General features: G+C 40.6%; 54 protein-coding genes and 1 riboswitch (1 of these 55 running past the window's edge). Of the genes, 33 read left to right on the top strand and 21 right to left on the bottom strand.

Translation table 11 applies throughout. The annotated features are described in order from the left end of the window. The 5 genes from FH976_RS03785 to FH976_RS03765 form a co-directional block, all read right to left on the bottom strand. On the bottom strand, positions 1–548 hold the 5' portion of the coding sequence (locus tag FH976_RS03785) for a DUF808 domain-containing protein (RefSeq protein WP_194089580.1). 370 nt of this gene lie to the left of the window's left edge; only the first 548 of its 918 coding nucleotides appear in the window; its start codon is at positions 546–548; its stop codon lies beyond the left edge, outside the window. A 273-nt stretch (positions 549–821) separates the two neighbouring features. Continuing rightward, positions 822–2,267: a sensor histidine kinase gene (locus tag FH976_RS16085; RefSeq protein WP_194089579.1), complete on the bottom strand. Its 1,446-nt coding sequence runs from the start codon at positions 2,265–2,267 to the stop codon at positions 822–824. Then, positions 2,264–2,944: a response regulator transcription factor gene (locus tag FH976_RS03775; RefSeq protein WP_194089578.1), complete on the bottom strand. Its 681-nt coding sequence runs from the start codon at positions 2,942–2,944 to the stop codon at positions 2,264–2,266. The genes FH976_RS16085 and FH976_RS03775 overlap by 4 nt, the downstream gene beginning before the upstream one ends. Positions 2,945–3,075: 131 nt before the next feature. Then, positions 3,076–3,456 (bottom strand): diacylglycerol kinase, encoded by a 381-nt coding sequence (locus FH976_RS03770; RefSeq protein WP_194089577.1) that lies wholly within the window; start codon positions 3,454–3,456, stop codon positions 3,076–3,078. A 19-nt stretch (positions 3,457–3,475) separates the two neighbouring features. Beyond that, the gene (locus FH976_RS03765) at positions 3,476–5,125 is read right to left on the bottom strand and encodes a phosphoethanolamine transferase (protein ID WP_194089576.1); all 1,650 of its coding nucleotides are present in this window, start codon (positions 5,123–5,125) and stop codon (positions 3,476–3,478) included. A gap of 255 nt (positions 5,126–5,380) precedes the next feature. On the opposite strand from FH976_RS03765, the gene FH976_RS03760 reads away from it, so the two are divergent. The 5 genes from FH976_RS03760 (at position 5,381) to pstB (ending at position 10,176) form a co-directional block, all read left to right on the top strand. After that, entirely contained in the window at positions 5,381–6,169 is a 789-nt protein-coding gene (locus FH976_RS03760; RefSeq protein ID WP_194089575.1) for a ferredoxin--NADP reductase, read from the top strand. 244 nt (positions 6,170–6,413) lie between these two features. Beyond that, positions 6,414–7,235 (top strand): phosphate ABC transporter substrate-binding protein, encoded by an 822-nt coding sequence (locus FH976_RS03755; RefSeq protein WP_194089574.1) that lies wholly within the window; start codon positions 6,414–6,416, stop codon positions 7,233–7,235. A 249-nt stretch (positions 7,236–7,484) separates the two neighbouring features. Further along, the gene (gene pstC, locus FH976_RS03750; RefSeq protein ID WP_194089658.1) at positions 7,485–8,375 is read left to right on the top strand and encodes a phosphate ABC transporter permease subunit PstC; all 891 of its coding nucleotides are present in this window, start codon (positions 7,485–7,487) and stop codon (positions 8,373–8,375) included. A gap of 59 nt (positions 8,376–8,434) precedes the next feature. Then, positions 8,435–9,322 carry a phosphate ABC transporter permease PstA gene (gene pstA / locus FH976_RS03745; RefSeq protein WP_194089657.1) on the top strand — a complete coding sequence of 296 codons (888 nt, stop codon included), beginning with the start codon at positions 8,435–8,437 and terminating at the stop codon, positions 9,320–9,322. Positions 9,323–9,426: 104 nt separating this feature from the next. Next, positions 9,427–10,176, top strand: a complete 750-nt coding sequence (pstB, locus tag FH976_RS03740) for a phosphate ABC transporter ATP-binding protein PstB (protein WP_194089573.1) — start codon at positions 9,427–9,429, stop codon at positions 10,174–10,176. A gap of 153 nt (positions 10,177–10,329) precedes the next feature. On the opposite strand, the gene FH976_RS03735 is transcribed toward pstB, so the two are convergent. Together FH976_RS03735 and narQ are read right to left on the bottom strand one after the other, a co-directional pair. Then, entirely contained in the window at positions 10,330–10,953 is a 624-nt protein-coding gene (locus FH976_RS03735) for a response regulator (RefSeq protein WP_194089572.1), read from the bottom strand. Next, positions 10,940–12,691: a nitrate/nitrite two-component system sensor histidine kinase NarQ gene (gene narQ / locus FH976_RS03730; RefSeq protein WP_324187407.1), complete on the bottom strand. Its 1,752-nt coding sequence runs from the start codon at positions 12,689–12,691 to the stop codon at positions 10,940–10,942. The genes FH976_RS03735 and narQ overlap by 14 nt, the downstream gene beginning before the upstream one ends. 248 nt (positions 12,692–12,939) lie before the next feature. On the opposite strand from narQ, the gene napF reads away from it, so the two are divergent. The 6 genes from napF to FH976_RS03700 all read left to right on the top strand — a co-directional run bounded on the left by napF (position 12,940) and on the right by FH976_RS03700 (position 17,682). Beyond that, positions 12,940–13,425, top strand: coding sequence for a ferredoxin-type protein NapF (napF, locus tag FH976_RS03725; protein ID WP_194089571.1), 486 nt, complete (start codon positions 12,940–12,942; stop codon positions 13,423–13,425). 55 nt (positions 13,426–13,480) lie between these two features. Beyond that, the gene (locus FH976_RS03720; RefSeq protein WP_194089570.1) at positions 13,481–13,774 is read left to right on the top strand and encodes a chaperone NapD; all 294 of its coding nucleotides are present in this window, start codon (positions 13,481–13,483) and stop codon (positions 13,772–13,774) included. Between the two features lie 75 nt (positions 13,775–13,849). After that, complete coding sequence (gene napA / locus FH976_RS03715; RefSeq protein WP_194089569.1) at positions 13,850–16,342, top strand: periplasmic nitrate reductase subunit alpha; 2,493 nt, start codon at positions 13,850–13,852, stop codon at positions 16,340–16,342. Positions 16,343–16,381: 39 nt separating this feature from the next. Beyond that, complete coding sequence (locus FH976_RS03710) at positions 16,382–16,864, top strand: nitrate reductase cytochrome c-type subunit (RefSeq protein WP_194089568.1); 483 nt, start codon at positions 16,382–16,384, stop codon at positions 16,862–16,864. Between the two features lie 62 nt (positions 16,865–16,926). Continuing rightward, a complete protein-coding gene (locus FH976_RS03705) occupies positions 16,927–17,499 on the top strand; it encodes a NapC/NirT family cytochrome c (RefSeq protein WP_190331420.1) in 573 nt (190 codons plus the stop codon). A gap of 45 nt (positions 17,500–17,544) precedes the next feature. After that, a complete protein-coding gene (locus FH976_RS03700; protein ID WP_190331421.1) occupies positions 17,545–17,682 on the top strand; it encodes a TIGR02808 family protein in 138 nt (45 codons plus the stop codon). A gap of 76 nt (positions 17,683–17,758) precedes the next feature. On the opposite strand, the gene FH976_RS03695 is transcribed toward FH976_RS03700, so the two are convergent. The 3 genes from FH976_RS03695 to FH976_RS03685 all read right to left on the bottom strand — a co-directional run bounded on the left by FH976_RS03695 (position 17,759) and on the right by FH976_RS03685 (position 21,344). Then, on the bottom strand, positions 17,759–18,130 hold the full coding sequence (locus FH976_RS03695; RefSeq protein ID WP_194089567.1) for a LysM peptidoglycan-binding domain-containing protein: 372 nt from the start codon (positions 18,128–18,130) through the stop codon (positions 17,759–17,761). Between the two features lie 265 nt (positions 18,131–18,395). Then, positions 18,396–20,357 carry a bifunctional 2',3'-cyclic-nucleotide 2'-phosphodiesterase/3'-nucleotidase gene (locus tag FH976_RS03690; protein WP_194089566.1) on the bottom strand — a complete coding sequence of 654 codons (1,962 nt, stop codon included), beginning with the start codon at positions 20,355–20,357 and terminating at the stop codon, positions 18,396–18,398. Between the two features lie 150 nt (positions 20,358–20,507). Beyond that, positions 20,508–21,344, bottom strand: coding sequence for a DUF6279 family lipoprotein (locus tag FH976_RS03685; RefSeq protein ID WP_194089565.1), 837 nt, complete (start codon positions 21,342–21,344; stop codon positions 20,508–20,510). Positions 21,345–21,570: 226 nt separating this feature from the next. Here FH976_RS03685 and FH976_RS03680 point away from each other — a divergent pair, with 226 nt between their 5' ends. The 6 genes from FH976_RS03680 to FH976_RS03655 all read left to right on the top strand — a co-directional run bounded on the left by FH976_RS03680 (position 21,571) and on the right by FH976_RS03655 (position 25,211). Next, positions 21,571–22,509: a M14 family metallopeptidase gene (locus tag FH976_RS03680; RefSeq protein WP_194089564.1), complete on the top strand. Its 939-nt coding sequence runs from the start codon at positions 21,571–21,573 to the stop codon at positions 22,507–22,509. A gap of 66 nt (positions 22,510–22,575) precedes the next feature. Continuing rightward, positions 22,576–23,091 (top strand): DUF2301 domain-containing membrane protein, encoded by a 516-nt coding sequence (locus tag FH976_RS03675; protein ID WP_194089563.1) that lies wholly within the window; start codon positions 22,576–22,578, stop codon positions 23,089–23,091. Positions 23,092–23,211: 120 nt separating this feature from the next. Beyond that, complete coding sequence (locus FH976_RS03670) at positions 23,212–23,733, top strand: CueP family metal-binding protein (protein WP_194089562.1); 522 nt, start codon at positions 23,212–23,214, stop codon at positions 23,731–23,733. A gap of 133 nt (positions 23,734–23,866) precedes the next feature. Next, on the top strand, positions 23,867–24,406 hold the full coding sequence (locus FH976_RS03665; protein WP_194089561.1) for a YaeQ family protein: 540 nt from the start codon (positions 23,867–23,869) through the stop codon (positions 24,404–24,406). A gap of 85 nt (positions 24,407–24,491) precedes the next feature. After that, on the top strand, positions 24,492–24,917 hold the full coding sequence (locus FH976_RS03660) for a hypothetical protein (protein ID WP_194089560.1): 426 nt from the start codon (positions 24,492–24,494) through the stop codon (positions 24,915–24,917). Between the two features lie 36 nt (positions 24,918–24,953). Then, complete coding sequence (locus tag FH976_RS03655; protein WP_194089559.1) at positions 24,954–25,211, top strand: glutathione S-transferase N-terminal domain-containing protein; 258 nt, start codon at positions 24,954–24,956, stop codon at positions 25,209–25,211. A gap of 119 nt (positions 25,212–25,330) precedes the next feature. Here the strand turns inward: FH976_RS03655 and FH976_RS03650 are convergent, their stop codons facing one another. After that, positions 25,331–27,103, bottom strand: a complete 1,773-nt coding sequence (locus FH976_RS03650) for a SulP family inorganic anion transporter (protein WP_194950299.1) — start codon at positions 27,101–27,103, stop codon at positions 25,331–25,333. Between the two features lie 550 nt (positions 27,104–27,653). On the opposite strand from FH976_RS03650, the gene ectA reads away from it, so the two are divergent. From ectA to FH976_RS03630, 4 genes are all read left to right on the top strand, one after another. After that, positions 27,654–28,199 (top strand): diaminobutyrate acetyltransferase, encoded by a 546-nt coding sequence (ectA, locus tag FH976_RS03645; protein ID WP_194089558.1) that lies wholly within the window; start codon positions 27,654–27,656, stop codon positions 28,197–28,199. 96 nt (positions 28,200–28,295) lie between these two features. Then, positions 28,296–29,561, top strand: a complete 1,266-nt coding sequence (gene ectB / locus FH976_RS03640; protein ID WP_194089557.1) for a diaminobutyrate--2-oxoglutarate transaminase — start codon at positions 28,296–28,298, stop codon at positions 29,559–29,561. A gap of 133 nt (positions 29,562–29,694) precedes the next feature. Next, positions 29,695–30,081: an ectoine synthase gene (locus FH976_RS03635; protein ID WP_190331435.1), complete on the top strand. Its 387-nt coding sequence runs from the start codon at positions 29,695–29,697 to the stop codon at positions 30,079–30,081. A gap of 163 nt (positions 30,082–30,244) precedes the next feature. Further along, positions 30,245–31,780 (top strand): aspartate kinase, encoded by a 1,536-nt coding sequence (locus FH976_RS03630; RefSeq protein ID WP_194089556.1) that lies wholly within the window; start codon positions 30,245–30,247, stop codon positions 31,778–31,780. 201 nt (positions 31,781–31,981) lie between these two features. On the opposite strand, the gene FH976_RS03625 is transcribed toward FH976_RS03630, so the two are convergent. Continuing rightward, positions 31,982–32,581 (bottom strand): manganese efflux pump MntP, encoded by a 600-nt coding sequence (locus tag FH976_RS03625; protein ID WP_228767329.1) that lies wholly within the window; start codon positions 32,579–32,581, stop codon positions 31,982–31,984. After that, positions 32,555–32,736: riboswitch (yybP-ykoY riboswitch) on the bottom strand. Its footprint overlaps the gene before it by 27 nt. Positions 32,737–33,066: 330 nt before the next feature. On the opposite strand from FH976_RS03625, the gene speA reads away from it, so the two are divergent. Further along, positions 33,067–34,980, top strand: a complete 1,914-nt coding sequence (gene speA, locus FH976_RS03620) for an arginine decarboxylase (RefSeq protein ID WP_194089555.1) — start codon at positions 33,067–33,069, stop codon at positions 34,978–34,980. Positions 34,981–35,057: 77 nt separating this feature from the next. Beyond that, complete coding sequence (gene speB, locus FH976_RS03615; RefSeq protein WP_194089653.1) at positions 35,058–35,993, top strand: agmatinase; 936 nt, start codon at positions 35,058–35,060, stop codon at positions 35,991–35,993. A 173-nt stretch (positions 35,994–36,166) separates the two neighbouring features. Here the strand turns inward: speB and FH976_RS03610 are convergent, their stop codons facing one another. Next, entirely contained in the window at positions 36,167–37,498 is a 1,332-nt protein-coding gene (locus FH976_RS03610) for a DEAD/DEAH box helicase (protein WP_194089554.1), read from the bottom strand. 139 nt (positions 37,499–37,637) lie between these two features. Next, positions 37,638–38,636, bottom strand: coding sequence for a catabolite repressor/activator (gene cra / locus FH976_RS03605; protein ID WP_194089553.1), 999 nt, complete (start codon positions 38,634–38,636; stop codon positions 37,638–37,640). A 456-nt stretch (positions 38,637–39,092) separates the two neighbouring features. Here cra and fruB point away from each other — a divergent pair, with 456 nt between their 5' ends. The 7 genes from fruB (at position 39,093) to FH976_RS03570 (ending at position 46,035) form a co-directional block, all read left to right on the top strand. Next, complete coding sequence (fruB, locus tag FH976_RS03600) at positions 39,093–40,226, top strand: fused PTS fructose transporter subunit IIA/HPr protein (protein ID WP_194089552.1); 1,134 nt, start codon at positions 39,093–39,095, stop codon at positions 40,224–40,226. An 11-nt stretch (positions 40,227–40,237) separates the two neighbouring features. Further along, positions 40,238–41,182, top strand: coding sequence for a 1-phosphofructokinase (gene pfkB / locus FH976_RS03595; RefSeq protein WP_194089551.1), 945 nt, complete (start codon positions 40,238–40,240; stop codon positions 41,180–41,182). Then, on the top strand, positions 41,179–42,924 hold the full coding sequence (gene fruA, locus FH976_RS03590; RefSeq protein ID WP_194089550.1) for a PTS fructose transporter subunit IIBC: 1,746 nt from the start codon (positions 41,179–41,181) through the stop codon (positions 42,922–42,924). Before pfkB ends, fruA begins: the two co-directional genes overlap by 4 nt. Before the next feature lie 154 nt (positions 42,925–43,078). Continuing rightward, positions 43,079–44,767: an RluA family pseudouridine synthase gene (locus FH976_RS03585; RefSeq protein ID WP_194089549.1), complete on the top strand. Its 1,689-nt coding sequence runs from the start codon at positions 43,079–43,081 to the stop codon at positions 44,765–44,767. A 309-nt stretch (positions 44,768–45,076) separates the two neighbouring features. Continuing rightward, positions 45,077–45,298, top strand: a complete 222-nt coding sequence (locus FH976_RS03580; RefSeq protein ID WP_194089548.1) for a hypothetical protein — start codon at positions 45,077–45,079, stop codon at positions 45,296–45,298. Positions 45,299–45,323: 25 nt separating this feature from the next. Continuing rightward, complete coding sequence (locus FH976_RS03575; RefSeq protein ID WP_194089547.1) at positions 45,324–45,809, top strand: phage holin family protein; 486 nt, start codon at positions 45,324–45,326, stop codon at positions 45,807–45,809. Then, entirely contained in the window at positions 45,775–46,035 is a 261-nt protein-coding gene (locus tag FH976_RS03570; protein ID WP_194089546.1) for a hypothetical protein, read from the top strand. The genes FH976_RS03575 and FH976_RS03570 overlap by 35 nt, the downstream gene beginning before the upstream one ends. Before the next feature lie 12 nt (positions 46,036–46,047). Here FH976_RS03570 and FH976_RS03565 read toward each other — a convergent pair whose 3' ends face one another. The 4 genes from FH976_RS03565 to FH976_RS03550 all read right to left on the bottom strand — a co-directional run bounded on the left by FH976_RS03565 (position 46,048) and on the right by FH976_RS03550 (position 50,333). Beyond that, positions 46,048–46,605 (bottom strand): sugar O-acetyltransferase, encoded by a 558-nt coding sequence (locus FH976_RS03565; protein ID WP_194089545.1) that lies wholly within the window; start codon positions 46,603–46,605, stop codon positions 46,048–46,050. 332 nt (positions 46,606–46,937) lie between these two features. Continuing rightward, on the bottom strand, positions 46,938–48,071 hold the full coding sequence (gcvT, locus tag FH976_RS03560) for a glycine cleavage system aminomethyltransferase GcvT (protein WP_194089652.1): 1,134 nt from the start codon (positions 48,069–48,071) through the stop codon (positions 46,938–46,940). 74 nt (positions 48,072–48,145) lie between these two features. Beyond that, entirely contained in the window at positions 48,146–49,501 is a 1,356-nt protein-coding gene (locus tag FH976_RS03555) for an alanine/glycine:cation symporter family protein (protein ID WP_194089544.1), read from the bottom strand. 241 nt (positions 49,502–49,742) lie between these two features. Continuing rightward, a complete protein-coding gene (locus tag FH976_RS03550; RefSeq protein ID WP_194089651.1) occupies positions 49,743–50,333 on the bottom strand; it encodes a helix-turn-helix domain-containing protein in 591 nt (196 codons plus the stop codon). 336 nt (positions 50,334–50,669) lie between these two features. On the opposite strand from FH976_RS03550, the gene gcvH reads away from it, so the two are divergent. Together gcvH and gcvP are read left to right on the top strand one after the other, a co-directional pair. Further along, complete coding sequence (gene gcvH, locus FH976_RS03545; RefSeq protein ID WP_194089543.1) at positions 50,670–51,053, top strand: glycine cleavage system protein GcvH; 384 nt, start codon at positions 50,670–50,672, stop codon at positions 51,051–51,053. Positions 51,054–51,267: 214 nt separating this feature from the next. Then, the gene (gcvP, locus tag FH976_RS03540) at positions 51,268–54,150 is read left to right on the top strand and encodes an aminomethyl-transferring glycine dehydrogenase (protein WP_194089542.1); all 2,883 of its coding nucleotides are present in this window, start codon (positions 51,268–51,270) and stop codon (positions 54,148–54,150) included. Between the two features lie 84 nt (positions 54,151–54,234). On the opposite strand, the gene FH976_RS03535 is transcribed toward gcvP, so the two are convergent. Both FH976_RS03535 and FH976_RS03530 read right to left on the bottom strand, forming a co-directional pair. Further along, positions 54,235–54,987, bottom strand: a complete 753-nt coding sequence (locus FH976_RS03535) for an SDR family oxidoreductase (RefSeq protein WP_194089541.1) — start codon at positions 54,985–54,987, stop codon at positions 54,235–54,237. A 154-nt stretch (positions 54,988–55,141) separates the two neighbouring features. Then, complete coding sequence (locus FH976_RS03530; RefSeq protein WP_194089540.1) at positions 55,142–55,597, bottom strand: HPP family protein; 456 nt, start codon at positions 55,595–55,597, stop codon at positions 55,142–55,144. A 107-nt stretch (positions 55,598–55,704) separates the two neighbouring features. Between FH976_RS03530 and FH976_RS03525 the strand changes: the two genes are divergently transcribed. Continuing rightward, the gene (locus tag FH976_RS03525; RefSeq protein WP_194089539.1) at positions 55,705–56,253 is read left to right on the top strand and encodes a TetR/AcrR family transcriptional regulator; all 549 of its coding nucleotides are present in this window, start codon (positions 55,705–55,707) and stop codon (positions 56,251–56,253) included. A gap of 50 nt (positions 56,254–56,303) precedes the next feature. Here the strand turns inward: FH976_RS03525 and FH976_RS03520 are convergent. Beyond that, a partial coding sequence (locus FH976_RS03520) for a diguanylate cyclase domain-containing protein (RefSeq protein WP_194089538.1) occupies positions 56,304–57,671 on the bottom strand: 1,368 nt, incomplete at its 5' end.

Raw genomic sequence — 57,671 nt, 5'->3', positions numbered from 1 at the left:
ATAAATGCAATAAGACTCACAACTGCAATTTGAGTTAATTGCGGATGTCCTCGCACGATCCCCAATGCAATCACGATGATTTCTAGTGACAAAATAAAATCGGTACGAATCGCGCCTTTGATTTTCTTTTGTTCATAGGCCATTAAATCCTCAGGAGTCAGATCATTATTGCCTTGATCGGCATCTGATTGCTTATTGATAGGATGTTCATGATGAAGATATTTTTCCAGTACCTTTTCTGCGCCTTCGTAGCATAAATACAAGCCGCCAATTAATAATACTGGGGTGATCAACCAAGGCGCAAGCGCACTCACGAGTAAAGCAGACGGTACTAAAATCAACTTATTACGAAACGACCCTTTCGCTACACCCCATACCACAGGGATCTCACGTTCAGCCCGCACACCCGAAACTTGTTGAGCATTTAATGCTAAGTCATCACCTAATACACCAACGGTTTTTTTAGCGGCCACTTTTGACATCACGGCCACATCATCCAGTACAGAGGCAATATCATCTAATAACGTGAGTAGGCTTAATCCGGCCATGAGTTTTCCTAAATAAAAATCAGATCTAGATCATAATACGATAATAGAAAAATATATACTCAAAGGCATTTTTATTGGCTGGATAATAAAGAAATATCTACCTAACGACCAGCATTAGGTAGAGGTGCAAAGATGCATAATATGAAGGGGGGTAATAGACTTTACCATTATAAATAGTGCCTATTATGTAGTCATCTTAGCGTAATATGAAAAAATAAAAACAGAAGCTTTTCAGTCTTTTATTTCCTCATTTATGATGTCCGAATGAGCATTTCATACCGATAAAATCGGCCCAACACTAAAAATAATGTGACCCGGAATATCAGTATTAAAAGTCAATTGATACGCATTTTGCTTGCAAATATTATTCACGATCGCAAGCCCTAAGCCATGTCGTTCATTAGACGTTCTGGAACTATCGGCTTGATACATAGGATCTAAAATATGCTCAATATCTTGCTGACTGAGTGGTTGGCATAGATTATTACTAACCTGTAACTGCCATTGATTTTCATCACCAGTCGGTAGGATTTCAATATCAACTTTAGAGCCATCGGGGCTATAAAACAGCGCATTATCAAGCAAGTTATTAATAATCACATTAAGAGAAAATGAATCGCCATACAAAAGACTCGTTTTCAGATCGCATGTCACTCTTTCTTGAATATTAGGCGCTTTGAATAACAAATCATCTAGCACTTGCTGGATCATTATTTCAGTATCAACATCATCATACTCAAGCTGCAGCAACTTCGATGAAGAACGATGCAGAAGCAGCAGTTTATCCACAATGTTCTTCATTCTCGTGGATATTTTCAACATATCGTCTTTGTAGGTTTTCCCTATACGCTCATCATTTGGATAACGAATATAGACTTCGCTTAAACTCATGATCTCAGCAATAGGCGTTTTAAGTTCATGAGCAATATCACTGGTTAACCGTTGTTCATTTTGTAAAAAAAGCTGATTTGCCGTAATAAACGCATTCAATTCTTTACGTATTGGCGCAATTTCTTCAATTGGTATTTCTGATGCAGGAACTTCAATTAGTTGAACCGTAGAGTCTCCTCGATTCAAGTTTACCTCAATTTTTTTGATCTCTTCATTAAGGTACTGTAATGGCGCTAAACCCTTGTTAACAATCCGAGTGGCGATATAGCGCATTAAGAAAATAGAAAAGAAAAAGCTGACCACGAGTAACACATCCAAAAATAGCAACATGTTCTCTAAAGAGTCATTCGATTCGTACAGTGCCAGATAAGCAGGATGAACGTGATTTGTATTTAACAACTCTGAATCAGGAAGAAAGTAGGAAATAGACGCTCTTCCGGTTTCCCCATTTGGCAATCTTACATCAAGAATTTGAGTGGTATTGAGCGGTAAAGGTATTTTTAACAGCTCATAATCTGGGTAAGAATTTAATGAATTAGAGCGTTTGAAGATATTATCTTGATACCATAGCTGATAATAATGAATATCCTCATTATCTGTGGATTCACTCATCATGGTGTCATCAAAGTCAACTTTATCATCAGTGACACGCACTAAGGATTTCAAATAATTTGTTTTATTGACTAAGGCTTTATCAAATTGTGAATCTGCCCAACCATCCATACTTAAATCAACGGATAAGTAAACGGCAAAAATAATCACACCGAATAACAGTGATATTGAATTCACTAAATTACGCTTGATTGAACGAGGCTTTTTATTCTTCACGATGCACTCTTTTCTATAATATAGCCAAAACCGCGCTTATTTTTAATGGGTAAATCACCACCGCATTCACGCGCTTTTTTTCGTACCGATGACAGGTGTGATTCAATGGTATTTTTGGATAAATGATCAAAGTTACCCATTACGGCTTCGCTGATCATTTCAACATTCACCACTCGCCCTTGGGCCAGAAATAAACATTCAATGATCTTAAATTCATTGCGAGTTAAATCGATGATGTGATTAAGATAGGAAAAATTCTTTGTTTCAAGATCAAGTGTAAAACCCGCAATGTGGTGGCTATTGCTCACTTGGTTGGTTTGGCCACGACGCAATAACGCAAGAATTCTGGCATGCAACTCTTCAAATGAAAATGGTTTCGTTAAATAATCATCTGCACCTTGCATCAAACCATCTATTTTATCTTTCGTTAGATTTTTAGCCGATAAGATGATCACTTTAGTTTCAATATTTTGCCTTCTGAGTGACTTTAAAATATCCATGCCATCAACATTAGGAAGCATTAAATCTAAAATGATCAAATCATACGGATTCAGCAACGCCATGCTTAAACCTGTTGCACCATCTCCAGCTTCATCAACCGTAAAACCAAGATTATTTAGGCCAACCATAATGCTTCGACGTAACGCTTCAGAATCTTCGATGATCAATAATTTCATAATTTCTCACAGGGTATTAATGCGTTTCAGTATTAAGTAAACACTAAATCAATCACACTCAAATGATAGTAAAGGCTCAATAAAAAGGCCCAACATGTGGACCTTAACTTTTACCAATCACATTGATTATTTTATGAAAAATGGGTAAATAACACCACGCCCCACACCATTGCAGACATGATTAAACTTAATGTCACTATCGCTGAACCGACATTTTTTGCCACACCAGCAAGTTCATGGTAATCCAAACCAACACGGTCAACCACCGCTTCAATCGCGGTATTGGTCATTTCAGCAAATAAGACAAACATCATCGATAACATAATCGCTAATGTGTGCATGGCTGGAATATCAAGCCATAAAGCAATCACCGTTAGCGGCACAAACAATATCAATTCTTGTTGGAACGCGGCTTCATTTTTTACCAACCACTTCACACCATTAGAACTATGTACCAGCGTATACATAAGACGACTGATGCCGGTGCGTTTGACTATTTCTTTTTCGTTCATTTTTAAAACTCAATTAATATTATTTTGATTGGCAAATTGAAAATAAATCTTTTTGATCATTTTTCTCTTTGGTTGTCACACCCATAAAACCAATAACACTATGGAATAAATTATCATGAGAGTAGCCCATTTTTTGAGACTCACTCTTCACACAATCCAGATTAATGTGCTTTTGAGTAGCGTATTGTTTCGGTATCCACATTAACCATGGAACGGTTGTTTGCTCTTTCGGCGCAAGTGCATAAGGCGTGCCATGCAAATATAAACCAAGTTCGCCCAATGACTCACCGTGGTCGGACATATACATCATTGCCACATTATATTTGTCGGAATATTGCTCCAACGTTTTAACCACTTGCGACAAAAAGTAGTCAGTATATACCAATGTATTATCGTAAACGTTAGTTATTTCTTGATCGCTGCATTGCTCTATATCTTTACTATTACACCAAGGTGCAAACTTCGCCTTTTCAGCAGGAAAACGTTGGAAATAGGTTGGCCCATGGCTGCCAATTGTATGCAAGACTAAAAGCTTATTTTTACTGTTATCTGACTCTAAAAATGGCTGTGCTTCTTTTAACATCACTTCATCAAAACACGTTTCTCCATTACATAATTTTGGGTGTTTTTTCGGATCAACATTAATCAACGCGGTTTTTTTCGCCACTCCCTTATCCCCTCCATCATTATCAATCCATAAGGTTTTTACACCACTTTTTGCAATAATATCTAAAGCATTATCTTGACTATTGGCACGTGCTTTTTTGTAATTACTGCGATCCATATTCGAGAACATACACGGGACAGACAATGCGGTATAAGTTCCGCAAGAAGACACATCTTGAAACGAAATTAGCCCTAAGCCTTTGGTATATGGCTCAGTATCACGAGCGTAACCATTGGCCGTAAAATTCATACTACGAGCCGTTTCACCCAAAACAAACACCACTAAAGTCGGTTTTTTATTTTCTACCGGTTTCAACGCAGCGTCTTGCCCAAGAGAAACATACTTTAAAGGCTTTATTAAGAAATTTCTGTTCACATATTGGAACGTATTATAAACATGAGCAGGAATAATCATTTTGTTTAAATACTTATTATTTCTTCCTACCGAGGCATAATCTTTGTAAGTGGTCACTGCAATCAACGCGATTCCACAAACTGCAATCATCACGACAATAATACGACTAAGTAATTCTTTTAGAACAGACGACCTATACTCAAGCTTCACCCACAAGATCAATATCGACGGGATCAGGCCAAACACCACAAAATACAAGGCTGAGCGGAAGGTAAGGTAAAATGAAATTTCAGATGAATTCGTTCCGAAAACATTTTCTACCATCGATATATCAAACAAGATGTTGTACGTCACTATGCCATACAAAGCGATGGCAGAAGTAAGGGTAATAACCGCCATAATCGGTTTAAAAATAGCAGGCCACGCCAGTAAGGAAAATATCACCATAAAGGCAAAACACAGCACAAACGGCGCCGTATAAGGAAACCAAAAATCTGGCACATCGGTGCTTAATGAAAAAATACGACTTACTATTGGGTAGTTCAGCACAAAACCATAGTATATGGAGAGTATGACAATCAAAGTCGTCACTTTCATAGTCGGACGCGAAACGATATTGAACCATTTATTAGACAGAACGTTGCTCATGGGGAAACCTATAAAATCAAAGTGAAGCAAAGATAAACTCTGAAACTTAAGGTTTACTGAAGACAAGCTGAATCTTGCCTTAACTCAACTAAATAACGCTCACAATAAGAAGTAACGACAAATATAAATAGTAAAGATACGGAATAATCGACACTTTGTGCCAACGATAAGATGAGGTAAATGATAACTAATCTTGTTTATGATCATCATGGGGAATAAGATAGAAATACTGTAAATATGAATAAGGAGTTGCTAATGAAAGATATTCCTCTCGGTTTTACAACGGGCCGTGTTATTCAACGTACTGATTGGGCGGAACACCTTTTTTCGCTCACGGTTCAAGTCCCTGCCAATGCTTATCCCTCTCCTGCCTTTATTGCAGGGCAATTTTCAAAACTGGCGTTACTGAATCAACAAGACGAATGGGTAAGACGTGCCTATTCAATGGTGAATAAGCCAACACTTCAAGATGATCAACTGCTGTTAGAATTTCTAATCATCGAGATACCGCAAGGACAGCTCACGCCTCACTTAGGACATTTACAGATCGGGGATGATATTTATGTCGGCACTCAACCTTCAGGATTTATGACATTAGAGGAAGTCCCAACCAATACAAAAGATTTATGGATGTTGTCTACCGGTACTGGCATCGGCCCATTTTTATCGATATTAGAAGAAACAAAATCATGTCAAAACTTTGAACACTTAGTTTTAGTACATGCCGTACGCACTCAAGCTGAGTTAGTTTATAAAGAGAAAATCATTGAGTTAATGAAAGCGTATCAAGGCAAGCTTCGTTATGTTCCCATTGTTTCGCGTGAAACAGTAAAAGGAGCGTTACAAGGCCGAATTCCTTCTGTACTTGAATCAGGCCAATTAGCCGCAGCCGCTCATGTTCCATTAACCAAAGAACATAGCTTCTTTTATTTATGCGGCAATCCAAACATGGTGCACGACACCAGAGATACACTAGAAGCAATGGGCTATAAAAAACATTTAAGGCGTGAATCCGGTCAATTTAGTTTCGAAAATTATTGGTAATGATTATCGGAATATATTGGTGGTGAATTCGGATAATCATTATCCCTATATAGATTTTTATCTCGCTACTGCCTTCAACTTGCAGTAGCGAATTTAGCCCTTCCTAGTTAAAGAAAAATAGTCCGCCTTCCCTCCTGTCATCTACCTTTCAAATTACTGTCACACAACTGTCATACTTCAACCTTAGAGTGGCTCTCGTCAACTGAATAACTCAACGGCATGATGCCACTAAAGGAAATTAGGTATGAAAAAAACATTAATCAGCACCTTAGCAATTCTTGGTGTACTAGGCGCAACTTCTGTATCAGCAAAAGAAACGATCTCTGCGGTTGGTTCAAGCAGTGTTACCCCATTAATGGAAGTGTTCTCCGAAACTTATACCAAAGCAAATCCAGATGTTTTCATTGAAGTTCAAGGCCCTGGCTCATCGGCTGGGATTAAAGCGGCAAAAAATGATTCTGCCGATTTAGGCATGTCATCTCGCAATCTAAAACCTGAAGAAAAAGAATCAAACTTAAAAGAAGAAATCATCGCTCATGATGGTATCGCAGTGGTGGTTAACCCAAAAAACACTGTGAAAGGTTTAACGGCTGCACAAGTTACCTCAATCTACAAAGGTGAAGTTTCAAACTGGAAACAAGTCGGCGGCGAAGATAAGCCTATCGTAACCATTACACGTGATACGGCTTCAGGTACGCGCGGTGCTTTTGAAGACATCATGGATCTGAAAATGAAAGTCAACAAAATAGAAGTTTCTGCAATTTCTCAGCGTGCTCAAGTGGCTAATGGTAACGGCGGTCTAAAAACCATGGTGGCAAGTAACCCTTACGCGATTGGCTACATTTCATTAGGCACGGTTGATAACTCTGTCCATGCTTTATCGATTGATGGTGTTGATGCAACGGTTGCGAATATTAAAAACGGCACTTACAAAGTTTCTCGCCCATTCCTTGTGTTATACCACGAAGGTAAACCTTCACCATCAGCACAAAAGTTCCTTGATTGGATGTTAACGAAAGATGCACAAAAACTCGTGACATCTCATGGCTACATCGACATCCACTAAGATTTCAAACGCTACCCTTTAAATTATTGCTGAGTTCGTGAGAGCTCAGCTTATTTTCCATTTCGGCTATTATTCATTTAAATGATAAACCGAAATGTGAGTTTGATTATGACCATCGCCACTGCTTGTTATCTCATCTGAGTAATAAACAAATAGTGACTAAAAAATAGTGACAAGCTTATGAATACTGTCGCCAAAACGAAAAAGACAACCGATCATCGCGAACCACATGTTGATCTTAGTCAAAGTATGGATGTAAGTCCTAAACCAAATCTGCGCCAAAAGTCAGGTATCGATTGGAGAGAGAGAATCTTCCACATCCTGTTTTTAGGCAGTGCGATTGTAGGGATCGTTTCACTGGCGCTTATCGCCTATTTTATTGTTGCGGAAAGTCTTCCTGCCTTTAAAGCTGTTGGCGTCTCGGCCATTGTCTTTGGTGATAACTGGTTACCACCAGCGCTCTATGGCATTTACACTATGATCGTCGCCTCTGTCGTCTCGACATTTGGCGCAGTTGTAGTCGGAGTTCCAATTGGATTATTAACGGCTGTTTTTATTGCCGAGATTGCGCCTAAAAAACTGGCGGACGTCATCCGTCCTGCAGTGGAATTACTGGCAGGTATTCCATCGGTTGTTTACGGCTTCTTCGGGCTAATAATCATCGTACCGCTCATTCAAAACATCTTTAATATTCCCGCGGGTAATACCATTTTAGCGGGGATAATCGTTCTAGGCGTCATGATCCTTCCCACGGTAATTACTGTATCAGAAACCTCAATTCGAGCCGTACCTCAAGCTTATAAAGAAGCATCATTGGCACTCGGAGCCTCTAAAACTTACACCATCTTTAAAGTCCTCGTTCCGGCGGCTCGATCTGGCATTATGACGGCGGTTATTTTAGGTATCGCACGCGCACTTGGTGAAACGATGGCAATCATAATGGTAATGGGCAACGCCCCCGCGATGCCAGAAGGGATCTTAGATTCTGCTCGAACCTTAACGGCTAACATTGCGATTGAAATGTCATACGCAAGTGGCATTCATGCAAGTGCACTCTATGCTACTGGTGTGGTTTTACTCGCCTTTATCATGATTTTAAATGCTGGTTTGCTTTACCTTAACCGCCAGAAAGCGAGGTAATTCTTATGACTATTCACTCTACACAAATCGATGATCAATCCGTACTTTCTCAACCAGTAATGTCTCAACCCGTTATCTCTCAAGAGTTGCGTCACAAGTTAAAAAAGCAGCGTCAATTCAAAGATGTATTAATGAATGTGTTTATTTGGGTTTCTGCTGGATTAACGGTTGGATTTTTATTTTGGATCATGTGGTACATCCTGTCGAACGGCTTACAGTATGTTGATTGGAATTTCATCACCGATGATTACACCCGTACAGGAGATGAGCAGGGTATCTTCCCGATGATTATTACTACCATTTATATGGTTATTGCCTCTATTGCCGTTGCCGCGCCACTGGGTATTATGACCGCAATCTACTTAACGGAATACGCTAAACCAGGTAGTAAATTAGTCAAAGTCATTCGTTTTTGTACCGAATCTTTAGCCGGTATCCCATCGATTATCTTTGGCTTATTTGGCATGACGTTTTTTGTCACTGTAATGGGATTTGGTTTTTCTCTCTTATCCGGTGCATTAACGCTCAGTATTTTGATTCTGCCTGTGATTATTCGAACCACTGAAGAATCGTTAATGGCGGTAGCACAGACTTACCGTGAAGGATCTTATGGTTTGGGCGCGTCTAAAATCTACACTATTTGGCGCTTAATTCTACCCAGTGCCATGCCCGGTATTATTACCGCGGTCATATTGAGCATTGGCCGCGTTATTGGTGAGTCTGCTCCGGTCTTTTTAACCGCTGGTATGGTCGCGCGGATCCCTGAATCCGTGTTTGACTCAGGCCGAACCTTAACCGTACATCTTTACAAACTCACCACCGAGCTATTTACCATCGATGAATGGAACCAAGCTTATGGCACTGCCACTGTTTTGATTGTATTAGTCCTCATCATCAACATGCTAACCAAATTACTCGGCAGTCGCTTTAATAAAGCCAATTACTAATACGGTATATATCAGCACTAACGCTGAACTTAAATGATTACTGACAAATCCGCTTCTCTTCATCATCGAAATAAGCGGATTTGAAAAGAAAAGAGAATGATAAAATGAACAAATTTAATATTGAAAATCTAGACTTATTTTACGGCGACAACCAAGCATTAAAAAGCATCAACCTACCCATCCCACAAAAGAAAGTAACCGCATTAATCGGCCCTTCAGGTTGTGGTAAATCAACTTTACTTCGCTGCTTAAACCGCATGAATGATTTAATTGCTGGCGTAAAAATTACCGGTAAAGTCACCATGGATGATAATGATATCTACGGTAATATTGATGTAGCGGATTTACGCATTAAAGTAGGAATGGTATTTCAAAAACCAAACCCATTTCCAATGAGCATTTATGAAAACGTGGCTTATGGATTGCGAGCTCAAGGAATTAAAGATAAGAAACACATTGATGCCGTGGTCGAGAAATCATTACGTGGTGCAGCCTTATGGGATGAAGTAAAAGCCCGCTTGAAATCCCATGCCTTTGGCCTATCGGGTGGTCAACAGCAACGTTTATGCATTGCCCGCACGATTGCCATGCAGCCAGATGTTATTTTAATGGATGAGCCAACTTCAGCGCTTGATCCTATTGCAACGCATAAAATTGAAGATTTGATGGAATCTCTGAAAAAAGAATTCACCATTGTGATCGTCACTCACTCTATGCAGCAGGCACGTCGGATATCAGATCGTACGGCTTTCTTCTTAATGGGAGAACTGGTTGAACACAATGAAACGTCTGTCATCTTTAGTAACCCAAAGGACGACCGTACCCAAGGCTATGTAAACGGTGATTTTGGTTAATAACCAGGCAAGACTATATTAAAAGAATAACTATAAAAGCGATGGAACTTTGCCCCTCAACTTAGAGGGGCTTTTTTGTATTAAGGATCTAATCTGCTTTCCTCATTAAACGGTTTTATCTAAACAAAATTTAACCACAAAAATCACATGCCCCTAAGAGCTTATTGCTAAATATAAAACGGTGGCAGCAGTACGAGAGGAAACCTGCATTTTTTTCAATAAACTTTTCATATGCACTTTGACTGTCGATTCTGAAATAAACAGGTGATCAGCAATTTGTTTATTGCGGTATCCCTTAGCCACTTCTTTTAAAATCTGCATTTCTCTGTCAGTGAGTTGATCCAATACATTTTCTTTATTATCTCGGTTCAGTAAGTGCTCATGTACTAAATCGCTGTACACTCGATTACCTAATTGAGCCTGTTGCAACAAACGAATCAATTCTTCTGGTTCAGTATCTTTTAATAAATAACCATCCGCTTCCGCTTTGATCAAGGTATCAATATCCGCTGGGTTATCCGATACCGTCAAAATGATAATTTGGCTGTCGATGCCTTCTTTACGCATCGCTTTAAGCGTATCTAACCCCGACATGCCTTTCATATTTAAATCCAATAGAATCATATCGGGTTGATGTTGATGGGCCAATGCAATCGCCTCTACACCATTACTGGCTTCTGCCACGACTTCGAAACAATCCTCAAGGCCAAGTAACTGACCAATACCACGACGCATTAAAGGATGATCATCAACTAATATAACTTTACACACTTTCATTCTTATATTCCTTTGTGTCCATATCCATAGTGAGCTTCACTTCGCAACCTGACCCTATTTGGGTATTAAATTCACACGTTGCCAACAGCCTTGAAGCTCGCTCTTGCATAATAGATAATCCGTAATGATTCGGCTTTGGTTGTGCAGGATCAAACCCAATACCATCATCTATTATGCTAACCACTATTTGTCTATTCTCTACACCACAATATACGGTAATCTCATCACACTCAGCATGCTTTATTGCATTCAAAACTGCCTCCCGAATAACTTGTAATAAATGTACTTGCTGCTGGGCATCCAGTTCAATTGAAAGCAATTGATTGTCTATCACTAACATCGCGTTGGTTTGAGCGTCCAGTGGTATCAACATTTGATTAAGTGCTTCACCGAAATCTGCTTCTTTAATATTGAGCCTAAAGGTACTCAATAACTCTCGAAGTTGAGTATAGGCTTGTGACAAAACCAAATCGACTTCTTGAACAATTTCGGTTGAAATCGTACAGCGTTGTTGGCAAAAATCTTGATCCAAATTACGGCGTAAGAGTGTCATTTGAATTTTCAAATACGATAAAGACTGCGCTAACGAATCATGTAATTCTCGTGCGATCGTGGCACGTTCTTCCATTAAAATTAATTGCTCAATTTGCTTTTGACTATGATTAAAAAATAACGCCCGAGCAAATATACGTCCAATATTGTCCATTAGCACTTTTTCAGCATCGTCCGTTTGGTGTTGCCAGCGAAGCTGCCCTAACAACATACCATTAATCTCTAATTGGTATGAATGCCAAGGTACATTCCGTTCAAAACCAGATTGAAGTTCTGTATGACCGCCCCCTTTCTCATCTATCCACAACTGACAAGCGATCATCCCTTCCACGTTATTGAGGGAATCGATAACATCTTGATAATTATGGGTAGCTAAACGTGAGCTTGAAAGCGCTTCAGAACAATCATAAAGGATCTGTAACGATGAGTTAGCATGTTGTAATTCATGGGTTTTTTTATCGACAGCAGCTTCCAATCCTTGATAAAATTGCTTTAATTCTTTAGCCATATCTTGATAACTGAGCGCTAAGACACCCAATTCTGTTTCATTGTGCATATCGACTTGAATAGTAAAGTTTTTATCTCGGATTTGCCGGCTCGCATCAAGCAGTTGATCGAGCGGCTTTACCACTTTTTTACGCACAAAATTCACAATGCCAATCGTAATAAATAAAATCAGCCCTAAACATCCACCCCCAATCCAAGATAATAGTTTAAGTTTATCCTCTGAGAATTCTTGCAAACTAAACACAAAATTATCAATCTGATCGACCAAGCTTTGTACATCATTTAAATATAATGCTCTTTCAGGTGATACTAATAATTGGTGAAGCCTATCCCAACGTTGAACGATGGCTTGATACTGCTGTTGGATAGTTTCAGGGACCAAGAAACTATTGAGAGATTGCATGGCAGAGGAATGCAATGATTGCCCGAATAAATCGATATGATATTCCAGCTCTGGCGACTGTTTTTGTAAATCATACGCCAGCCGATAACTTTGCATCCGTAATGAACCTGCTACGTTCACCACTTCAGCATCACGCAAGCTATAAGATAACGTTATTAATGCCGTTCCTGTGGTTAAAATAACGAGAAATAATATGTACAACAATCCTTTACCAATTCTGGTCGCGATAGGTGTTTTCAACTCTTTCAAGTTATACTGCTTTACATTTGAGCTCACTTTATAACCTTTCAACGAAATATAGAGGCGAGAAAGCACTCATTAATTTTTCATGTTACTTGATGAATAAAAAAAGTGTGAAGTTTATGCACCAAATAAATTGATCTGAAACAAATTATTCATATCTTTACCTCTTTAGGGGTATTTATGCTTTACTATAAGAAACTACAATTTATAAGGATATAAAAGTATGAATTTACTACATAAGATTTATTCTAATGTAGGCAAAACTGGACAAAGGTGAGTACGTGGCCAGTCAATCGATAAATATATCAAGACGCCAACTTTTTACACGTAAGAAAACATCTGAAACCCCACATCTTCCTTGGGCAAAAGAAGACCGATTTACCGATATGTGTACTCAATGTGGCGCTTGTATTAAAAATTGCCCTGAACATATCATTCAAATTGGAGATGGTGGATTTCCTGTAGTGGATTTTCAAAAAGGCGAATGTACTTTTTGTTATCAATGCGCTGAAGTATGTCCTGAGCCGTTGTTTTTTCCTAAACACGAGCCCGCATGGACAGCCAAAGCAAGCATTCAACACACTTGCCTTGCGAAACAAAATGTCGAATGCCGAAGTTGTGGTGAAATGTGTGAAACCCAAGCCATACGATTTAAATTAGCCGTTGGTGTCGTTGCTCAACCTTATATTGAATCTGAAGATTGTAATGGTTGTGGTGCTTGTGTTTCAGTCTGTCCAACTGATGCAATACAGATCAAGTTAACGTAAAGAAAAGATAAAACTAACTTAACAATAAAACTGACCTAAAAGAGAGCGGTAATATATGGCGCTAAATGAAGTGCACATTTCAAGCTTAGTGGTTCATGTCGTACCAAAGCATCTAACAGAGATAAAAACAAAAATAGAATCTTTAGATGGTGTGGAAATTTACGGCGAAAGTGAAGCAGGCAAATTAGTTGTCGTGGTTGAAACTCAAAATCAAGGTTATATCACTGATACTATTGATGTAATTAACAACCTCGAACATGTACTGAATGTTGCTTTAATTTTTCATCAAATTGAAAGTGATCTTGAAGATGATGAAATGAGCGACACACAATTTGTAAGTGCTGAGTAATTCAGCCAAAAACAAGAAAACACCAATAATTATAATTAATGACGATATGACTGGATTCAAATCTGAGGGAAAAGTATGAAGATGACAAGACGCGCGTTTGTAAAAGCAAACGCAGCCGCTTCAGCCGCGGCAGTAGCAGGGATAAGCCTTTCAGCCTCTGCTACGAACCTGATTGTAAGCTCTGATGAAACCGCAATAAAATGGGACAAAGCCCCTTGCCGCTTTTGTGGTACTGGCTGTTCAGTTTTAATCGGGACTCAAAATGGCAAGGTCGTTGCAACACAAGGCGATCCAGAAGCTCCTGTAAACAAAGGCCTTAACTGCATCAAAGGCTACTTCCTATCAAAAATCATGTACGGTAAAGATCGTTTAAATACGCCATTGCTTCGTATGAGCAACGGTAAATTTGATAAAAATGGTGACTTTGCACCCGTCTCATGGGACGCCGCTTTTGACATCATGGCAGAGAAATTTAAAAAGGCCATTAAAGAAAAAGGCCCAACGAGTGTCGGCATGTTTGGCTCTGGTCAATGGACTGTAATGGAAGGTTACGCCGCTTCTAAATTGATGAAAGCAGGTTTTCGCTCTAATAACATTGATCCAAACGCTCGTCACTGTATGGCTTCTGCCGTGGTTGGCTTTATGCGCACCTTTGGTATTGATGAACCAATGGGTTGCTATGATGACTTCGAGCACGCGGATTCATTCGTGCTTTGGGGCTCAAACATGGCTGAAATGCACCCTGTTCTATGGACTCGTATCACCGACCGCCGTTTAAGTCATCCTCATGTTAAGGTGAATGTCCTTTCTACTTACTACCATCGTAGTTTCGAATTAGCCGATAAAGGAATGATTTTTCATCCTCAATCTGATTTGGCTATTGCAAACTTTATTGCCAATTACATTATTCAAAATGATGCGGTTAATTGGGATTTTGTTAACAAGCATACCCACTTTAAACAAGCGGTAACCGATATTGGTTATGGTCTCCGTGATGAAGACCCGCTGCAAGTTAAAGCTAAGAATGCTAACTCAGGCGCTATGTCTGATATTTCATTTGAGCAATACAAAAAATCCGTTGCTCCTTACACATTAGAAAAAACAGTCGAAATGTCAGGTGTGTTGCCTGAAGATCTTATCGCAATGGCGAAACAATACGCCGATCCAAAAACCAAAGTGATGTCGCTTTGGACTATGGGGATGAACCAACATACCCGTGGCGTTTGGATGCAAAGCTTGGTGTACAACCTGCACTTATTAACTGGCAAAATTTCCGAACCTGGCAATAGCCCATTCTCATTAACGGGTCAGCCGTCAGCTTGTGGTACTGCCCGTGAAGTAGGCACATTCTCGCATCGCCTTCCGGCTGATTTAGTCGTCACAAATCCGGCACACCGTAAAACGGCGGAGAAAATTTGGAAACTGCCTGAAGGGACAATTCCAGCAAAACCTGGCTTCCACGCTGTGGAACAAGATCGCATGCTAAAAGATGGTAAGTTAAACGCTTACTGGGTGATGTGTAACAACAACATGCAAGCAGGTCCAAACATCAATACTGATCGTCTACCGGGCTACCGTAATCCAGAAAACTTTATTGTATGTTCTGATCCATATCCAACGGTAACCGCGCAAGCCGCCGACCTTGTTCTACCAACGGCAATGTGGGTAGAAAAAGAAGGCGCTTACGGCAATGCTGAACGCCGTACTCAAGCTTGGTATCAACAAGTATCCCCAGTTGAAGGCGCAAGATCCGATCTTTGGCAAATCATGGAATTTGCAAAACGCTTCAAAATTGAAGAAGTGTGGGATGCAGAGCTAATGGCAAAAGCGCCAGAGCTTCGCGGCAAAACCATGTACGACATTTTATTCCGTAATGGCAATGTAGATAAGTTCCCATTAGAAGAAGCACAAGATCTTAACGATGATGCAAAATCAGCAGGCTTCTATATCCAAAAAGGCTTATTTGAAGAATACGCAACATTTGGTCGTGGCCATGGGCATGATTTAGCCCCGTACGATGTTTATCACACAGTGCGCGGCTTACGTTGGCCTGTCGTTGATGGTAAAGAAACCTTATGGCGTTTTAACCCGGAATATGACCCATACGCAAAACGTGAAGGTCGTGATTTCTACGGTCAGCCAGATGGTAAAGCTCTGATCATTTCAGCGCCATACGAAGCGCCACCAGAAGTGCCAGATGAAGAGTTCGATCTTTGGTTATGTACTGGTCGCGTTCTTGAGCATTGGCACACAGGCACCATGACTCGTCGTGTACCTGAACTCTATAAAGCCGTACCTGACGCACTTTGCTACATTCATCCCGATGATGCAGAAAGCCGTAATTTACGCCGTGGTGATGAGGTGTTAATGCAATCCCCTCGTGGTGAAGTACGTGTTCGTGTTGAAACTCGCGGTCGAAACCGTCCGCCAAAAGGCTTGGTCTTTGTACCTTTCTTTGATGCTCGTATCTTAGTCAATAAATTGATTCTTGATGCAACTGACCCGCTATCTAAGCAGACTGACTATAAAAAATGTCCTGTGAAGATCACAAAAGTGGCTAGCGTTTAAGCATATTGCATATAAAAATCAAAGAAATCGGAGAAGATTATGAAAAAAATCATCATGGCATTCGTCGCAGCTTCAATGCTGATCATCGGTGCAGTGCAAGCAGAAGATGCAAGTGACCAAATCACCCCAGTGGTAACAAATCCTGGCGGTAATGGTGGCTTGCAATCATTACGTGGGGCAAGTGAATTAGAATCCACTCGCCCAGCGGATAGTTTTAAACGCTTTCCTAAAGATCACCAATTAGAAAGTAATTATGTGTATCAACCACCATTGATCCCACATACGATTCGTAACTATGAAGTCTCTTTAAACGTTAATAAATGCCTCTCTTGTCATAGTTGGAAAAATGCCAAAGAAATGGGTGCGACTAAAATCAGTGTGACCCACTATGTGAACCGTGAAGATGCTGTGCTATCTGATGTTTCGCCTCGTCGTTACTTCTGCTTGCAGTGCCACGTACCACAAGCTGATGCTAAACCTTTGGTCGGAAACGAATTCCAACGAGTTGATTCGTTAAAATAAAACGCTGCGCTTAATTGGGGTAACCGTATTGTTACTCCAGTTAAACGAAAAGAGAGAATATTATGAAAATCATTAAAAATTTCTGGAAGCGTTTATCCACGCCAAGTAAAGCCGCGGCAGGGATCATACTGCTAATGGGCTTTATGGGGGGGCTATTATTCTGGGGTGCATTTAACACCGGAATGGAAGCAACCAATACCGAAGAATTTTGTTCAGGCTGCCACGCGCCGATAGTAAAAGAGATCCGTGAAACCATTCACTACTCTAACCGATCTGGTGTGCGTGCTATTTGTTCTGACTGTCACGTCCCTCATAAATGGACCGACAAAATTGTGCGTAAAGTGCAAGCATCAAAAGAACTGTTATTCCATTTCATCGGTACGATTGATACAGAAGAAAAATTCAAAGCACGCCGTGGCCACCTCGCACACCGAGAATGGCAACGAATGAAAGACAACGACTCGAAAGAGTGCCGTAACTGTCATCAGTTCAATTATATGGATTTCTCAGAACAAGGGCCTCGTGCTGTTAAACAACACTCCACCGCATTGGCAGACGGCGACAAAACTTGTGTCGATTGTCACAAAGGTATTGCCCACAAACTACCTGACATGAGAGATGTGGAAGGCTGGTAACCAGTCAGCTCACCACTCTAATCAGAAATAGGAAGAGGAAAATTAATGGGTACTTTAGAATACGTAATGTGGCACGTCTTAGGTTATGCCGCGATGCCAGTGATTATTTTAGGTGGGTTTGCCGCCGTTGCTGCCATTTGTATTTTTATTTTATCGATGACTAAAGATAAACAAATCGATTAATTAAATACACAGAGCTCCATGAAAAAGCCCCATTCATTTAAATAATGAGTGGGGCTTTTTAATAACATTGAATCCATTACTTAATATTAAGCATTTGACCAATTGTTATTTTATTAGGACTTTTAATGTCAGAATTCAATTGAAGTAAATCATCTAATGACATGTCATGCGCTTTTGCAATCGCCCAAAGGGTGTCATGCTCTTTAACGGTATATACCTTAGCCGCATCTTCAGATTGTTGTTGCAATGCTTCTTGATCTGTTTGTAACTGTGCTACAGACTCAGCCGTCATTTCAGATTGAGCTTGTTGCTCTTGTAGCCTACTTTCTAACGCTTGAATTTGTTCGGTATTTTTATTTTGCTGCTCCGTCATTTCATCATTAGATGCACAACCAGCCAGAATACCAATCGAAAGAGCGGTAACCGCTAATTTAGATATTTTGTTCATAATAAACTCCCTATAAAAGATCCACTTCATTATTAAAATACCAATATAACCCTAACAAAGAAATGAAGAGTTCGCCATAAATCGCGTTGTTATTGACCTTCTCTTGACGTGATTAACATACAACATCCACATTCACGGATAACAGCAATACCGTAACGTAGCTTAAGTGCCACGTGGATGCTTGATTGATAAAAAACAGAGAAGCCAAATAAGAAATGAAGCACAAGTTATGTTCTCATGCTTCATTTTTTAATTAACATTTCGATTATTTATTTAACTGTAATTGATAAACCGCAAAACCAACCTCATCGGTCGCGACTTTTTTCATTGGATACTGAGCGTTAGCCTGAATAAATTTAGCCGCTTTATCACTTGGTGACGTTTCAAAACGGACATCTAAATTCGCTTTAGTTTTAATCGGTGCAAATGACCAATTGTTATCGGCACTTGGCGTAACTTGACCTTGTTCTTTACTCACCCGAGAAATATAGTCAGCTAAAATGGTACGGTTTTCATCCGGTGAATCAAACGCAACATATTTAGATCCCGTGCCTGCAAATTTTTCGCCGTAAGCACGATAATTATTCGTCGCAACGATAAAGGTTTGTTGAGGATTAATAGGCTCGCCGTTATAAGTTAAATGAACAATACGTTGAGAGTCCGGATGAACCGCTTTACATTCACCATCATATTTAGCTGGCTGAGTCACATCAATTTGATAGTTAACGCCATCAATCACATCATAATTATAAGTGCGGAAATCATTCCAATTAATCAAAGATTGCGGTTCGCTACTGTTTGGATCGATTTGGTTAAACTGCCCCGCCGAACATTCAAGCCATTCTTTAACATCTGCGCCCGTAACTTTTAGCGCCACTAACGTATTAGGATACAAGTATAAATCCGCCGCATTACGGAAGGTCAGCTCACCCGCTTCAACTTCAGTGAAGTTACCCGGATCGTTCTTACGACCACCTGCCTTAAAGGGTGCAGCCGCAGCCAACACTGGCAAGCCATCAAGATCAGGATCGCCTTGAATAAAGCGTTCGGCATAATCTTTTTGCGCCATATTAACGATTTGGACCGTTGGGTCATCTTGAACTAACGACAAGTAGCTATACATATTAGCGCTGGCTTTGCCAATTGGTTGGTTAACAAAGTTTCGAGTAGCGGCATGATCAGAATCTAACGCGTTTTTAATTTGCATATCTTCTGCTGCTAACGATTTATTCTTCGTGGCATCGAAAATAGGACGTGCCTCAGCGCGACCTTTTGTAACCTGCCAACGACCATTTTTTTCTTTTAACACCAAGTCCATCACACCAACATGGCTTCCCCAGCGGCCAGGCATCACCGAAGCAATACCATTAATGGTGCCATTTTCAATATCGACACCGTCTAAATGGGCAAACTCTTTACTCGGGAATACCGCATGAGCATGACCAAATGCAATGGCATCAATACCTTGCACTTGGGTTAAATAATATGCGGAGTTTTCTGCACCTTGTTTATAAGGGTCAACCGATAGACCAGAGTGAGCGATCGCAATGATCACATCAGCGCCTTCTTTGCGCATTTTAGGCACTAATTCTTGAGCCGTTTGTTTAATATCTTTAACCGTTATTTTTCCGTTAAGGTTCTTCTTATCCCACACCATAATCTGTGGCGGTACAAAACCAATATAGCCCACTTTTATTTTTTGATTCTTACCATCTGTATCTTTAAATTGATACGTTTTAATAATATAAGGATTGAAGTAATGCTTACCTGATTTCGCTTCATAAACATTCGCATTTACATAAGGGAATTTCGCGTCATTAGTGGCTTCAGCTAAAAAATCCAAACCATAATTAAACTCATGATTACCAATATTGCCGACATCATATCTCAACAAATTCATCGCTTTATAAGCGGGGTGAACCTCACCAGGCTGTAGTCCTTTCGAGGCAATATAATCCCCCATAGGGCTACCCTGAATAAGATCCCCATTATCCACCAGCACACTATTAATTACTTCTTCGCGGGCTTTCTCGATTAACGTTGCCGCGCGCACTAAGCCAATTTTTTCTGATGGCTTATCTTTGTAGTAATCGTAATCCATGTAATTAGCATGAATATCTGTAGTTTCAATAACACGTAAATGAATAGTATCCGCAAAAGTAGGGTTTGACAGGCTGATCATCCCGATCAATACCGACAAAGAAAGAGGGTGACGAACGATTTTCATTAAGTACTCCATACTAGATTGTTTAAATAACGCGAGATATATAACAGGTTGGTGCGATAATAAATCAGCTTACATATTATTTATGTGACGATGGGCATGCGAATACGATTCACTCTTCAGTTTTAATCCATTGTCATCTCTCTTTAAGTGCTATTTTGACGCTATATCAACAAATATTTTGCGCCAATCACGAAGTTCATCATGATAATGATCAAGTTGTTTTGGGGACATTTGTTGTATGACTTGAACTAACATATCAACCGTAATGGCGCTATTTTGTTGTAATTTAACCTTTAGTTGCTGGGTGTATAGATTTTCAGGTTCAAGTAATGTAGTGCTAAATTTATTCTTAAATGCACTGGACTCATTACGTTGTAAAAATAACACCTGTAATTCTGCTTTATTGATGAGCTGCTGATTAAACCACTCATGACTCATTAATGGGCGCTCCAAGCTCCATTGCTTTACATTTCGATCCTGCGTAGCAGAAAGATCGCCGATCCATTTCTCAAGTATTTTCACCATTCTTTTATACGATTTATCTCGATTTTCTTCTTCAGATAAATCTTTGTAGTCTGCATATTCCTCTTGATACTTTTCCTGTAACGATACAAAAAGCTCATCGCCTTGCGCTTGGTCCAATGTCATAAATAAATCATATAAATGTGGCATAACCTGAATAGCAATCTGTCTTGAATAGCCTTTTAATTGGTCATATTCTTTTCCTATTTGACTGACATTCACTTCTGATGGTTTCAAAAGCAACACTCGATCGATATAAGAAATATAAGTGGGTAACTGCTTTTGCCGATGCCATTCTTTCACCTCGTTAACTGACTGCTTCAACATAGACTCTTGCTTATCATTTAACGACACATATTGATCAACATATTGAGCTGCCATCCAATCTAATCGATCATACAAAAACTGCGTTGAACACCCCGTAAACAATATGATACTGGTGAGGATGATGACTCGTTTTAACATAATGTTCCTGTGCCTTTTTGTCGTTTGTCTTACTTTAGTTTAGTGCTTTTCGCAAAACTGAGTGCTTACCGTCAAAATAGGTCATAAATCGCAACAAGCAAATAAACATAGTATCGGTAATAAATAAGATTACTCAATAATAAGGTGCGTAGATTTCTACTACTGCCATTCTTGGCTAAGTGTTAAGATTATTGATACGTTAATAATCTTAATAAAGGACACTCTCATGAACACCACGACTGCATTTCCAATCGGAACACCAGGCCAAAAATGGACCAATATTGAAAAACGCCAGTGGTTAGAACAAACCAGTGTAAAACGTTCTTATTTCGAGGAAGTGGTACCAAAAATTGATGCGCTAAAAAATCAATTTGACGTTTTTCAATATGGTGAATTGCAATACGATAATAATCCGGTTGGGGAAGACCGTTATCCATTATGGGCCCTCAAAACTCGTGACTGGGATACCAATAAACCAACCATTTTAGTCACCGGTGGTGTTCACGGCTACGAGACTAGTGGCGTACACGGCGCACTTTTATTTGCTCAAACAGAAGAAAAAAATTACCAAGCTGATTTTAATATTATTATCGCGCCATGTGTCAGCCCTTGGGGATACGAAACTATTAATCGTTGGAACCCTGAAGCTCTAGATCCTAATCGTAATTTTACAGCCAATAGTCCGGTTCAAGAATCAGCCGCTTTAATGAGAATGGTAGCGGATTTAAACGTGTCGATTTTAGCCCATATTGATTTACACGAAACCACGGATACAGATGAATTAGAGTTTCGTCCAGCGCTCGCCGCTCGTGATGGTATTGAATGCAAAAAAGGCTCTATTCCTGATGGATTTTATACGGTAGGAGACACAGAAAAAGACGATGATGCCCTGCAAAAAGCTATTATCGATTCCGTCCGTAAAGTCACTCACATTGCACCAGCCGATGAAAACAACCAAATCATAGGTTCTGATGAAACTCAAAATGGCGTAATTAATTACCCGTTAGCGACGCTTGGGTTATGTGCCGGCTTTACCGATTATCAATACTGCACAACGACCGAAGTGTATCCAGATAGCCCTAAAGTAACCAATGATGAATGCAACCGCGCTCAAGTAGCCGCTATTGTCGGCGCTCTCGATTATATTCTGACTACAATTAAATGATCACCCGTCGCGTTACACTTTAAAATTGCCAATAAGCAAACCAGCAAATAAAAGGAACAGAGCAGTATGGCTGACATTCATGTAAAAGAAGACCTCGATATCATCGATTACCTAACCGTAGGTTTATATCGTTTAAGCTTCGGTGTGTCAGCCATTGCCATGGTGTTGTATAACGTCATTCCTTTTGACTATGCGAGCAAACTGTTAATTTGCAGTTCCTTGGTTGCGGCGGCTTGTATGCATATTTATGATAAAAAAATCCGCTGGATAATTTTAGGCAGTGCTCTATTCTCAGTCTGCTGGCTTATGCTTGGTATTGCGCCCATTTTAGCCATTGGCGCAAGCTTTTTAGTGACGAGCGCATTAACCATCAAAGAGTACTACTGCTTTCGAATTTACTTAGTTCGAATTACGCCAGTCGTGCTGATTTTATATTGGCTAAGCTTATTAATATCAGTTTCCTCTATCCTGACGCACGGTTTCGCTATTGCTTCTTTTCTACTGTTAATAGGAATGTGCATCGCTAAATTTCGCCAACCTTTTCATTTCGATATTGGCGATAAAAGTAAATTTCAGGTTTAATTCTCACAGTCTTATTTCACCACTCAAACTATAGGGATAAATATATTGACCTTATCCTAATGGTAACCTTTATGCTTGAGTCATCTTCAATAATTTTGACTTAACTTTAAAGGAACTCCAATGAAACTCACTTCATTTTTCGCTCTCGCTTTAGCTTTATCTGCAAATTCTGTTTGGGCAAACCAAGCCGATGACTTTGCTAACCTAACGGCGCCACAAGCCTTAGAGAAATCGCATGAATATCACGGTAAAGGCACCGCTTCAATTCAAGTATTTCCGGATCATATTCTGGCGAAATTTAACGACGGCAGCCAAACTAAAATCCCAACGGGAGAGCAACATTTATTGTCTATCGCTCCCTACGAATACCAAACTCACCCTTGTGGATTTCATGTGCCAACCGGTTGCCAAGGTGAATTAGTTGAAAAATCCATGCAAGTGAAAATCACCGATTTAGACACTAAACAAGTATTGAAATACGGTATGGTCAAAACACAAAAAGATGGCTTTATTGATTTTTGGATGCCAAAAGGTAAGAAAAATTTAGAATTTACTTTTACTTACAACGGAAAAACCGTCACTCAAATTCTAAGTACTGAAGATGACGCTAAAACCTGTATCACCACGATGCAGTTGAGCTAATACTTTACGCTTCGCCAAAAATAAAAGTTCACAACTTAATAGGTTGTGAACTTTTTTATTTATTTCGATAACTTATGCTGTTTATAACGTACAATTGCGCCTTACTTTTTCGCCTACCTTCAAAGGTCTACTCGTGGCTTTAAAACCAACTATTTATAAATTTCGTATCGCTCTCACCGACATAAATAATGACCATTACGACTCACTCAATCTAACCGTGGCTCAACACCCGTCTGAGAATAATGAGCGTATGATGGCAAGAGTGCTTGCTTATTGCTTAAATGCGCAGCCCGATCTTCAATTTACCAAGGGCTTATCAAGCATTGAAGAACCAGACATTTGGGTGAAATCGTTAGACGACCAATTATTGCATTGGATTGAAGCCGGTGAGCCCGATTTTGATCGCGTAAAAAAAGCTAGTCGTATCGCGAAACGTGTCAGCATTTACAGTTTCAATACCAAAACCGATGTATGGTGGAAGCAAAATCAAACTAAATTCGCCACACTCAATGCGGAAATTTTCCGTCTAGACCCGGCTGGAGTGGTAGAATCGACTAAGATGATCGCTCGAACTTTAGATTTAGGTGTCATGATTTCAGGCAATACCATTTATTTATCAACAGATGCGTTGCAGTGTGAAGTGACGTGGGAAATGTTGTCAGAGTCTAAATAACAAAGATCTTTGTGAATGGTACGCTTATTCTAATATTTGATATGATTAAACCATTCACATTTTATCGATTGTAAAGGAAGACAAAATGCTTCGACCGACTACCGTTTTATGCTCCACGCTATGCGCCTCCCTCGCTTTATTTTCACTACCCAGCATTGCGCAGACAGCAAAAACATCCTCAAATGAAGTCACATCAGCCATCACAGAAAACTCAACGACGACTCAGTCGGCTCCTGCGATGCTGCCAGAAAAAGAGCTCACTCGTTATTTAGTATGTGGCTTTTTGCATAAAGAAGGCAGCTATAAGATCGGCTCCTACATTATGAATGAATACCCGATCCAATGGACAACCCATCATGAAGAATATCAAACATTGGTAGAAAATAAGCTGACTGAAATTTCTCAACAACAAAACGTGTCTAAGTTTAAAGCTGAGGATACATTGTATAATAAATATCAATGTGCAAGCGCCTACGCCGATCTTTTAAAGTTCGATACTAATAAAATTTAATACCATCATTTAATACAAATTATCAAGGAGTTATGAATGACTACATCAACGCAAGGCTTGTCACTGTATCATTTTGAAAGTTGCCCATATTGCCAAAAAGTTCGTCGTGTAATCACCGAGTTGGAACTTGATTTAGAACTACGAGATATCCGTAAAAACCCTGATTATCAAAATGAAAAAGTAACGGCAACGGGTAAAACACAAGTGCCGTGCTTAAAGATCGAAAATGGAACAGAAACAACATGGTTATATGAATCTGATGCGATTGTTGATTATCTAAAAGCATTAGCTTAGTTAACCGAGTTAGATATTCATCTATCTCCTTCAAGTAATGCATGAAAATAATGTATAAAAAAATCAGGCTCTTGAAAGGCCTGATTTTTATTTTCAAGAAAGACTGTCAAATGAATGACTTAAACTTCTGCTGAAACCGTAGTATCTGATTCTTGTTTTTTATATTCGTTTCTCTGCAATGGCACTATTTGCCCATTCTCTACCGCCGTCTGGTAGCAAGCACAAAGTTTAATAGCCAAATACATATCCGAGCGAATAATCATACCGCCATCCCCTACTTGGATCCCCATAAGATCGCACCAAGATTTTAACTGACGCTTACGCCCAGCAAGGACCAAACGTATACCTTGTTTTTTCAACTGCACTTGCAAATCACTAATCATCGTCATCGCGCTCACATCTAAATAAGTGAAACTCACAACCGAATCAATAATGACATAACTTAAATCATTCTTATCCGCTAGATACACATACTTTAATAATTGACGTTTAAAATATGGGGCGTTGAAGTATGTTAACGGTGAATTAAATCGATAAATCAATAGGCCCGGAATCGCTTTCACTTTATCGCTTTCATCAAGTGTTCTGACACTTCCTCTATGGCTCAAGCCTAGGATTTGATCACTTGGACGCATAATGGTGCTGAGAAACTGAAATAGCCCCAACAATACCGCTAAGGTAATACCGGGTATCACACCAATCACTAATACACCTATAAAAGTAATCGACGACAAATAGAAAGCCTTAGTATCGCGATGACGCAATAGCCAAATGCCTTTCATATCCAGTAATGCAAAAGAAGAAACAATTAATACAACGCCCAAAGCCGCAATCGGTATAAATTCCAGAGGTTGATAAGCAACGACCGCAACAACTGCAATAATGACACCAGCAATAATAGAGACTAATTGTGTTTTACCGCCATTCGCATCATTAATCGCTGTACGAGAACTCGCCCCACTAATAGCAAAGCCGGAAGACAATGCAGAAGCGAAATTAGCAATACCCAATGCACGAAATTCTTTATCCGCATCAATTTCATAACCATTTTTTGCCGCAAAACTGCGCGCCGTAATCATCATGCTAACAAAGCTTACCATCGCCAAGTTAAAGGCAGGCATAACCAATTCCCTCCCATCTTCTAAGCTAAATTTTGGTGCTTGAAAAACAGGAAAGCCACCTTGCACCGCACCAACCACCTGAACACCATGCTCACTGAGTTGACCAATCCAAGTAATCACAGAGGCAAAGATAATAGCAATGATAGCAGCGGGTAAACGGGGCTGATAATGCTTACAAATATAATATATCGCAATCGTAAATAAACTGACCATTACGGTTTGCCAATGTACTCTCTCCAAAATCATTGGAGCCTCAAGTAATTGCTCAACCAGTTGATTTTTTACGAAAGATAAACCAAGTACATTCGCAAACTGACCCACAACTATGGTAATAGCAACACCATTCAAAAGACCGAGTAAAATAGGACGAGAAAGAAAATCCGCCAACATACCAAGCTTGAAATAACTGGCAATTAAACACCATGCCCCAGTCATTAAAGTAATCGTAATCACTAATTGCCAGTATTTTACGGCATCCCCTGCAGCTAAAGGGGCAACAACAGCAGCAATAACAGCGCAAGTGGCAGTATCAGGGCCCATGATCAGTTGCCTAGAGGTACCGAAAAAGGCATAAATAATCATAGGTAGCGCCGTAGAATATAATCCTGCGATAGCACTTACCCCGGTTAGCTGAGCATAAGCAATACCAACAGGCAGGGCCACAGCAACCACAGAAAATGCAGCACGAATATCATCAGAAAGCCAAATTCGTTGATAATCTTTAAGTTGGTAAAAACCCGGTAACCAATATTTGATACATGCCTTGATCAACGCTATTTATCCTTACATTATCCATATGAAAGCCACAATTAATCAGATAATTATAGCCGATCGAATGGCAATACAGGCCATTTATTTAAGCCCGAATCTATAATTCACCAAAACTGACCCTTGTGATTTTTCATACACATCAGCCCTGTGAATGATCGACACTTATTTCCATTATTTGGGTTATAGACATCAGCTATACGTTGTTTATTTTAATAATCAACATATCACTACACGTTTTACAATTTAAATCTGTTAACCCTATAAAGCAAAAGGCCTACACAACCATTCCCTCACCAAAAATCAGTTAGATAACTAATCATTTAATAAAAACATCATAAATATTTATTATTATAAAAAACTCATTAAAAACAAAGTTATACCGTACATTTACATATTGCCATTAGGAATAAAGGGTTGAATTAATTCGTCACAACGTTATGATTACTCCCGAAATTGATTAGTACACTAAACAAAATAATGAATCAGTACTTCTTAAATTAATCCATTCACGCCATTTATTTTCATGATGTGAATACAAAAATATAGGGCAATGATGATTACGGCACCCAGGATGACACATCCCGAAAAAGTGACCAACACTCAAGATGAGTGGACATTTAGAAAACCCGAAATAAGCGATGGCATTCAAGTAAACAGTTTGATTGAATCGTGTCCCCCTCTTGATACTAATTCCGCTTACTGCAATTTTTTGCAAACTTCTCATTTTAAAGAAACCTGTGTTTTAGCAGAGAGAAATGGTGAAGTCGCAGGTTTTGTTTCAGCTTATCTCAAGCCAAGCACCCCACCAGAACAGCCTGTGTTATTTATTTGGCAAGTGGCCGTTGCAGAAAAGAGTCGTGGATGTGGTTTGGCTTATCGAATGATTAAAGCTTTACTTGAACGCGAGTCTTTATCAAATATTGCAGCAATAGAAACAACGATTACTAAAGACAATCTCGGATCATGGCGTTTATTTAGAAAAATTGAGCGGGAAGATGGCGCACGAGGCAATGTTTCAGTCTTTTTGGATAAAGAGCTTCATTTCGATGGAGAACATGACAGCGAGTTTCTTTTCCATATCCCTCTCGCAAGCTAATGATCAGTCAATAGAAAAATCAAACATTAATAAATATTTAATTTGTTAGCACTACTTTCGCTAACTCACATTCATAAATGATAGACAGGATAACTCATGAATATCTTTAAAAAGCACGAATCAAACGTTCAATGTTACGCCAACAACTTCCCAGTCGTATTTTCATCGGCTAAAGGTTGCTGGCTACACACCGAAAACGGCGATCGTTACTTAGATTTTCTTGCTGGTGCAGGCTCATTAAACTATGGCCACAACAACCCTGTTCTAAAAAGAGCATTACTTGATTACATCGATCAAGATGGTTTAACGCACGGTTTAGATATGCACTCACAAGCTAAAGCGCATTTCTTAACTAGCTTAACAGAGAAAATTTTAGCTCCTCGCGATCTTGAATATAAAGTTCAATTCACTGGTCCAACGGGAACCAATGCGGTTGAATCTGCCATGAAGTTGGCACGTAAAATCAAAAATCGCACCAACATTGTTGCCTTTACCAATGGTTTCCATGGTGTGTCTTACGGCGCACTAGCAGCAACCGGTAATCAACATCATCGTGGTGGCGCGGCAATGCCTTTATCTGGTGTGACCCGTTTTCCATACGAAGGTTATGCCGATATTGATGGCTTAGCATTATTTGAAGCCATGCTCAACGATAATTCAGGTGGCTTAGATACCCCTGCAGCAGCCATTGTCGAAGTTGTTCAAGGTGAAGGTGGTTTAAACGCAGCATCAAATGAATGGCTACAACGTTTGAGCAAAATCTGTAAAGACAACGATGTGCTATTAATCGTTGATGATATCCAAGCTGGTTGTGGCCGTACTGGTACTTTCTTTAGCTTCGAACCATCAGGTATTAAGCCGGACATGGTAACACTATCAAAATCAATTGGTGGTTACGGACTGCCAATGGCGATCATGCTAATGAAACCAGAGCTTGATCAATGGGCACCAGGTGAACACAACGGTACTTTCCGTGGTAATAACCATGCCTTTATCACGGCGGCTGAAGCCATTGATACTTATTGGCACAATGATGATTTCCAAACGCATATTCAAGAACGTGCTGCGCAGTTAAATAAAGCACTGCAAAAAACACTTAAGCAATATTCAAACTTATTTGTTGGTATTAAAGGCCGTGGCTTAATGCAAGGCATTGAATGTAAAGATGGCGACATCGCTGACTTAATCACCAGTGATTGCTTTGAAAACGGCATGGTCATTGAAACTGCCGGTCCAAATGATGAAGTGGTCAAGTTCTTTTGCCCATTAACTGTGAGCGAATCAGAGCTTGAGCAAGGTATTCATATCTTTGAAAAAGCAGTGGCGAAAGTATCCACTAAATTGACTCGGAGGGCTTCCTAGCCCCAAGGTTTGTTCAACTACAGACCAATCAGTGGGAGGTGAGATCTTAGATGATCTCCCTATCAATGAAATACCGGTATGGCAAGCATTAGCACTTCGCCAATAGCACTCGAATTAAAATAAGGAAATAACAATGATAGTAAGAACATTAGAAGAATGCCAAAACAGTGAACGCCGTGTTGTAGCCGATACTTGGGAAAGTGTTCGCATGTTATTACGTGAAGATAACATGGGTTTCTCGTTCCACATCACCAATATTTATGCAGGAACCGATACTCACATTCACTATAAAAATCACCTAGAATCTGTGTATTGCATCTCTGGTGAAGGTGAAATTGAAATCATTGGTGGCGAAACTTACCCAATCAAACCGGGCACGCTTTATGTTCTCGATAAGCATGATGAACAACAACTTCGTGCTTATAAAGGTGCAGATATGGTAATGGCTTGCGTATTTAATCCACCACTAACTGGTGCTGAAACTCACGATAAAGATGGTGTTTATCCGTTAGTCGATTAAAAACTTTAAGCTGCTGCCTCTAGATTTTTAGAGGCGGCAACTCTATAGAAACATTCTAAAAAGTGTCTTTTTCTCAATACATGGCACTTAGATCATCAAGACTTTAAAACTGACTAAATCAGCCTTTAAAATGTCTTTATAACATCAAAAATAGGAGCTTATTTTGACTTCTTCACATAGAAGCCACACTTCAAACTCAAACACCTCTCCTTTAACCAATACAACCAAGCACCAACTTGTCGGCCATAGCGTCGAAAAAATTGGTGGTACTTCCATGTCAGCATTTGATGCTGTATTAGACAATATTCTACTGCGCCCAGAAAGTCCTTATAACCGCATGTTTGTCGTTTCCGCCTATGGTGGCATTACCGATGCGTTATTAGAATGTAAGCGCAGCGGTAAAGCAGGCATCTATCGTTTGGTCGAAAATCGTGATGATGCATGGACCGATGCTATCGATGATTTAGAGCATCGCATGTTGTTGATTAATGAAAACATGTTTGCTGATCCCATCAGCCGCCGTCGAGCCGATAGTTTCATTAAAGATCGCCTTGCTAAAGCCAGCAGCTGTATTAGTAATATTATGGAAACTTGCCAGTATGGTCAGTTTTCTATGCGACATTACTTGCCTCAAATTCGAGAGTTTTTATCTTCTATCGGTGAGGCTCACAGCGCCTACAATACTTGTTTGAAGCTAAAAACTCTTGGCGTGAATGCAACCTTTGTCGATCTTTCAGGCTGGGACAGCGATGAAGATGGTCAAGTGGTATCAGGAAATTTAGATAGTATCATCGAAAAAGCATGGTCAAAAATTGATGTCACCAAAGAACTGCCAATTGTAACCGGCTATGTCTATTGCGATGAAGGTTTAATGAAAACCTATGATCGTGGTTACAGTGAAATGACCTTTAGTCGCTTGGCGGTCTTGTCTAAAGCCAGCAAAGCGGTGATCCACAAAGAATATCATTTAAGCACCGCCGATCCGCGTGTCGTTGGACCTGAAAAAGTGCGACCAATGGGTAAAACCAATTACGATGTTGCCGACCAACTCGCGAACTTAGGAATGGAAGCCATTCACCCCAATGCCGCCGCAGGCTTGCGTAAAAGTGGCATTGAATTGGTGATAAAAAACACCTTTGAACCCGATCATGATGGCACGCTAATTTCACATAGTTACGATCCCCATAGCGATGCAGATAGCGTCGATAAAGTCGAAATCATTGCCGGTCGAAACAAAGTGTTCGCCTTACATATATTTGATCAAGCGATGGTTGGGCAAGCGGATAACGTGGGTTATGAATTAATGGAAATCATTAATGACGAACGTGTGCAATTAGTCGGTAAAGAGATGAACGCTAACTCCATTACCTATTATTTAGGTGGAAATTCGAAAAGCAAAAATAAAGTATTATCACGCGCAGAAAAAATCTTCCCCAATGCCAGAATCACAGGGAAAATGGTTGCGCTGATTTCCGTTATTGGCGCTTCAATTGACACCAATAAAGCGCTTAGCCACGGTATGATTGCCTTAATGAATCAAGACATCACACCAAAAGCTGCTCACTCTTCAATGCGTAATGTTGATGTACAGTTTGTGGTAGATGATGACAATTATGAAGCCGCTATTTGCACACTGCATGATGAGTTTATCGAACACAGTGTGACAGAAAAGGTGCGTAAGAAAATTAAAGCGGCGTAGATCTATTGATTTCCGACCTACTAACAACGTCCCCTTTGATGAATTTATCAGTCAAAGGGGAAATTTTATTGTGAATATTATAATGGTCGCTAACGATGAGTTGTATGGTTTCTGGACAGAAACGATTTAGTGCATAACGCTAAATCGTTATTATCAGATTAGGAAAAGTATCGACAAATGCGATTAATGATAATTAAGAGCTTACACTGCATGTTCATAAAACACCCATATACCAACAGCAATCAGCACCACCCCGCCAAAAGTTTCTGCTCTCTTACCAATAAACTTTCCTAACACACCTCCCAATATAACCCCAATTGTCACCATGATAAAAGTGGCTGAGCCAATCAATAGTGCGGCAATTTCAATTCTCACATCAACAAATGCAAGGCCTACTCCCACTGCCATCGCATCAATACTTGTTCCTATCGCAGTAAGCACTATCAATGCTAATGACTGTTTTTTTGGCTCGGAATAATCATTCTCTTCTGTATTTTTAACGCTTTCGTAGATCATGTGAATCCCTAACCCACATAACAAAAACATCGCAATCCAGTGATCCCATGACTCGACATAGGTTGAAGCTGATCGGCCTATAAACCACCCAATAACAGGCGTAATCGACTCGATAACCCCAAAGATTAATCCTAACTTTAGAGCATAAGTCAGTGATGTTTTTTTTATTTTTACACCTTTGGTAATGGCTGCGGCAAACGCATCTGTTGACATTGCAAAGGCAATAAGGATAAGAGCTAAGGTATTCATTATATTGTTCCCTCCGGTCAGGCTAAGTGATTCCATACAATACATCCACACGCCTGACCATTTGGCATGGATGTATCGATGGTCTCGCCAACCGAGAGGTGTTCGCACCATGGTGATTTCACCACCAATTATGTTGATACGAACTTTTCCATTAGCTGGAAACAGGCTACTCCCCACGAAGTGACAAAATACTAACAAAGCAAATAAGCTTTAACAAACTCTAAATTATAAAAAAGAGAAAGCTTAGAACAGGCTTCATTCTGAGCAATTTTTTCCACACCTCCCAAATGACATTTTTACTGAATCTATCAAAAAATTTCAGCTAAAATAATCATTGCTGCCCATTTAATTTACTTATTTTAACGACAAAATTTTCTCATTGGACTCAATTGAAAAATTGTACGTTAATGCGCGTGAATCAGCTCACAGTTGTTAAGCTAAATAACATGTTAGGTTACTGATTCAATTATTAATTTATTTATTATTTGTTTATCTAATTCTCACTAACGAGAGGGACCGATGTGGAAAATTCTTTGAACCTAGAGCAAATCCGAGCTAACTACAATGTACGTCACTGGAGCCAAGGCTTTTATGGCATTAATGATGCGGGTGAAATGACCGTATCTCCGCGTGCTGGAGAAGAACATCTTCAAGTACCTCTAAGTACAATAGTTAAACAGATTGAAGCGCAAAATTTAACTTTGCCAGCGTTGGTTCGTTTTCCACAGATCTTACATCAGCGTGTTCATAACGTTTGTGATGCATTTAACCAAGCGATTGAAGAATACAATTATGCAAACCGCTACCTGTTGGTTTACCCAATTAAAGTCAACCAACAAAAAGAAGTGGTCGACGAAATTCTTGCTAGCCAAGCTAAGTTAGAACATAAACAACTTGGTCTTGAAGCGGGCAGCAAACCAGAATTATTAGCAGTATTAGCTCTAGCGCAACAAGCAAGTTCTGTCATTGTTTGTAATGGTTACAAAGACCGTGAATACGTTCGCTTGGCATTAATTGGTGAAAAATTAGGTCACAAAGTTTTCATCGTTTTAGAAAAGCTATCAGAACTTGATCTTGTGTTATCAGAAGCAAAATCTTTGGGCGTAACGCCACGCATGGGGCTGCGTATTCGCTTAGCTTCACAAGGTGCAGGAAAATGGCAATCAAGTGGTGGTGAGAAGTCTAAATTTGGTTTATCAGCAAGCCAAGTGTTAACCGTGATCAATCGTCTAAAAGCGGAAGAACAACTTGAAACCTTACAATTAGTGCATTTCCATTTAGGCTCACAAATGGCCAATATTCGCGATGTGCGTAATGGCGTAAGTGAAGCGGCGCGATTTTATTGTGAACTGCGCGAGCTAGGCGCAAGTTTGGATTACATGGATGTTGGTGGTGGCTTGGCAGTCGATTACGATGGTACTCGCAGCCAGTCGCACAGCTCAATGAACTATGGTTTGGCAGAATACGCACGTAATATTGTGTCAACTATTGGCGATATTTGTCAGTTGTACAACCAACCGACGCCAGCGATCATTTCAGAATCTGGGCGTTCATTAACCGCGCACCATGCCGTTTTGATCACCAACGTTATTGGCACAGAAAGCTACAAAGTAGAAGCCATTGAAGCACCAGAACCGGATGCACCAACGCTATTACATAACATGTGGCGTAACTGGGAAATTTTGTCTCAAGGCACCGATGATCGTGCATTAATTGAGATTTATAACGACACCCAAAGTGACTTAGTAGAAGCGCATAACCAGTTTGCAACGGGTGTAATTAACTTGCTTCATCGCGCTTGGGCAGAACAAGTTTGTTTACGTATTTGCTATGAATTACGCATGCAATTGAGCAATAAAAACCGTTTCCACCGCCCTATTTTGGATGAGTTGAACGAGCGTTTGGCGGATAAGTTCTTCGTTAACTTTTCTTTGTTCCAATCACTGCCAGATGCATGGGGCATTGATCAAGTATTCCCAGTGATGCCACTGAGTAACTTGAATCAAGTAGAGCAAACTCGCGCAGTGATGTTAGACATTACTTGTGATTCCGATGGTGTTATCGATCAATACGTTGATGGACAAGGCATTGAAACCACATTGCCAGTACCACGTTGGGATAAAGACACTCCCTACTTAATGGGCTTCTTCTTAGTCGGTGCGTACCAAGAAATTTTAGGCGACATGCACAACTTATTTGGTGACAGCCATTCGGTTGTAGTGAACGTAAATGACAAAGGCGAATCAGAAATTGTATCTATTAATGAAGGTGATACGGTTGAAGACATGCTGCGTTATGTACACATTGATGTAGATGACATTCGCCGTAATTACCGCGAACTAGTAGCAAGCCGTGTTGATAGCAGCGAGCAAGAAAAAATCCTAGCAGAGCTTGAGCAAGGGTTATCTGGTTACACTTATTTAGAAGATATTTAAACTATCTTTCATCATTGGAGCGCCTCATTTTTTGACTGTGGCCGCTTCAATGACTTTGCCTATAACAAGGATTTATGATGAACAAGTTTGATGATCTGTTTACTAAACCAGATTACTCACTGTACTCAAACTCTATGAGCTTTGTACGTCGCCCAATGGTGCAAAACCCTGTAGAAGCGGATGCTGACGTAGTAGTTTTAGGGGTACCATTTGATATGGCAACTTCTGGTCGATCAGGCGCTCGCATGGGGCCAGATGCGATTCGCCGCGCGTCGGTTAACCTTGCATGGGAAAGCAAAAAATTTCCGTGGAATTTTAACTTATTCAAACACACGAACGTAGTGGATGCTGGCGATCTTGTTTTTGATTGTGGTGATGCAGAAGATCTTACTTTGCGTTTAGAAGCCGCAGCAACGGAGATTATTGAAAGTGGTAAAACCTTATTAAGTTTAGGTGGCGATCACTTCATCACGTTGCCTTTGCTGCGCGCTCATGCGAAAAAGTATGGTGAAATGGCATTAATCCATTTTGATGCCCACACCGATACTTACCCAAATGGCAGCCGTTACGATCATGGCACCATGTTTTATCATGCGCCAAATGAAGGTTTGATCTCGCGTGAGCATTCGGTACAAATCGGCATTCGCACCGAGTACAAACAAGAAGGTCACGGGTTTAATGTCATCAACGCGATGGAAGCGAATGACCTATCAGCCGCTGATATTGTTGAACAAGTGAAAAAGATCGTTGGCGATAAACCCGTGTATTTAACTTTTGATATTGACTGCCTCGATCCTGCCTTTGCGCCCGGAACTGGTACGCCAGTATGCGGCGGCATGACATCCGATAAAATATTGAAAATCTTGCGTAACTTACAAGATATTAATCTGATTGGAATGGATGTGGTTGAAGTATCTCCACCGTATGATCATAGTGATGTGACCGCATTAGCGGGTGCGACTATTGCGCTTGATCTATTGTATTTGTGGACACAACAACGCATCGCTAAATAGGTTAATAGGTTAATAGGTTAATAGGTTAATAGGTTAATAGGCCAAAAGCTTTACTATCTTTATCGATGAGTCAATAAGCATGACAGCAAAAAGCCAGTGAAACGATTAACGCTTCACTGGCTTTATTATTTGTCTATAAAAGGACGTTTACCCTAAAAATTGATTAAAAACGCTTACTCGTCGTCTTTTTCAATTGGGTTCTTTTTCTTCTTAGGCATAAAGACATCATCACCCACTGCCACATTTTTATAGAAACTCTTATCACGATTGGCTTGTTTCTTAGGTGTAGTCGATTGTTTCGCCACTTTATTTGCTTTGGCTGGGCCTTTCTTAACAAATGGCTGACGCGGTTTAATACCTTTAAACTTACCTTTCAGGCCTTCTAATACTGAGAAAGTCAAATCTTGTTGTAAGTACGCTTCCACATTTTTAAAGCTCGCCCAGTCTTTCGGGCCCACTAAAGAATAAGCGGTACCGCGATTACCTGCACGGCCAGTACGACCAACGCGGTGAACGTACTCTTCCGTATGTTTTGGCATATCAAAGTTAATAACATGGGTCACATTGGCAATATCTAAACCACGAGAAGCAATATCAGTCGTAACCAAGATTTTATGCACTGCTCGTTCAAACTGACTCATGATGTTATTACGTTGAGTCTGATTCAAACCACCACTCAACGCGACGGCTTTCAGGCTCATCTGATTTAACTTCTCAGTCAAACGCTCCGTATCGCTACGTGTTGCAGTAAAAATAATAACTTGTTTGTATTCAGCCTCACTAATCAAGCGTTCTAGGATCGCTTCTTTATGATCAAGGTGATCACATAAATAGAAAGACTGATCGATATCTTTATGTTCTTCTGCTGATGCGCCAACTGAAATGTGCTTTGGCTCTTTTAAAAACTCACTTGCCAAATTATTCACTTCGACGTGATCAAGCGTGGCGGAGAACATTAACGTTTGACGACGACGATGCTTGGCCGCGTTACTAATACGACGCAACTCCGCAGAAAAGCCAAGATCCAACATACGATCAGCTTCATCTAATATTAAGGTTTCAACACCATCTAAATGTAGCGAACGATGCTCAAGATGATCAGCTAAACGACCAGGTGTTGCCACAATAAAACGCGGGTATTTACGTAACGCTTTAACTTGATCGTTGAAGTTTTCACCACCTACAATCAATGCGCCAGTATAAGATAAGCCGCCAAGCATGAATTTAAGTTCGCCGAATACTTGTTTTGCCAGTTCACGAGTAGGCGCTAAAATCACCCCTCTTGGATCTTTAGCAGAAAGAGCTTTGGTTTTTAGGGCTTTATGTAACATCGGCAACACAAATGCCAAAGTTTTACCCGAACCTGTTTTTGATGATGCCAACAAATCTTTGTCTGCAATCGCAACAGGGATCGCTTTACTTTGTATTTCAGTCGCTTTTGAAAAATTATAATGCTGTAAATTTTTCAGTAATCGATTGTCTAAACCAAGATCTTTAAATTGCAAAGGTGTACTCCAAAAGGAAATAAATCAAAATCGCGCACATGATAACACAAGCATCGAAAACTCGGGTTATACAATTACTCACAACCCTCATTCATATGTTTATATTAAGACACTTAAAAATAATAGGTGATAAATAGAATCAAACATGGCGAATTTTCAATTTCCTTGCCACCAGCTCCACACCAAATTGATAACGTTTAGCCGAAGCATTCAAGGCAAGCTCTAATGCGCTGTCTGCGATAATTTCAAATCGTTGAGATAAAGAGTTAATTTTAATCGGTAAAAAGTCTAATAAACGATTATCGCCATAGGTCCCTATTCTGACTTTCGCCATCAGTTCTGGATGCTCAAATAACACATCTAATACACCTTCTAGCAAGGTATAGGAAGTCGTAATAATAGCATCAGGCATCATGTCTTGCGCTAACCACTTTTCAACGACTTTACGGCCAGACTCTGAATTAAATTGAGCACCATATTCAATTATGGTCGTTAATGGAGAATGCGTTTCTTCATGCTTTCTCACTGCCGCTTCAAAGCCAATCTGACGTTCTTTAGACACATTAAGATCAGGCAATGCTCCGACCAAACCAATGGTTTGAATATCATCAAATAGCACCGATGAGGTTAATCGTAACGCACCATCAAAATCTTCACTGATCACACAACTAAAATGTTCATCATCTAATGGACGATCGAGCGCGATCACTGGTGTGCCTTTATTTTGAACATTCAAATAAAATTCGTTGGCATCAATCATGGAGCTAGCCACAAACAAAGCATCAATACGACGACTGACTAAAGCGTTCACCACATTTTTTTCTATTTGAGGATCGTCATCTGAACAGCCAATTAAAATCTGGTAGCCCGCTTGGCGAGAATTCGATTCCAACAGTTTAGCCAAACGTGCATAACTGGTATTTTCAAGATCAGGGATCACCAAACCAAATGAACGACTATTGCCAGCACGTAATGCCAACGCCGCATGATCGGGTTGATACTGGTGTTCTTCTACCACTGCCATGACTTTTTGTTGCGTTTTTTGGCTAATACGGTACTTGGTCGCTTTGCCATTAATCACATAACTGGCAGTGGTTCTAGAAACTCCAGCCAACTTGGCAATTTCATCTAGCGTCATCGTTATTTGCCCCATTTGATCGCATCAGTGTGCTTATTTTGTGCACCAGATCATAAATCCTTAGCATCAATTCAATCGATGTTTGAATTATAAGCTGAATCGTTTCATTATAAAAGCTGAAACGATTCAGCCAATGTGTATTAATAAAGTAAAGGCTCAAATCTGTGATCATCCGCAAAGTGCGATGAACATACTGAATTTGAGTACGATTTTAGGTAAACATAACCATTGGCTGAATTTTTTCGCGACAAAAGCTGAATCGTTTCAGCTAAATAATAGCGGATAAAGAAATTAAGATTCGTCGTTAAAAACTAAACTGATCTATCTCAAAATAATCGATGCATCTAAAAAGAATCTATGTATCTAAAAAGAAGCTATAGAGCTCAGACACCATAAAATGAAAACAAAACTCTATACTCATAAAACAGAATTATAAATATTAAGAAGAGGCACCCTATGCTGACGCTAACCACACAAAATATTACGCTTGCCCAAACGGCAAAAGATAAAACCGAAGCGATCACTCACATTGCCGCAAGTTTAACCCAACAAGGCTATGTCGAAACCGCTTATGTTCAGGGAATGCTGAATCGTGAAACTCAGTCTTCTACTTTCTTAGGCAATGGTATTGCGATTCCACACGGCACCACCGAGACTCGTCATTTAGTTCAAAAAACAGGTGTGGCTATCCATCATTTCCCTCAAGGTGTCGATTGGGGAAATGGCATGGTATATGTGGCAATTGGTATTGCGGCGAAGTCCGATGAACACTTAGGCATTTTAAAGCAACTGACCAAAGTGTTATCTGCCGATGGCGTAGAAGCGGCACTAAAAGAAGCGAAAACAGAACAAGATATTATTAATGTGCTAAACGGTCAGACTCAATTAATGGCCGATTTTGATGCCACCTTAATACAACTCAAATTCCCAGCCAGTGACATGCTACAAATGACGGCGGTGGCCAGTGGTTTATTACGTAATAGTGGTTGCACAACAGACGATTACATTAGCGAAGTTATCACTAAAAAACCCACTCATTTAGGCGCAGGATTATGGCTAGTGAGTGGATCTAAAGGTGTCTCTCGCTCGGCTATGTCATTTGTATCCACTGCTAATGATTGTGAGTTTGAAGGTCAACAAGTCCACGGCTTAATTGCGTTTTCAGCGTGTAATGCGAGTCATAAACCTTTGTTGTATAAAATCAGCGAGTTAATTTTTTCAAAGCGCCAGCAAGATATTCTAGATGCAGATGTTAAGCAATTATTAGCTTTATTTGATCTGAGTGAACAAACACCTGAAATTGCAGAAGACACTGCCAACCAAGCGACCTTCAAGATTAAAAACACCCATGGTTTGCATGCACGTCCTGGTGCGATGTTAGTCGCGGAAGCGAAAAAATTCGAGTCTACTATTCGCGTTTCAAACTTAGATGGCGATGGATCAAGCGTCAATGCGAAAAGCTTAATGAAAGTGATTGCGTTAGGGGTAAAACACGGCCACCGCTTGCAATTTATCGCAGATGGCAACGATGCAGAGTTAGCATTAAGTTCAATTGGTAAAGCGATTGAATCTGGCCTTGGTGAAGGTTAAAGGAGAGTCATATGTCTCAACATAAAATCGTCACGATTACTTTAAATCCAGCACTCGATCTAACTGGTCATTTAACCAACACCTTAAATGTCGGGAGTGTTAGTTTAGTTTCAAAAAGCACGCTTCATCCGGCAGGTAAAGGCGTAAACGTGGCAAAAGTCTTATCCGATCTTGGCGCTAAAGTCACCGTGACGGGCTTTCTTGGCGCGGATAACCAAGAGTCGTTTTGTCAGTTATTCGAACAAATCAATGCCACCGATCGATTTGTACGCGTAAAAGGCGCAACACGCATCAATGTCAAACTGGTTGATAGCGCTAGTGATGTCAGTGATATCAACTTTCCTGGCATACATGTCGATAGCTCCGCCATTGCTGAGTTTGAAAAAACCTTATTCGCATTGGCACAAGATCATGATTACTTTGTGATGGCAGGCAGTTTGCCGCAAGGTGTGTCGCCAGAGCTTTGTGCTCAATGGATTGAAAAACTGCATCAACTAGGGAAAAAAGTCATTTTTGATAGCAGCCGTGACGCATTAAAAGCCGGCCTTCACTCCCATCCTTGGTTGATTAAGCCTAATGATGAAGAGCTATCAGAACTCATAGGTAAAGAATTAAAAGACAGCCAAGCCTGCCAACAAGCAGCCCAAACCTTAGAGCAAAACGGCATTGCTAACATTGTGGTTTCAATGGGCGCTAATGGCGTAATGTGGCTAAAACAAGGTCAATGGCGTCAAGCCTCACCACCTAAAATGCAAGTCGTGAGCACGGTTGGCGCAGGTGATACGTTAGTGGCTGGCATGTCATGGGGCCATCTTCAACAATGGTCTGAAGACGAAATCCTCAGTTTTGCGACCGCTTTATCCGCACTAGCAGTCACCCAAGTTGGTGTCGGCGTACCTAGCCTTGAAGCAGTGCAAACCTTACAACAAAAAATAACAACAAGGACATTGCTATGAATATTGCCATTATTACCGCTTGCCCAAGTGGCGTAGCTAACAGCATTATTGCCGCCGGTTTATTAGAACAAGCGTCGAAAACACTAGGCTGGACTGCACATATTGAATGCCAGCCTGAACTTATCGTTAAGCCGCCATTAACTGCGCAACAAATCGAGCAAGCCGACGTTGTTGTTATTGCGACAAATACGGTTATCGATACGACTCGCTTCGTCGATAAAAAAGTCTACCAAGGCGATCTATCTGCCTGTTTTAACGACACACAAAAATGGTTAGAGGAAGCCGTACACCAAGCTACGCTTCTAACCCAAGAAAACGCGACCAGTAAAAATACCCATTCTTCGATAGCGACGGATTCAGGCAGTAAGAAAATAGTGGCTATCACCGCTTGCCCAACAGGTGTTGCACATACCTTTATGGCAGCTGAAGCACTACAAGAAACTGGTAAAAAATTAGGACACCAGATTAAAGTAGAAACACGCGGATCGGTTGGTGCAAAAAACCAACTGACAGAACAAGACATTGCCGATGCAGATTTAGTCATCATTGCGGCGGATATTGAAGTGCCACTGGATCGTTTCGCCGGTAAACGTTTATATAAAACCAGCACAGGTCTAGCTCTGAAAAAAACGGAGCAAGAATTCAGTAAAGCGTTTGAACAAGCACAGCCTTATCAAGCAGGTCAAAAATCACCGTCATCGACATCAAACAATGAAGAAAAATCGGGTGTGTACAAACACTTAATGACTGGTGTTTCGCATATGCTGCCGTTGGTTGTTGCGGGTGGTTTATGTATCGCCCTATCTTTTGTATTTGGCATTGAAGCCTTTAAACAAGAAGGTACATTAGCCGCAGCGTTGATGACCATTGGTGGTGGCTCCGCCTTTGCATTAATGATCCCCGTTCTTGCGGGCTTTATTGCCTTTTCGATTGCCGATCGTCCAGGTTTAGCACCAGGTTTAATTGGCGGCATGTTAGCTAGTTCAACTGGCGCTGGCTTTATTGGCGGTATTCTTGCTGGTTTCATTGCAGGTTACGCAGCGAAACTTATTGCGGAAAAATTAAACCTACCGCAATCAATGGAAGCGTTGAAACCAATTTTAATCATCCCATTATTGGCAAGCTTATTTACTGGCCTTGTGATGATTTACATCGTAGGTGGCCCAGTTTCTAGCATCATGTCAGCAATGACGGATTTCCTAAACAACATGGGTTCGGCTAACGCGGTTCTACTTGGCGTGATCTTAGGTTGTATGATGTGCTTTGACTTAGGTGGCCCAATCAACAAAGCCGCTTATACCTTTGGAGTTGGCTTACTTGCCTCACAAACCTATGCCCCAATGGCAGCTGTGATGGCGGCAGGAATGATCCCACCACTTGGTTTAGGCCTTGCCACATTCCTTGCCAGAAACAAATTTGAAGCCAATGAACGTGAAGCAGGCAAAGCGGCAACGGTGCTGGGTTTATGCTTTATCACCGAAGGCGCCATTCCATTTGCGGCGAAAGATCCAATGCGCGTGATCCCATGTTGCATGGCTGGCGGAGCATTAACAGGTGCATTGTCGATGCTATTTGGTGCAAAACTAATGGCGCCACACGGCGGTCTATTCGTCTTACTTATTCCTAATGCGATCACACCGGCCTTGTTGTACTTAGTGGCTATTATCGCAGGTACCGTTGTCACCGGTGTCAGTTACGCATTCTTAAAAAACAGAGCAGAAATGAAAGCCGTTATCGCTTAACATTTACTCATCACTCTAAGTAAAAACACAAACGCCCTTTCGTATTGGTCACTTATTTGAGAAAAATAGGAAACCAAGAAAGGGCGTTTTTAATTGTCTTCCTTTACTTCAATCGCGTAAAATCTGTAGTCCATACTATTTATTCGAGTTCACCATGCCAGCTATTGACCCTTGCTTCACCTCTTTTAATACTCGAATAAATGATGAAATTTCCAACAATATTAATATTCCCCTACCAAAAAAATTCACCTACCCTTTTTGTTATGAGGCCGATCCATTATCAGTGCTAGCCGCACAACAATTACAACAACACTTACTCAGCCAAAAAAACTGGCAATATGATTTTGAATCAAACGGTAAAATGTTCGGTGTATTAGTCGTCAAAAATCAGCACGATCAACTGGGCTATTTATCGGCATTTTCTGGGAAACTAGCCGATCAAAATCATCTACCGCATTTCGTGCCGCCAGTATTTGATATGCTTGAAGATGAAGGATTCTTTCTAGAGGGAACTGCCCCTATTAATGTTATTAATCAAGAAATTAAAATATTAGAGCAAGCTCCAGTTCTCACTCAACTTAACGTGCAATTAGAGCAAGAAAAACAACAAGCACAAATAGAATTAGAAGCGCTTCGCTTAAACATGATTGAAAGTAGAAGACAAAGAAAATTAATACGCCAACAATCTGAAAAAACATTAACTGATGGCGATCTAACTCTGCTCCTTCAGGATCTTGGCAAGCAAAGTGTGGCGGAAAAAGCTGAGCAAAAACACTTAAAGCAAAGTTGGGCGAAAAAAATCACCGATGCCGAACTGCGATTAAACCAATACAACGCCCAAATCGATGCCTTAAAACAGCGCCGCAAAACCTTGTCTTCAACATTGCAAAATAAGCTGTTCGAGCAATATCAATTTTTAAACCAATATCAACAACAGAAATCTTTATTAGATATTTTTGGTGATCTAACGCCACCAGCAGGATCAGGCGAATGCGCCGCCCCAAAGTTGCTACATTATGCATTTAAACATCATTACATCCCAATATGCATGGCAGAGTTTTGGTGGGGTTCATCGCCTAAATCTGAAATTCGTCAGCATAAAAAATTCTATCCATCTTGCCAAAATAAGTGCCAGCCAATTTTGGCGCATATGCTTCACGGTATTGAATTAGATGATAATCCTTTGCTAAAAAATCATGCCGAAGGTAAAGAGATAGAAATCATTTATCAAGATGATGCCATCGTGGTGGTGAATAAGCCGGCAGAGTTTTTATCGGTTCCGGGGGTCAATGTTCAAGACTCGGTTTCCCACCGTCTACAGAAACAATTTAGCGATGCTGAAGGGCTTTTTGTATTGCATCGTTTAGACATGTCCACTTCCGGTTTACTGGTGTTTGCGCTGACTCGCCGTGCTAATAAGAATCTACAGAAACAGTTTATTACTCGCCTTGTAGAGAAACGTTACGTGGCGCTTCTTGAAGGCAAGCTAGATCAAACTAATGGCGATATTAATTTGCCATTAAGAGGTGATTTAGATGACAGACCGAGACAAATGGTATGTGACCAATATGGCAAGCCAGCCGAGACATATTGGGAGTTAATCGAGCATCAAACAACCGATGACAACCAAGTTCTCAGCAAAGTTTACCTTTATCCGAAAACTGGACGTACCCACCAACTGCGTGTTCATTGCGCTCATATTCATGGTTTGAACATGCCGATTGTCGGAGATGATTTATATGGCACCAAAGCTAACCGGCTTCATTTACACGCGCAACAATTAACGTTTGACCATCCTTATACAAAGGCAAAAATGGTATTTGAAGTAGAATCTGACTTTTGACACAAACAGCTTAGTTTTCATCTATCTTTATCAAATCAGAGCCCCATTGTATTACCTTTCTAATTAGCCTAACATTAGATAGAGTTTATTTTTCATACTAAGAGCTTGTAAAAACCACACATAAATATGCTAAAGCCTATAGTTAACTACTTTTCATGACTGGCGCAGCAAGCACTATCAACGATGGCTTAATTTTCATGTGAGTCTGAAATAAACGCTATTTTTCAATGACAACCATCATAGGTAAGTGATAACGATTTCGTTGTATATTAAATGAAATCACACCGCATATAATCAAGGAGATTGAACATGGCTACAACAAAAACTCAAACCCCAAAAGATAAAATAGAAGAAGCCACGACAGAAGCGATTAATTCTGTTAAAGATCAAGTGGAAGAATCGTTGAATGAAGGCTCTGAAAAAATAAAACAAAAAGCCAATCAAGCTGAAAATATCATTAAAGAGCATCCATTATTAAGTGTTGGCTGTGCTTTTTTAGCGGGCTGGGCCATTTCTAAACTGATCAAATAATCAAACTAGGCAGGGGAATCGTCGGATGGAAGACACCAACAAAGGGTTACATGAAAATGAAACCTCTGATGATCACCAAACCGACACACCGCTGCCAACTGAAGAAGATATAACCGATAAAATAGACGAGATAAAATCGGTTTTTAATCAAGCGTCTAAAGTCATAACCGAAGTTGGGCAGTGGTCAGAATCGACGGCTCAACTTTTCTATCTCGAAGTGCAACGTAACATTGCTGCAGCAAAACAATCCATCATCTGCCAAGTTTTACTTATTCCTTTACTCATCCTTTTTATCTTCAGTTTGTGCATCAGTATTGGCGTGATTGCATATGTATTAACTCAAAATGTACTCATTGGTGTCGGTTTATTCTTATTCGCGATGAGCTTAATTTTAGTTGGCTTAATTTACTGGCAAAAACGTTTAATACGCTCTTTTGGTTTCAACGAAACAATTTCTCAATTGAAGGAGGGTGTCGATGTCATCACTAAAGCAGCTCAATCACGCGATTAAAATAAAAAGAATGGAAGGTAAAAATGCCAGTAGAGAGAGTCAATTAGCGCTTGGTTTATTACTAAAAACCCTTGCTGCTTATTCAAAAAAACACCCTTTCCAACTGACAACTGGAATCGCCATCTCCAGCATTATCATGGTTAAATATCGAAAGAAAATTCGGTTTTTTTACCCTGTTGTTTCTTTAGCCATGAATTTTTTTAATAAGTTCACAACGAATAATTAATGGCTGCTTCATTTACGTATCCGAAACAATCTTACGAATAAATTTAGCGGGCGTTCCACCATACAAACAATCCGGCGGCACATCTTTGTTGACGACCGAGTTAGCCGCAATCACAGAACGTGCACCAATAGTGACCCCTTGATTGATCACTGAGCTGCCACCAATCCAAACATCATCCTCCACCACAATCGGCTTACTGAATGTTTCCCAACGTCGACGACTTTGATAATCCATTGAATGACTCGCCGTATAAAACTGAACATTTGGTCCAATCAAAACATGATCGCCAATAGTGACTGATGCATTATCCAAGACAGTGACATTCATATTTAAGAACGTGTTTTCACCAACAAAAATTGTCTTACCAAATTCACACTGGAAAGGAGGCGTAATAATGCTTTGCTCCCCAATACTGCCAAGCATGTCTTTGAGAATAGTATGCTGATCTTGTATGGTCCGAGATTGATTGAAAGCCAACTTCAATGTAGCGGTGCTTTCACGAACATCAGCAACACTCGCATCTAAGCCATCAAAATCTTGCCCTGCTACCATCTTTTCGAATTCAGTCATAATGTCTAGTGTCCCAATTAAAATTACTTTTCCAATCAACGTATTTTGCCAATAAACCTACCTTGACGATAAGCTTAGCTTCTCAATAAACTTAGCTGCCCAACAAATTTAAATTTCCAATAAACTCAGTGTGATTGATATGCTCAAGAAAATTATTGATGATAAACAAAAAATCCAACGAATACTTTAATCAAAAAGCATTCATTGGATTTCAATTTACACTGTAAAAACGGAGATTAGAGCTTGATCAATTAAAGCTTGGTCAATTAGAGCTTAGTCAGATTGAGTTTAATCGCATTAATCACAATCATCTTAAACTCAACCATATTAAGTTAACCGCGATAATAACGCTGCGGTACAAATGGCATCTTCTCAACTAGCATTGGCAATTTTTTACCTCGAACGTCGGCAAAAACTTCTGTGCCAATTGCCGTTAAGTTTGTCGCTACGTACGCCATAGAAACAGGTTTCCCAGCCGTTGGTCCAGCGGTACCACTGGTGACAATACCAATTTCATTATCATCGGCATCAAACAATTTGGTGCCTTCACGAACAGGCGCTTTCGTTTGCCCCACTAAACCAACACGTTTACGAGCAACGTCTTTAGTCGCAATTTGTTGCAAGATAATATCTGCACCAGGGAAACCGCCGGCTCGTTCACCATCGGCGCGGCGTGGTTTACTGATCCCCCACAACAAACTTGCTTCAACTGGCGTGGTAGTGGTATCTAAATCATGTCCGTATAAACACAAGCCGCACTCTAAACGCAGTGAATCACGCGCGCCTAAACCAATCCATTCCACTTCTTCAAACATTGTTAATGTGGTTGCAAATTCCACCGCTTTATCACTTGGAACCGAAATCTCGTAACCATCTTCACCGGTATAACCAGAACGACTGACAATGCATTCAATACCGTTTAATTGGATAACTTTCACATCCATAAACAACATGTCACTGACTGACGGTTCAATACGAGCCAATATATCTGCTGCTTTCGGACCTTGCAAAGCCAATAATGCGCGATCGTCAATGATCTCAATCTCAACATCGCTTGGCAGGTTAGCTTGTAGGTGGGCAATATCTTGCGCTTTACAGGCTGCATTCACGACCACAAAAAGATGGTCGCCTAAATTGGCCACCATCAAATCATCCATAATACCGCCCTGCTCATTGGTAAAGAAAGCGTAACGCTGTTTACCCTCAGGAAGACCAATAATATCGACAGGCACAAGTGCTTCTAAACCCGCAGCAGCATTCGTACCTTTTAACCGAAGTTGCCCCATATGAGATACATCAAAAAGTCCAGCCGCATCACGCGTATGCAAATGCTCTTTTTTCACACCTAATGGATATTGCACTGGCATATCATAGCCAGCGAAAGGAACCATTTTTGCACCTGCTTCTACATGCACAGTGTATAAAGGTGTTTTAAGGGGTGCTTCTGTCAAGTGCTGCTCTGTCATTAATCCTCCAATGGGCTCATTACAAGCCATTTAAATTCGCCTCCTTTTCATCAAAAAGAAGGCGAACAACAGTATTATGAATCTTTAATCGTAATATCTTTCCCAGAAAAATAATCACGAGTTAACTTGAATACCACAGGGCTGAGTAACACCAGCGCAATCAAGTTTGGAATAGCCATCATGGCATTTAATGTATCGGCTAGCAGCCAAATAAAGTTAAGTGAACTCATTGCGCCAACCGGAACAGCCAGTACCCAAATAATACGGAACGGCTTAATCGCTTTAGTGCCAAATAGATACTGCACACATTTTTCGCAGTAAAAACTCCAACCCAAAATGGTGGTGAAAGCAAAAATCGCTAAAGCGATCGCAACAATCACATTCCCCATTGCGAACGTACTTCCAAATGCTTGGGATGTTAATGCCGCACCAGTTGCGCCACTAGTCCATTCACCTGAAAGAATGATGGCAAAACCAGTAATTGAACACACGATAATGGTATCGATGAAGGTACCGAGCATCGCCACTAAACCTTGTTTAACAGGATTTTTAGTCTTCGCTGCCGCATGTGCAATTGGCGCAGAACCCAAACCCGCCTCATTGGAAAAGACACCGCGCGCAACACCAAAACGAATCGCAGCCCAAACTGCCGCACCGGCAAAGCCACCTTGCGCAGCCACTGGTGTGAAAGCACTTGAAAGAATCAACGCGTAAGCATCTGGAATAGCAGAAGCATGAGTAATCATAACGCCCAAGCCGGCTGCAATATAAAATAGCGCCATCAATGGAACAAGTTTACCTGCCACATCTGAAATACGCTTGATGCCACCAACTAACACTGCGCCGACCAATATCATCAATACGATACCAGTCACCATTGGCGAGATACCAAAGCTACTGTCAAGCGCATCTGCAACTGAGTTCGCTTGCACGCCATTGCCGATACCAAACCCTGCAACCGAACCAAATATGGCAAAAAGAGTGCCGAGCCATGCCCATTTTTTCGATAAACCATTTTTAATGTAATACATCGGCCCACCGACATAATTACCATTGGCATCTTTTTCACGATAAGTCACTGCGCATACCGCTTCAGAATACTTAGTTGCCATGCCGACTAATGCCGTACACCACATCCAAAATAAAGCGCCTGGGCCACCTAATGCAATCGCGGTGGCTACACCAGCGATATTACCCGTACCAATAGTGGCAGACAGTGACGTCATTAGGGCATTAAACGGGGTGATATCCCCTTCAGAGTTACTTGAACGCCCTTTCCAAAGTAATTTAAAGCCCGTTGGCAACTTTAGAATAGGCATAAACCCTAGGCCGACCATTAAATATAGTCCGACACCTAAAATCATAATCAGCATGGGAACTCCCCACACCACGCTATTTATAGCGGCAATAAAATTGGTTAACGCTTCCATGTCGTATCCTTCTTATTTCAATCTTGTAGTTTTAGGAACTTCCATTGTGCTCAAAAACATCTTTTGATGAAACACAGTACCGATCTCTCGATAATGATGCCTTTCATTATATTGGCATCATTAAATTGACACGTAATGATTAGCATGAAATATCGCTCTGGTCAGAATTGAAATCTAAAAATGTGAAAAGAAACCACATATTTGTAACATTTTAATAACCATAAATAGTGAAAAATAGAGCCTATTTAGCCGTTACCCACAATATTAAACCGTCAATCTCACTTAACGAGACTAACGTGTGTCCCATACTGGCATCGTAATAGACGCTATCGCCTTCCTTTAAATCCACGGGCTCATAAAACTCACAATAAAAACGCACTTCACCTTCAAGCACCAATAAAAACTCTTCACCATCATGGCGAATCCAATCTTGGTAATCATCAAAACTACGAGAACGAATTCGGCTTTTAAATGGCACCATTTTTTTATTGGATAATTGACTGGCGAGTAATTCATGTTCATAAGTGGAAGTGGGATGAGGCTTGCCTTGACCATTCAGAGTAATATCACGACGCCCCACCGCACCCGCTTGTTTTGGCGGTTCAAAAATTTGAGGGATCGGCATATCAAGACCAGTGGCTAATTTCTGTAATGCTTGAAAAGTAGGCGAAATCTGGCCGTTTTCCATTTTTGACAACGTAGAGCGAGCAAGCCCTGTCCGCTTACTGGACTCTTCAAGAGTGAGCCCCATTTGTAAACGAATATCTTTTAATCTTTGCCCTAAATTTAGTGGTGTTAAGGTTTGCTCAGCATCATCAGATTGAAACGTCATTTGTGTCGATTCTATACTCACTGATAGTCCTTATCTTGGTGATCTAAATAGCCCAACGTAATCGATTGCTATCGACATAGTACAGAGTGACTGATCTCCTGAAAAGAGAACAAAGTTCAAAAAGGTGCGGTTTGTAGCAAAATTGGAAAACTTGTTTCTTATAGGAAACTTTTAGTTGAATAATGAAGCCGTGAAAAGTATGTTATGGAGATAAAAATTAAGCAAAATACCTCTAACAAATTACACTTGTAACGATTTGCCAAAGCATATTTCAAATGCATAGCAAACGATTGCGTATAAATCATTGATTCAACAGACATACTCTGGAGCAAGAAAATGGATATGACTCTTAAGTTTACAGACAGCCACGAATGGGTTCGCGATAACGGTGATGGTACCGTCACTATCGGGATTTCTGAACACGCACAAGAGATGCTTGGCGACGTGGTATTTGTCGACCTACCTGAGGTGGGTGACACCGTTGAAGCGGGCGAAGGTTTCTCTTTGGTTGAATCCGTGAAAGCAGCATCAGACATCTACGCACCAGTTACGGGCGAGATTGTTGAAATTAACGAAGATTTAGAAGATAGCCCAGAGCTTATTAACAGTGAATCTTACGATGGTGGTTGGATTGCTAAAGTTAAGCTAGATGACCCTTCTGAGCTAGCTAATCTAAAAGATGCGGAAAGTTATCTAGCTGCAATCGAAGAAGACGAGTAACACTAAAATCCAATCACCGCTTGTGATTGGATTTTTCATTTATATCTGTACACCAAGTAATAAAAAGTCAGTGAGCTTGCACTGGCTTTTACTTTAGAACTCTTTTGATGTCGGTGGTGGCTGTTTACACCACTTTTAGTTGAAGTAGCCCAGCATTAAGTGACTCGGGTTTGAATGGCTTTGAATTTAAATCGATTTCAGTTTAAGGAATGACATGACTAATTTATTAAACTCTCTTAGCAATAATGAAGAATTTATCGGTCGCCATAATGGCCCGAATCATACCGACCAACAACGCATGTTGGATATCATCAATCAGCTAAGTGATACCAAAGCCAATAGCCTAGATGATCTTATTGCTCAAACCGTCCCAGCTAATATTCGCCTTAATAATGCAATGGAACTCAAAGCGCCAATGTCTGAAAACGACATGCTCGGACAGATGAAAGAATTTGCTAATCTCAATACCATTAAGCGTACTTTTATTGGCCAAGGTTATTACAACACTTTCACGCCGAATGTTATTTTGCGCAACGTATTCGAAAATCCAGGTTGGTACACCGCGTATACGCCTTATCAACCAGAAATTTCTCAAGGCCGTTTAGAGTCACTGCTTAATTACCAACAAATGGTCATGGATTTAACCGGCATGGACATTGCCAACGCCTCCCTTTTAGATGAAGCAACGGCCGCTGGCGAAGCAATGACACTGTGCAAGCGTGCAGGAAAAAGCAAAAGTTCTGTCTTTTTTGTGGCTGACGATGTGCATCCACAAACGATCGAAGTGGTCAAAACTCGCGCCGAATTTATTGGCTTTGAAGTTATCGTGGGTGATATCGATTCTTTGGCCGAGCAAGATGTATTTGGCGCTCTGCTGCAATACCCAAGCACCACTGGCGAAGTGCGTGATTTAACCGATATCATCAGCGCCGCTCAAGCCAATAAAACTTTAGTCACTGTTGCGACCGATCTACTGGCTTCTACTTTACTAAAACCGGCTGGTGAAATGGGCGCAGATGTCGTGATCGGCAGCGCGCAACGTTTTGGTGTGCCAATCGGTTACGGTGGTCCACACGCCGCTTTTATGGCGACACGTGAGAAACACAAACGCACTATGCCTGGCCGTGTGATTGGTGTCTCCATTGATAGTAAAGGCAATCAAGCGCTACGCATGGCAATGCAAACTCGTGAGCAACATATCCGCCGCGAAAAAGCGACGTCTAACATCTGTACCGCGCAAGCATTGCTAGCCAACATGGCCTCTTTCTATGCGGTTTATCATGGCGCAGAAGGTTTACGTACCATTGCACGTCGCACCCATCATCTGACTGCCATTCTTGCTGCTGGTTTGAAGCATTCAGGCTATGAGCTTGCGCATAACACTTTCTTCGACACCATTACAGTCAACAGCCAAGAGCACACTGAGCGCCTTTACCATGCAGCTCAACATGCTGGTATCAACTTACGTAAGAGCCCAACTCAGCTAGGCATCAGCTTAGATGAAACGGCGACTGCAGACGATATTGAAGCGCTTTTTGCTGTCTTTGGCATTGAATGGAAGGTCGATACTTTTGCCTCTGACATTGCGGCCAATGAATTTGCCGCAATTCCAGAAAATTGTCGTCGTACTTCAAGCTATTTAACTCACCCAGTATTCAACACGCATCATAGCGAAACTCAAATGATGCGTTACCTGAAAAAGCTTGAAAACAAAGATTTCTCATTAACGCACGGTATGATCCCATTGGGCAGTTGCACCATGAAGCTCAATGCCGTTGCCGAAATGATCCCGGTCACTTGGCCAGAATTTGGTAGCATCCATCCGTTTGCACCTCTCGATCAAGCCGCAGGTTATACCGCATTGGCAGCATCGTTAAAGCAACAACTGTGCGAAATCACAGGCTACGATGAATTCTCTCTACAACCAAACTCCGGTGCATCGGGTGAATACGCAGGCTTAATCGCGATTCAACGCTACCATCAAAGTCGTGGCGAAGGTCACCGTAACGTTTGTTTGATCCCAAGCTCCGCACATGGCACAAACCCTGCCACAGCCTCTATGGTTTCAATGAAAGTCGTTGTGGTGATGTGTGATGAATTCGGTAATGTTGATTTACAAGATCTTGCAGCGAAAATCGATAAACACCACAGCAACCTTTCAAGCATTATGATCACTTATCCATCGACGCACGGTGTGTACGAAGAACAAGTACAAAAAGTATGTGACATGGTGCATGCCGCTGGCGGTCAAGTTTACTTAGATGGCGCGAATATGAATGCGCAAGTTGGCCTGACCAATCCGGGCGTGATTGGTGGTGATGTTTCGCACCTTAACTTACACAAAACATTCTGTATTCCACATGGTGGTGGCGGTCCGGGTATGGGTCCAATCGGGGTTAAATCTCACCTTGCCCCATTCCTTCCGGGTCATATTGAAAATGGTGTTGTCGGCAAAGAATATGCGGTATCTGCAGCCGATCTTGGCAGCGCGTCAATCCTACCAATCTCTTGGGCCTACATTGCCATGATGGGCGGAAAAGGCTTAACCGAAGCCACCAAAGTTGCAATATTAAATGCCAACTACATCATGGAACGTCTGCGTCCTCATTATCCGGTTTTATATCGTGGTCATAATGGCCGAGTGGCGCACGAATGTATTGTTGATATTCGTCCGTTAAAAGAAGCGACAGGCATTAGCGAAGAAGACATTGCAAAGCGTTTAATGGACTACGGTTTCCATGCGCCAACTATGTCATTCCCAGTGGCGGGCACGTTAATGGTTGAACCGACTGAATCAGAAGATAAAGCTGAATTAGATCGTTTCTGTGATGCAATGATCGCAATACGCAAAGAGATGGAGAAAGTACAGCAAGGGGAATGGCCACTCGACAACAACCCGTTAGTCAATGCGCCGCACACCCAAGTGGATTTGATGGCTACTGAATGGGATCACCCATACAGCCGTGAAATTGCTTGTTTCCCATCAACGCACACGCAAGGCTCAAAATACTGGCCAACGGTGAACCGCGTTGATAACGTTTATGGCGACCGTAATTTGATTTGCTCATGCCCGAGTATTGATAACTATGTTGAGTAATTAACCCGTAAATAAACGTAGTCACATAAAAAACGAGCACTCGATTGGGTGCTCGTTTTTTGTAGGAAAACTTTTTTGTATGGGCTATAAACCGCCAGATAAATCTAAATAATTGCCAGTAGAAAATGACGATTTTTCGGAAGCTAACCAATAAATCGCTTCTGCCACTTCAAATGGCTCCCCACCTCTTTGCAGCGGGATAATACTCTTTAACCTTTCGACTCGCTCAGGCTCTCCACCATCGGCGTGCATATCGGTATAAATTAATCCCGGACGAACACAGTTAACTCGAATACCCTCCGCCGCAACTTCCAAAGATAAGCCTTTGGTTAAAGTATCAATTGCCCCTTTTGATGCCGCGTAATCGATGTATTCATTTGGAGAACCAGAACGTGCAGCGCCAGAAGAGACATTAACGATAACGCCGCCTAACCCATCATGTCGTGTCGACATTCGCTTTACCGCTTCTCGACAACATAAGAAGTAACTTGTGACATTATTGACCAGCACTGCATTGATGCGTTCAGCGGTCATATCTTCTAAACGTGATTGTTTTTTCAAGATACCGGCATTATTCACCAGAACAGATAGTGTGCCCAACTCCCGATCAACGGTAGAAAACATTCGAATGACATCATTTTCACAAGAAACATCCGCTTGAACGGTAATACACTTACCACCTTCGACAGTAATAGATTGGGCTAGTTTGTTCGCCGATTCTCCATCCGATTTATAATTAATACAGACTGCATATCCTTCTTTTGCAAAAAGTAATGCTGTGGCAGCCCCAATACCACGCCCACCGCCAGTAATCACTGCCACTTTTTGAAGACTCATCAATACATCCTTATATTTCCAATAGCGGATTTCATCATAACGTTAATGGGTGAAGCAATCACCCATCGATCTTACATAACTGTATGCAACATAAATTATATGGATAGGCGGTAAAACTAGGCACTAGGCGTAACACTACTAATGCTGCCTAGTTTTAATTAACAACATTTAGCCTATCTCGCAACTGCTGCATCACTTTACCAAGTAGCATAATAATGACAGCGCCAAGTAGCACAGGTGTGACTAAAAAAGCCCAACTTTGTCCCGTTAACATAATTAAGAGTGGATTCGCTCCTGCTGGCGGATGGGTAGTTTTCGTGGCCAACATGGCGCTCACCGCAAGCCCTGTTGCCAGAGCCAAACTCAATGGCGTTACCCCAATATACTCCACAAAGAAAACGCCAATAAAAGCAGTAATGAAATGCCCTGCGATTACATTCTTCGGCTGTGCCAATGGGCTTTCCGGTAAACCAAATACCAATACGGTTGTTGCACCAAACGGAGCCATCACCAAGGCAATATTGGTTATTTCTGTTTCTGAAAACGTTAAAATGCCAATCGCTATTGCTGCACCTAATCCTGCAAATATTGCTAAAACTAATCTATTCATTTCTATCACTCCAAGTTACAAATCCAAAGTAGACCACTTTGTCTACCGGAACATAGTAGACAGAGTGGTCTACTTCTGTCAATATAAGTTATCAAAGGAGAGATCGCATGAATGATAAACGCCAAATATTATTAAATACCGCACTTGAATTGTTTTATAACAAAGGCATTAATTCTATTGGGATCAATGAAATACTTAATGTTTCTGGCATCGCAAAAAAGACCTTATATAATTACTTTGATAGTAAAGAAACTCTCATTCTTGCAGCTCTTGAGCAAAGAAATTCTATTTTTACAACGTGGTTAGATAAACGCTTAGCGGATTCAAAAGGAAATAATGAGGTAGTTGAGAATCTATTTAATGCATTAGCCGATTGGTTTTCAGGTTCTACCGAGGAATTAGGGGATTTTCGAGGCTGCTTTTTTATCAATACTTCAGCAGAATTTAGAGATCAAGACAGTAAAATTTCGAAGTATTGCCAGTATCACAAGCAGCAAGTACGCGAATTGATTGGTGCATATTTATCAAACCCACACCCTGAATTATTAGATGCTATATGTTTATTGAAAGAAGGTGCGATCACCACCGCTTATGTGGACAATGATTTTTCTGCACCAAAAAAATGTATCAGTGTTTTACAACAACTGAAAATGTAGGTCGTCTTTATATCGATATTAGACTGTTAAAATCAGAGCAATCTACTTATTCAATTCAGGGAATGATCGGTTTTATCGACAAACGCAAAGTCGTTTTTACCTTTGCGTTTAACATCATACATGGCGTGATCGGCTAATTTAATTAATTCTTCTGGATCTTGTGAATCCTCTGGATACATAGCAATACCGACACTAGCGCTCACACTCACTTCAATATTATTGATACTAAAAGGTCTAGATAGGGCATCAATAATTCTTGTCGCAACCGAAGAAAGCATCGTATCTCCAACCACTTGAGTGATAACGATTAAAAACTCATCGCCGCCAATACGAGCGACCATATCATTGTCACGAACGCAAGAGCGCAGCTTATCCGTCGCTATTTTTAATAATTCATCACCGGCGGCATGGCCAAAATTATCGTTTACCGATTTAAATCCATCCAAATCTAAAAATAAAACTGCGACTTTTTCTTTTTCTTGTAATGCAGAAGATAACGCCTTTTCAAGCCTCTTCATCATTAATTGTCTGGTCGGCAATCCTGTCAGTGAATCATGGTATGCCAAGTGTTGAATTTGCTGTTTTGCCTCTTTTTGCATAGTAATGTCTTCCATCACGGCAACAAAATGTTCAATTTTTCCGTCTGCTTGCTTAACTGGAGCAATAGAAGCCAATTCCCAAAATTCATTATTTTCATATTTACTATTAGTCAGTAATTCCCCACGCCATATTTCACCAGCATTAAGCACCTTAGAGATATGTTCTTTTTCAGCCTGAACAAATAACTCAGTACTAAATATACCTGCGCTTTGTCCAATTACTTCCTCCTCCCGATAACCTGTTTTGTCTAAAACTCTAGGGTTTACGTACTCAATTATCCAATTACTGTCGGTGATAATAATGGAAGAGGCCGACTGTTCAATCGCAAGTGAAAGGGTGCGCAGCCTTGAAGACAAAACAGAGTACGTTTGCAAAATCAGTGTAATGGCAATACCACCAATCAAAAAAATGGCACTTAAATATAGCAAGGTAGTGCTCAGGCTATTTTCAATAACTGACTGTTCCGAAGGAAAAAAGAAAGCCATTATTCCACGCATGAAATTAAATAGACCAAACAGAGCAAAAACAGTCGCTACACCATGCCCAGCAGAACGTTGCTCTTGATTATTAACCGTGAGTAAACTCAGCACAATCGCAATACAGATAGTGAGTATCATGGCAGAGAAAACAACAATTCGGATATTCTGATTGTGTTCAATATAGTGAAAGTAGTAAAAGAGACTCGTTGCAACAACTAGCAGGGACGCATCGAAAAATATCATAGGCTTTCGACCAATAAAGACCAAAATCCCTCGTAAAATAATTAGAAAACCAATGACATTGCATAAGTTGGCAATGATGATAGAAATAAAATCAGG

It is taken from the genome of Vibrio hibernica, assembly GCF_015223435.1.
GTDB classification, from domain to species: domain Bacteria; phylum Pseudomonadota; class Gammaproteobacteria; order Enterobacterales; family Vibrionaceae; genus Vibrio; species Vibrio hibernica.
Note: the sequence above shows the minus strand (reverse complement) of the source record. Positions and strands in the feature narration are given on the sequence as shown.

What these genes read in the sequence shown, in the direction of transcription:
- FH976_RS03775 (WP_194089578.1), bottom strand. Translation starts at nt 2,944, where the DNA reads ATGAAATTATTGATCATCGAAGATTCTGAAGCGTTACGTCGAAGCATT.
- FH976_RS03770 (WP_194089577.1), bottom strand. Translation starts at nt 3,456, where the DNA reads ATGAACGAAAAAGAAATAGTCAAACGCACCGGCATCAGTCGTCTTATG.
- FH976_RS03765 (WP_194089576.1), bottom strand. Translation starts at nt 5,125, where the DNA reads ATGAGCAACGTTCTGTCTAATAAATGGTTCAATATCGTTTCGCGTCCG.
- FH976_RS03760 (WP_194089575.1), top strand. Translation starts at nt 5,381, where the DNA reads ATGAAAGATATTCCTCTCGGTTTTACAACGGGCCGTGTTATTCAACGT.
- FH976_RS03755 (WP_194089574.1), top strand. Translation starts at nt 6,414, where the DNA reads ATGAAAAAAACATTAATCAGCACCTTAGCAATTCTTGGTGTACTAGGC.
- pstC (WP_194089658.1), top strand. Translation starts at nt 7,485, where the DNA reads ATGGATGTAAGTCCTAAACCAAATCTGCGCCAAAAGTCAGGTATCGAT.
- pstA (WP_194089657.1), top strand. Translation starts at nt 8,435, where the DNA reads ATGTCTCAACCCGTTATCTCTCAAGAGTTGCGTCACAAGTTAAAAAAG.
- pstB (WP_194089573.1), top strand. Translation starts at nt 9,427, where the DNA reads ATGAACAAATTTAATATTGAAAATCTAGACTTATTTTACGGCGACAAC.
- FH976_RS03735 (WP_194089572.1), bottom strand. Translation starts at nt 10,953, where the DNA reads ATGAAAGTGTGTAAAGTTATATTAGTTGATGATCATCCTTTAATGCGT.
- FH976_RS03720 (WP_194089570.1), top strand. Translation starts at nt 13,481, where the DNA reads ATGGCGCTAAATGAAGTGCACATTTCAAGCTTAGTGGTTCATGTCGTA.
- napA (WP_194089569.1), top strand. Translation starts at nt 13,850, where the DNA reads ATGAAGATGACAAGACGCGCGTTTGTAAAAGCAAACGCAGCCGCTTCA.
- FH976_RS03710 (WP_194089568.1), top strand. Translation starts at nt 16,382, where the DNA reads ATGAAAAAAATCATCATGGCATTCGTCGCAGCTTCAATGCTGATCATC.
- FH976_RS03705 (WP_190331420.1), top strand. Translation starts at nt 16,927, where the DNA reads ATGAAAATCATTAAAAATTTCTGGAAGCGTTTATCCACGCCAAGTAAA.
- FH976_RS03700 (WP_190331421.1), top strand. Translation starts at nt 17,545, where the DNA reads ATGGGTACTTTAGAATACGTAATGTGGCACGTCTTAGGTTATGCCGCG.
- FH976_RS03695 (WP_194089567.1), bottom strand. Translation starts at nt 18,130, where the DNA reads ATGAACAAAATATCTAAATTAGCGGTTACCGCTCTTTCGATTGGTATT.
- FH976_RS03690 (WP_194089566.1), bottom strand. Translation starts at nt 20,357, where the DNA reads ATGAAAATCGTTCGTCACCCTCTTTCTTTGTCGGTATTGATCGGGATG.
- FH976_RS03685 (WP_194089565.1), bottom strand. Translation starts at nt 21,344, where the DNA reads ATGTTAAAACGAGTCATCATCCTCACCAGTATCATATTGTTTACGGGG.
- FH976_RS03680 (WP_194089564.1), top strand. Translation starts at nt 21,571, where the DNA reads ATGAACACCACGACTGCATTTCCAATCGGAACACCAGGCCAAAAATGG.
- FH976_RS03675 (WP_194089563.1), top strand. Translation starts at nt 22,576, where the DNA reads ATGGCTGACATTCATGTAAAAGAAGACCTCGATATCATCGATTACCTA.
- FH976_RS03670 (WP_194089562.1), top strand. Translation starts at nt 23,212, where the DNA reads ATGAAACTCACTTCATTTTTCGCTCTCGCTTTAGCTTTATCTGCAAAT.
- FH976_RS03660 (WP_194089560.1), top strand. Translation starts at nt 24,492, where the DNA reads ATGCTTCGACCGACTACCGTTTTATGCTCCACGCTATGCGCCTCCCTC.
- FH976_RS03655 (WP_194089559.1), top strand. Translation starts at nt 24,954, where the DNA reads ATGACTACATCAACGCAAGGCTTGTCACTGTATCATTTTGAAAGTTGC.
- ectA (WP_194089558.1), top strand. Translation starts at nt 27,654, where the DNA reads ATGATGATTACGGCACCCAGGATGACACATCCCGAAAAAGTGACCAAC.
- ectB (WP_194089557.1), top strand. Translation starts at nt 28,296, where the DNA reads ATGAATATCTTTAAAAAGCACGAATCAAACGTTCAATGTTACGCCAAC.
- FH976_RS03635 (WP_190331435.1), top strand. Translation starts at nt 29,695, where the DNA reads ATGATAGTAAGAACATTAGAAGAATGCCAAAACAGTGAACGCCGTGTT.
- FH976_RS03625 (WP_228767329.1), bottom strand. Translation starts at nt 32,581, where the DNA reads ATGGAATCACTTAGCCTGACCGGAGGGAACAATATAATGAATACCTTA.
- speB (WP_194089653.1), top strand. Translation starts at nt 35,058, where the DNA reads ATGAACAAGTTTGATGATCTGTTTACTAAACCAGATTACTCACTGTAC.
- cra (WP_194089553.1), bottom strand. Translation starts at nt 38,636, where the DNA reads ATGACGCTAGATGAAATTGCCAAGTTGGCTGGAGTTTCTAGAACCACT.
- fruB (WP_194089552.1), top strand. Translation starts at nt 39,093, where the DNA reads ATGCTGACGCTAACCACACAAAATATTACGCTTGCCCAAACGGCAAAA.
- pfkB (WP_194089551.1), top strand. Translation starts at nt 40,238, where the DNA reads ATGTCTCAACATAAAATCGTCACGATTACTTTAAATCCAGCACTCGAT.
- fruA (WP_194089550.1), top strand. Translation starts at nt 41,179, where the DNA reads ATGAATATTGCCATTATTACCGCTTGCCCAAGTGGCGTAGCTAACAGC.
- FH976_RS03585 (WP_194089549.1), top strand. Translation starts at nt 43,079, where the DNA reads ATGCCAGCTATTGACCCTTGCTTCACCTCTTTTAATACTCGAATAAAT.
- FH976_RS03580 (WP_194089548.1), top strand. Translation starts at nt 45,077, where the DNA reads ATGGCTACAACAAAAACTCAAACCCCAAAAGATAAAATAGAAGAAGCC.
- FH976_RS03575 (WP_194089547.1), top strand. Translation starts at nt 45,324, where the DNA reads ATGGAAGACACCAACAAAGGGTTACATGAAAATGAAACCTCTGATGAT.
- FH976_RS03570 (WP_194089546.1), top strand. Translation starts at nt 45,775, where the DNA reads ATGTCATCACTAAAGCAGCTCAATCACGCGATTAAAATAAAAAGAATG.
- FH976_RS03565 (WP_194089545.1), bottom strand. Translation starts at nt 46,605, where the DNA reads ATGACTGAATTCGAAAAGATGGTAGCAGGGCAAGATTTTGATGGCTTA.
- gcvT (WP_194089652.1), bottom strand. Translation starts at nt 48,071, where the DNA reads ATGACAGAGCAGCACTTGACAGAAGCACCCCTTAAAACACCTTTATAC.
- FH976_RS03555 (WP_194089544.1), bottom strand. Translation starts at nt 49,501, where the DNA reads ATGGAAGCGTTAACCAATTTTATTGCCGCTATAAATAGCGTGGTGTGG.
- FH976_RS03550 (WP_194089651.1), bottom strand. Translation starts at nt 50,333, where the DNA reads ATGACGTTTCAATCTGATGATGCTGAGCAAACCTTAACACCACTAAAT.
- gcvH (WP_194089543.1), top strand. Translation starts at nt 50,670, where the DNA reads ATGGATATGACTCTTAAGTTTACAGACAGCCACGAATGGGTTCGCGAT.
- gcvP (WP_194089542.1), top strand. Translation starts at nt 51,268, where the DNA reads ATGACTAATTTATTAAACTCTCTTAGCAATAATGAAGAATTTATCGGT.
- FH976_RS03535 (WP_194089541.1), bottom strand. Translation starts at nt 54,987, where the DNA reads ATGAGTCTTCAAAAAGTGGCAGTGATTACTGGCGGTGGGCGTGGTATT.
- FH976_RS03530 (WP_194089540.1), bottom strand. Translation starts at nt 55,597, where the DNA reads ATGAATAGATTAGTTTTAGCAATATTTGCAGGATTAGGTGCAGCAATA.
- FH976_RS03525 (WP_194089539.1), top strand. Translation starts at nt 55,705, where the DNA reads ATGAATGATAAACGCCAAATATTATTAAATACCGCACTTGAATTGTTT.